The 43,599-nt window shown below is 71.7% G+C and carries 40 protein-coding genes and 2 pseudogenes; 19 read left to right on the forward strand and 23 right to left on the reverse strand.

The window, feature by feature from the left end:
- Positions 1-197: 197 nt before the first annotated feature.
- Positions 198-536: pseudogene (locus tag P3X83_RS40825) on the forward strand (transposase family protein); the annotation flags it as partial.
- 84 nt (positions 537-620) lie between these two features.
- Here P3X83_RS40825 and P3X83_RS40830 read toward each other — a convergent pair.
- Positions 621-2,150 carry an IPT/TIG domain-containing protein gene (locus tag P3X83_RS40830; RefSeq protein ID WP_277310801.1) on the reverse strand — a complete coding sequence of 510 codons (1,530 nt, stop codon included), beginning with the start codon at positions 2,148-2,150 and terminating at the stop codon, positions 621-623.
- 289 nt (positions 2,151-2,439) lie between these two features.
- Between P3X83_RS40830 and P3X83_RS40835 the strand changes: the two genes are divergently transcribed.
- On the forward strand, positions 2,440-3,273 hold the full coding sequence (locus P3X83_RS40835) for a DUF72 domain-containing protein (protein ID WP_277310802.1): 834 nt from the start codon (positions 2,440-2,442) through the stop codon (positions 3,271-3,273).
- A 216-nt stretch (positions 3,274-3,489) separates the two neighbouring features.
- Positions 3,490-4,527 carry a terpene synthase family protein gene (locus P3X83_RS40840; RefSeq protein WP_277310803.1) on the forward strand — a complete coding sequence of 346 codons (1,038 nt, stop codon included), beginning with the start codon at positions 3,490-3,492 and terminating at the stop codon, positions 4,525-4,527.
- A gap of 76 nt (positions 4,528-4,603) precedes the next feature.
- Here the strand turns inward: P3X83_RS40840 and P3X83_RS40845 are convergent, their stop codons facing one another.
- The 5 genes from P3X83_RS40845 to P3X83_RS40865 all read right to left on the reverse strand — a co-directional run bounded on the left by P3X83_RS40845 (position 4,604) and on the right by P3X83_RS40865 (position 9,549).
- Complete coding sequence (locus tag P3X83_RS40845; RefSeq protein WP_277310804.1) at positions 4,604-5,092, reverse strand: hypothetical protein; 489 nt, start codon at positions 5,090-5,092, stop codon at positions 4,604-4,606.
- A gap of 53 nt (positions 5,093-5,145) precedes the next feature.
- Positions 5,146-5,970 carry an aldo/keto reductase gene (locus P3X83_RS40850; RefSeq protein ID WP_277310842.1) on the reverse strand — a complete coding sequence of 275 codons (825 nt, stop codon included), beginning with the start codon at positions 5,968-5,970 and terminating at the stop codon, positions 5,146-5,148.
- A 113-nt stretch (positions 5,971-6,083) separates the two neighbouring features.
- Positions 6,084-7,664, reverse strand: a complete 1,581-nt coding sequence (locus tag P3X83_RS40855) for an MDR family MFS transporter (RefSeq protein WP_277310805.1) — start codon at positions 7,662-7,664, stop codon at positions 6,084-6,086.
- A 114-nt stretch (positions 7,665-7,778) separates the two neighbouring features.
- Entirely contained in the window at positions 7,779-8,396 is a 618-nt protein-coding gene (locus P3X83_RS40860) for a TetR family transcriptional regulator (RefSeq protein ID WP_277310806.1), read from the reverse strand.
- Between the two features lie 184 nt (positions 8,397-8,580).
- On the reverse strand, positions 8,581-9,549 hold the full coding sequence (locus P3X83_RS40865; RefSeq protein WP_277310807.1) for a YafY family protein: 969 nt from the start codon (positions 9,547-9,549) through the stop codon (positions 8,581-8,583).
- Positions 9,550-9,611: 62 nt separating this feature from the next.
- Here P3X83_RS40865 and P3X83_RS40870 point away from each other — a divergent pair, with 62 nt between their 5' ends.
- A complete protein-coding gene (locus P3X83_RS40870; protein ID WP_277310808.1) occupies positions 9,612-10,976 on the forward strand; it encodes an FAD-binding oxidoreductase in 1,365 nt (454 codons plus the stop codon).
- Positions 10,977-11,496: 520 nt separating this feature from the next.
- Positions 11,497-12,093, forward strand: a complete 597-nt coding sequence (locus tag P3X83_RS40875; protein ID WP_277310809.1) for an AAA family ATPase — start codon at positions 11,497-11,499, stop codon at positions 12,091-12,093.
- Here the strand turns inward: P3X83_RS40875 and P3X83_RS40880 are convergent.
- The 4 genes from P3X83_RS40880 to P3X83_RS40895 are packed head-to-tail and all read right to left on the reverse strand — an operon-like array spanning position 12,077 to position 16,906.
- The gene (locus P3X83_RS40880; RefSeq protein ID WP_277310810.1) at positions 12,077-13,147 is read right to left on the reverse strand and encodes a HAMP domain-containing sensor histidine kinase; all 1,071 of its coding nucleotides are present in this window, start codon (positions 13,145-13,147) and stop codon (positions 12,077-12,079) included. The two genes, P3X83_RS40875 and P3X83_RS40880, sit on opposite strands and share 17 nt — an antisense overlap.
- The gene (locus P3X83_RS40885) at positions 13,144-13,818 is read right to left on the reverse strand and encodes a response regulator transcription factor (RefSeq protein WP_277310811.1); all 675 of its coding nucleotides are present in this window, start codon (positions 13,816-13,818) and stop codon (positions 13,144-13,146) included. The genes P3X83_RS40880 and P3X83_RS40885 overlap by 4 nt, the downstream gene beginning before the upstream one ends.
- Before the next feature lie 6 nt (positions 13,819-13,824).
- The gene (locus P3X83_RS40890; RefSeq protein WP_277310812.1) at positions 13,825-15,507 is read right to left on the reverse strand and encodes a serine hydrolase domain-containing protein; all 1,683 of its coding nucleotides are present in this window, start codon (positions 15,505-15,507) and stop codon (positions 13,825-13,827) included.
- A 43-nt stretch (positions 15,508-15,550) separates the two neighbouring features.
- The gene (locus tag P3X83_RS40895; RefSeq protein WP_277310813.1) at positions 15,551-16,906 is read right to left on the reverse strand and encodes an APC family permease; all 1,356 of its coding nucleotides are present in this window, start codon (positions 16,904-16,906) and stop codon (positions 15,551-15,553) included.
- Positions 16,907-17,052: 146 nt separating this feature from the next.
- Between P3X83_RS40895 and P3X83_RS40900 the strand changes: the two genes are divergently transcribed.
- From P3X83_RS40900 to P3X83_RS40910, 3 genes are all read left to right on the forward strand, one after another.
- Positions 17,053-17,610 carry an RNA polymerase sigma factor gene (locus P3X83_RS40900; RefSeq protein ID WP_277310814.1) on the forward strand — a complete coding sequence of 186 codons (558 nt, stop codon included), beginning with the start codon at positions 17,053-17,055 and terminating at the stop codon, positions 17,608-17,610.
- Positions 17,607-18,401 carry a hypothetical protein gene (locus P3X83_RS40905; protein ID WP_277310816.1) on the forward strand — a complete coding sequence of 265 codons (795 nt, stop codon included), beginning with the start codon at positions 17,607-17,609 and terminating at the stop codon, positions 18,399-18,401. Before P3X83_RS40900 ends, P3X83_RS40905 begins: the two co-directional genes overlap by 4 nt.
- 137 nt (positions 18,402-18,538) lie before the next feature.
- Positions 18,539-19,927, forward strand: a complete 1,389-nt coding sequence (locus P3X83_RS40910) for a hypothetical protein (RefSeq protein WP_277310817.1) — start codon at positions 18,539-18,541, stop codon at positions 19,925-19,927.
- On the opposite strand, the gene P3X83_RS40915 is transcribed toward P3X83_RS40910, so the two are convergent.
- Together P3X83_RS40915 and P3X83_RS40920 are read right to left on the reverse strand one after the other, a co-directional pair.
- Positions 19,909-20,370 (reverse strand): lamin tail domain-containing protein, encoded by a 462-nt coding sequence (locus P3X83_RS40915; protein ID WP_277310818.1) that lies wholly within the window; start codon positions 20,368-20,370, stop codon positions 19,909-19,911. The two genes, P3X83_RS40910 and P3X83_RS40915, sit on opposite strands and share 19 nt — an antisense overlap.
- 103 nt (positions 20,371-20,473) lie before the next feature.
- A complete protein-coding gene (locus P3X83_RS40920; RefSeq protein ID WP_277310819.1) occupies positions 20,474-21,640 on the reverse strand; it encodes an ROK family transcriptional regulator in 1,167 nt (388 codons plus the stop codon).
- Between the two features lie 84 nt (positions 21,641-21,724).
- Between P3X83_RS40920 and xylA the strand changes: the two genes are divergently transcribed.
- The 3 genes from xylA to P3X83_RS40935 all read left to right on the forward strand — a co-directional run bounded on the left by xylA (position 21,725) and on the right by P3X83_RS40935 (position 25,043).
- Positions 21,725-22,876, forward strand: coding sequence for a xylose isomerase (gene xylA / locus P3X83_RS40925; protein ID WP_277310820.1), 1,152 nt, complete (start codon positions 21,725-21,727; stop codon positions 22,874-22,876).
- Positions 22,877-22,880: 4 nt separating this feature from the next.
- Positions 22,881-24,272: a xylulokinase gene (gene xylB / locus P3X83_RS40930; protein WP_277310821.1), complete on the forward strand. Its 1,392-nt coding sequence runs from the start codon at positions 22,881-22,883 to the stop codon at positions 24,270-24,272.
- Positions 24,273-24,338: 66 nt separating this feature from the next.
- Positions 24,339-25,043: a DUF998 domain-containing protein gene (locus tag P3X83_RS40935; RefSeq protein ID WP_277310822.1), complete on the forward strand. Its 705-nt coding sequence runs from the start codon at positions 24,339-24,341 to the stop codon at positions 25,041-25,043.
- 38 nt (positions 25,044-25,081) lie between these two features.
- Here the strand turns inward: P3X83_RS40935 and P3X83_RS40940 are convergent, their stop codons facing one another.
- The 4 genes from P3X83_RS40940 to P3X83_RS40955 all read right to left on the reverse strand — a co-directional run bounded on the left by P3X83_RS40940 (position 25,082) and on the right by P3X83_RS40955 (position 29,374).
- Positions 25,082-25,480 carry a DUF742 domain-containing protein gene (locus tag P3X83_RS40940; RefSeq protein ID WP_277310823.1) on the reverse strand — a complete coding sequence of 133 codons (399 nt, stop codon included), beginning with the start codon at positions 25,478-25,480 and terminating at the stop codon, positions 25,082-25,084.
- The gene (locus tag P3X83_RS40945; protein WP_277310824.1) at positions 25,480-25,881 is read right to left on the reverse strand and encodes a roadblock/LC7 domain-containing protein; all 402 of its coding nucleotides are present in this window, start codon (positions 25,879-25,881) and stop codon (positions 25,480-25,482) included. Before P3X83_RS40945 ends, P3X83_RS40940 begins: the two co-directional genes overlap by 1 nt.
- On the reverse strand, positions 25,878-28,358 hold the full coding sequence (locus P3X83_RS40950) for a nitrate- and nitrite sensing domain-containing protein (RefSeq protein ID WP_277310825.1): 2,481 nt from the start codon (positions 28,356-28,358) through the stop codon (positions 25,878-25,880). The genes P3X83_RS40945 and P3X83_RS40950 overlap by 4 nt, the downstream gene beginning before the upstream one ends.
- Before the next feature lie 527 nt (positions 28,359-28,885).
- Complete coding sequence (locus tag P3X83_RS40955) at positions 28,886-29,374, reverse strand: hypothetical protein (RefSeq protein WP_277310826.1); 489 nt, start codon at positions 29,372-29,374, stop codon at positions 28,886-28,888.
- A gap of 314 nt (positions 29,375-29,688) precedes the next feature.
- On the opposite strand from P3X83_RS40955, the gene P3X83_RS40960 reads away from it, so the two are divergent.
- The 5 genes and pseudogenes from P3X83_RS40960 to P3X83_RS40980 all read left to right on the forward strand — a co-directional run.
- The gene (locus tag P3X83_RS40960; RefSeq protein ID WP_277310827.1) at positions 29,689-30,429 is read left to right on the forward strand and encodes a class I SAM-dependent methyltransferase; all 741 of its coding nucleotides are present in this window, start codon (positions 29,689-29,691) and stop codon (positions 30,427-30,429) included.
- A gap of 265 nt (positions 30,430-30,694) precedes the next feature.
- Positions 30,695-30,949, forward strand: a complete 255-nt coding sequence (locus tag P3X83_RS40965; RefSeq protein WP_277310828.1) for a hypothetical protein — start codon at positions 30,695-30,697, stop codon at positions 30,947-30,949.
- A 257-nt stretch (positions 30,950-31,206) separates the two neighbouring features.
- On the forward strand, positions 31,207-31,830 hold the full coding sequence (locus tag P3X83_RS40970; protein WP_277310829.1) for a deaminase: 624 nt from the start codon (positions 31,207-31,209) through the stop codon (positions 31,828-31,830).
- Between the two features lie 53 nt (positions 31,831-31,883).
- Positions 31,884-32,471, forward strand: a complete 588-nt coding sequence (locus P3X83_RS40975; RefSeq protein WP_277310830.1) for an AAA family ATPase — start codon at positions 31,884-31,886, stop codon at positions 32,469-32,471.
- An 86-nt stretch (positions 32,472-32,557) separates the two neighbouring features.
- Positions 32,558-32,707: pseudogene (locus tag P3X83_RS40980) on the forward strand (LuxR C-terminal-related transcriptional regulator); the annotation flags it as partial.
- Between the two features lie 211 nt (positions 32,708-32,918).
- Here the strand turns inward: P3X83_RS40980 and P3X83_RS40985 are convergent.
- A complete protein-coding gene (locus P3X83_RS40985; protein ID WP_277310831.1) occupies positions 32,919-33,974 on the reverse strand; it encodes an aldo/keto reductase in 1,056 nt (351 codons plus the stop codon).
- A gap of 80 nt (positions 33,975-34,054) precedes the next feature.
- Here P3X83_RS40985 and P3X83_RS40990 point away from each other — a divergent pair, with 80 nt between their 5' ends.
- On the forward strand, positions 34,055-34,450 hold the full coding sequence (locus tag P3X83_RS40990; protein ID WP_277310832.1) for a MerR family transcriptional regulator: 396 nt from the start codon (positions 34,055-34,057) through the stop codon (positions 34,448-34,450).
- Between the two features lie 106 nt (positions 34,451-34,556).
- Positions 34,557-35,231 carry an alpha/beta hydrolase gene (locus P3X83_RS40995; RefSeq protein ID WP_277310834.1) on the forward strand — a complete coding sequence of 225 codons (675 nt, stop codon included), beginning with the start codon at positions 34,557-34,559 and terminating at the stop codon, positions 35,229-35,231.
- Positions 35,232-35,595: 364 nt separating this feature from the next.
- On the opposite strand, the gene P3X83_RS41000 is transcribed toward P3X83_RS40995, so the two are convergent.
- Positions 35,596-36,666, reverse strand: a complete 1,071-nt coding sequence (locus P3X83_RS41000) for a hypothetical protein (protein ID WP_277310835.1) — start codon at positions 36,664-36,666, stop codon at positions 35,596-35,598.
- Positions 36,667-36,747: 81 nt separating this feature from the next.
- On the opposite strand from P3X83_RS41000, the gene P3X83_RS41005 reads away from it, so the two are divergent.
- A complete protein-coding gene (locus P3X83_RS41005; RefSeq protein ID WP_277310836.1) occupies positions 36,748-37,362 on the forward strand; it encodes a TetR/AcrR family transcriptional regulator in 615 nt (204 codons plus the stop codon).
- A 168-nt stretch (positions 37,363-37,530) separates the two neighbouring features.
- Here the strand turns inward: P3X83_RS41005 and P3X83_RS41010 are convergent, their stop codons facing one another.
- From P3X83_RS41010 to P3X83_RS41030, 5 genes are all read right to left on the reverse strand, one after another.
- Complete coding sequence (locus P3X83_RS41010; RefSeq protein WP_277310837.1) at positions 37,531-38,151, reverse strand: response regulator transcription factor; 621 nt, start codon at positions 38,149-38,151, stop codon at positions 37,531-37,533.
- Positions 38,148-39,356, reverse strand: coding sequence for a sensor histidine kinase (locus P3X83_RS41015; protein WP_277310838.1), 1,209 nt, complete (start codon positions 39,354-39,356; stop codon positions 38,148-38,150). The genes P3X83_RS41010 and P3X83_RS41015 overlap by 4 nt, the downstream gene beginning before the upstream one ends.
- A 34-nt stretch (positions 39,357-39,390) precedes the next feature.
- Complete coding sequence (locus tag P3X83_RS41020) at positions 39,391-41,208, reverse strand: hypothetical protein (RefSeq protein ID WP_277310839.1); 1,818 nt, start codon at positions 41,206-41,208, stop codon at positions 39,391-39,393.
- Positions 41,193-41,960 (reverse strand): ABC transporter ATP-binding protein, encoded by a 768-nt coding sequence (locus P3X83_RS41025; RefSeq protein WP_277310840.1) that lies wholly within the window; start codon positions 41,958-41,960, stop codon positions 41,193-41,195. Before P3X83_RS41025 ends, P3X83_RS41020 begins: the two co-directional genes overlap by 16 nt.
- 203 nt (positions 41,961-42,163) lie before the next feature.
- On the reverse strand, positions 42,164-43,426 hold the full coding sequence (locus P3X83_RS41030; protein WP_277310841.1) for a sensor histidine kinase: 1,263 nt from the start codon (positions 43,424-43,426) through the stop codon (positions 42,164-42,166).
- Between the last annotated feature and the right edge of the window lie 173 nt (positions 43,427-43,599).

Genomic DNA, 43,599 nt, shown 5'->3' on the forward strand with positions numbered 1-43,599 from the left:
CCGGGAAACCGGCGGAAGACAGGCCCCGAGCCCTACCGTCAGGAGACGCCACCGCGCCAGTTCCCGACCCTACATCCCTGTCGGTGGGGGCCTGATCACGTTGTGATCGCGGTTCGCCCGGAGGGCCAGTGACGCAAGAGAGCCCCTGGTAGATGGGTTGATCGACCAAGAACAATCCAACTGAACCAGGGGCCCAGGTGCTGTTCTACCGTGCCGCCGTCGATTTGTCCTCCCACTCCCTCAACTACGTGGCCGGGATCATCCGGCGGCACCGCAAGGCGATCCGCTCGCCATGGCGACGGCTCAACCCCGGCAGACAAGCCCTGCTGGTCCTGGTCCACCTGCGTAAAGGCGAGACCTTCCACATGGCCGGCGCGGGATTCGGCGTGTCGACGACGACCGCATGGCGGCACGTGGAGGAGACGGTGACACTGCTGTCGACGCGTTCCCCCAAGTTCAGACAGGCCGTGAGCAGGGCCCGCGAGGACGGACTGCACCACCTGGTTCTGGACGGCACGCTGATCCGCACCGACCGTAAGGGTCATTATCTGGGCCGTCCGGTTATGCGGGGTCGGCTGCGGGGTGGCTGGTCGGCGGGGCCGCGGCGGCCGAGAACGCCGTCATAACCGAGGGCATGGCTCGTCTTCTTCGTGAGTCCGACGAAGGAGGCAGACATGGCGATTGATCGGTATCCGGCTCGGGTGTCGGGTCCGCTGGCGTCGCACGTGGCGGTGTTCCGGGCCGAGGTGGTCCGGTGGGGATACACGCCGCGGGTCGCGCAGGACAACGCGTATGTGATGGCGCATCTGAGTCGCTGGATGGAGTCGTAGGGTCTGGGCCCTGCGGAGCTGGACGAGCGGCAGTTGGAGCGGTTCGTCGCGGTGCGTCGGGCTGGCGGCTCCCGCCGGTGGCTGACAATCCGGTCGTTGCGGAAGCAGTTGGCGTACCTGCGGGAGGCCAGGGTGATCCCGGAGGCCGGACCGGTGGAGAACCTCTGCCCGGTCGAGTTGGCGCTGCGGCCTTATCTCCTCTACCTGCTGCAAGAACGCCGGTTGGCGGAGAGGACTGCCCGTCAGCGCGTGGACGTGGCTCGCGGGGTCTTGCGGACCTTGATGGCCGGGGACGAGCTGCGGTGGGAGGGGCTGGATTCCGCCGCGGTCATCGCGTTCATCACCGCGGAGTCGAGGCGGTATTCGGCCTCGTCGATGAAGGTCACGACGAGTTCGGTGCGGACGTTGCTGCGTTTCCTGTTCGTCAGCGGGACCGTGGATCGGGACTTGGCTGACGCCGTGCCCTCGGTCGCCAGCTGGCAGATGAGCGCATTGCCCAGGGGCGTGGACACCGACACGGTGAACGCCATGCTGGCCGCCTGCGATCAGGCGACCAAGGTCGGGTGCCGGGCACGTCGCCAGGGAAAGGTGGTCGATCCGGAACCAGGTCGGGCTGTTGGAGGTGTGCAGGATGCTGGTGCCGTTGCGGAGCAGCCGCCGCGAGGTGCTCAGGTACGCGGCGCGGGCGTCGTCGATGTCGCCTTGTTCCCAGAAGTAGTCACGGCGGGTCTTCGTCAGCGCGATCCAGTCGGTGGGGTCGAAGTCCCAGGTGGTCGAACCGTAGGAGGCGCGGTCCCAATAGTCGGCCGCCAGGCCGAATCGGTTGATGAGAGTGTTGCGCAGCGTGGCGCGCTGGGCGGGGGTGTCAGGGTCATGGTCGGTGGGGAAGGTCAGCAGGACCTTCACTCGCTGGTTCTTCTTGTTGGTCTGCGGGCTGCCCCGCTGGGGGCCGTGGAAGAAGCGGGGCGCGCCCCGCGCGGACGGATCGTTGGGGTCCGGCCACGGCAACACCTGAAACTCCCCGCCGTCGGCGGTGAAACCGCCGGTCTCCACGATGATCGGCCCGGTCTCGGTGTGCTCACCGGCCACCACCAGCAGCCGCGTCGCCGACGCTTCGACCACCAGGGCGCGCTCGCCCCCGATGGCGACGAGGTTGTCGTCACGGTCCGGGGCGAACTCCGAACCGGTGATCTCGATGAGCGTGCCCGGCCAGCCTTCCCGGGGCGCCACGTCGTACACCTTCGGCGCGGCGGCGCCGGCGGTGACCAGGTCCCAGCGGATATAGGGCTCTGATCGCCACGAGTGACTCGCGTCTGACATGGAACCGCCTCGGTTCGAGCAGATGATCGCTCTTGCCATGGTCTCCGCCGGGTATGGCGGCGGCGCGAAGGCGCGTGGAGAGTTCGCCCGGTTCCGGTGAGGGTTTGGCGGGCTATCTTCCGGCGACCCCGCCCGACCTGACCGACGCCCAACGGGGACCGTGACGGCCGCGCCTTCGTCGTGGTCCGGGGCGACGCCGGGGGAGGCCCGGTTCCCGGGCGGGGGACGGGATGCCGGGGGGTGCGGGGTTGGATAGCGTCGGGGGATGCGGCTTCATGTGGGATGCGCGATGTGGACTCACACTCCCTGGCAGGGGCGCTTCCTGGCGCATCCGCTGCCTCCGGCGGAGCGGTTGCGCGCGTACGCCTCGTGGTGCGACGCCGTCGAGGGCAACACCACCTTCTACGCGACTCCGGCCAGGAGCACGGTGGAGACCTGGGCGCGGCAGACCGGTGAGGACTTCAGGTTCGTGGTCAAGCTGCCGAAGACGATCACGCATGAGCGCCGCCTGTCCGGGATCGACGAGGAGCTGTCCGCCTTCCTGGGGGCGATCGAGCCGCTGGGGCCGAGGGTGCACGCGCTGTGGGTGCAGTTGCCCGGATCGTTCGGGCCGGGAGACCTCGGGGCGCTGGCCGCTTTCCTGCGCCGGTTGCCGGAGTCGTACAGGTACGCGGTGGAGGTCCGTGACCGGGCGTTCTTCGGCGACGCGTCGGGCGTCGCGGCCGGACGGCTGGAGCGCGTGCTGGGCGCCGCCGGGGCGGAGTGGATCACCTTCGACACCACCACGCTCTTTCGCACCCCGCCGACCAGCGACGCCGAGCGCGACGCGTGGACCAAGAAGCCGAGGGTGCCCCGCCGCACGGTCGCGCTGACCGACCGGCCGATCGTCCGCTACCTGGGACGCGACGCCACCGACCTCACCGTGGAGGGGTGGCGGCACTGGGTCGACGTGGTGGCCGGGTGGCTGCGTGAGGGCCGGTCGCCAACCGTGTTCGTGCACACGCCGGACAACGCCGAGGCGCTGCCGCTCGCCCGCCGCTTCCACGACGAGGTGCGGGCGCTGGTGCCGGAGGTCAAGCCGCTGCCCGATCCGGAGCCCGCCGAGCCGCTGACTCTCTTCTGAGGTACCGAATTCCTTCTTGCGGAATCCGGCTTACCCTCTCATTATGGGCTGAGAAGAAATACGCCTGACATAGCGTGACAAGCTAATTTGTTGGGTGTCTAGGGGGCAATTTGGCGTGCCCGCACGCCCGGTGAGGGAGTGACGAAATTGGTCGTCAGCCACAGCCGAGGCGGGCCCGCGCCATCGCGGATCTTCCCGTTCGGTACCCGGGTCCACGTGCGTGAGATCGACCGCATGCTCAGCTCCTCGTGGCATCCGCTGACCCCGAAGTGGGACGCCTTCGCCGAGGATTGGACCGAGGAACTGCTGGGCGAGCTGTCCGGCGGCGATCGCGCGATCCTGGAGACGACCCTGCGGGACGGGATCTGGTGGGCCTGCGTCTGCTATCCGGCCGCCGACGACACCCGGATGCACGATGTCGCGCGCGCGGCGGTGGCCCATATCGTCCTTGACGACTGTATTTACACGAGCTACCTGACCGACGGCCGGATGGACGAACTGCTCGCCGATTTCGCCGCCGCCGTCAACGACCCGGAAGAGGAGCGGAGCACGTTCATCGGCCGCTTCATGGCGAGCGCCTGGCGCGCGATGTGCCCGCGGATGCCGGACGGCCTGCGGGACCGGCTCGCCGCCGCCACGAACGCCTATGTCCGCAGCACCGCCGTCGAGGTGGAGGCCCGCGCCTCGGGCGAGACCTTCACCCGCGACGAGTACATGGCGATGCGTGAGGGGAGCATGGCCGCCGACGTGGTGCACTACCTGGGCGAGTACTCGATCGACATCGACATGTCGGCCGACATGGAGCGCCTGCCCGAGCTGTTCGCCCAGGTGCGCCGGGTCGGCTGCGCCCACTTCGCCTATGTCAACGACCTGCTCACCTTCCGCAAGGAGTACTGCGACGGCGGCGACTTCCAGCACTCGCTGGTCTACACCGCCGTCACGGACGACGGCCTGACCCTCCAGCAGTCCGTGGACCGCCTGTGCGACCTGATCGAGAAGACCGAGCGCCGCTACCGCGACCTCACCGAGCGGATCCTCGCGGCGACCGAAGGCGAGCAGCGCGAGCGGATGCGCGTCTACCTGCGGCAGGTCGAGCGCGGGCTGGCGGGGTCGCTCGACTACTCCCAGGTCGGCTCCCGGTACCACGGCCAGGGGTTCTCCCGGCTGGAGGGCTTCCGGTTCGTGCCGTCGCGGACCACCGGATGGCTGGAACTCAGCCCCGGCAAGAGCGTCTTCCACGACGCGCCGGTCTGATCGCGGCGCGTCGGCCCGTTCGGCTACGAAGCGTGCGAAGCGGGCGTCGTCGTCCAAGGGTGCCCCTTCTCCGGTGTCACCCCCCAGACGCCTCGGCGGCCGGAACCGTTGAAGTGCGCGACCGCCACCAGGCGAACGCCATCAGCACGGGCACGGCGAGCACCAGCAGCAGGTGCACGGAGTAGGGCCCGTAAACGGGCATTTCGCCTATCGCCGGGTAGGGCACGAGGAAGCCGGCGGCCATGGCCAGGACGGTCGTGGCCAGCGGCGCGAACCAGAGGAAGCGCTGGGACAGGGTGGGGGCGAGGATCATCCGGAGCAGCAGCGCCGCCATGAACAGCAGGGACGAAAGCTGATGCAGGTCCGGGACCAGTGCGCCACCTGTCGTGTCGAACCGTATGCGCAGCTCGGCCTCGTAGGCCGGGTCCATCGGCACGCTCCGTAGCGGCTCGTAGGAGCCGTTGTAGACGACGTACCCGTCCGGTGCGTAGACGAACTCAAGCAGGCCGCCGGTGACCAGGGCGATCGTGAATAAGAGGATCAGCGTGACGTTGACAAAAAGCAAGAATCGCCGCATACGGCATAGTTCACCATGATCTTCCGCCGCAGGCGGGCAGGTCAGCCGAAGGCGTCGGGATCCGGACCGAGGCGCTTGCCGGTTTCGAGGGCGGTGATGGCCGCCATGTCCTCCGCGGACAGCTCGAAGTCGAAGACGTCGATGTTGCCCCGGATGCGGGCGGGCGTCACCGACTTGGGGATCACGATGTCGCCGAGCTGGACGTGCCAGCGCAGCACGACCTGGGCGGGTGACTTGCCGTGCCGTTCGGCGATGGCGGCCACGGCCGGGTCCTTGAGCACCTTGCCCTGGGCGAGCGGGCTCCACGCCTCGGTGGCGATGCCGTGCTCGGCGTGGAACGCGCGCAGCCCGGCCTGCTGGAGCAGCGGGTGCAGCTCGATCTGGTTCACCGCGGGCACGGTGTCGCTCCGCTCGATCAGCCTGGTCAGGTGCGCGGGCTGGAAGTTGGAGACGCCGATCGCCCGGACGCGCCGCTCGCCGAGCAGCCGCTCCAGGGCGCGCCAGGTGTCCAGGTAGAGGTCCTTGCCGGGCGCGGGCCAGTGGATCAGGTAGAGGTCCAGGACGTCGAGGCCGAGCGCGGTCACCGAGGCGTCGAAGGCGCGTAGCGCCGCGTCGTATCCCTGGTCGGTGTTCCACAGCTTGGTGGTGACGAACACGTCCTCGCGCGGCACCCCGGAGGCTGCCAGCCCCCTGCCGACGTCGGCCTCGTTGCCGTAGGCGGCGGCGGTGTCGACGCTGCGGTAACCGGCGTCCAGGGCCGCGACGACCACCTCGGACGTCGTCTCCGAGGGCACCTGGAAGACGCCGAGACCGAGTTGCGGGATGGTGACCCCGTTGTTCAGCGTCACATGGGGTACGCCGGTCATGTTCTCCTCCACAGCCACGCTCATGGGGGAGACGCCGTCATCCTTCCCAAAGGAGACGGCGTTGACCCGTGGGAGGTCCTCCCGCCGGTGCGGCGGGAGGACCTGGGGACGGGTCAGTGGCTGCCGGCGGCGGCGCGCTCCTTGGCCAGCCGCTCCTCGCCGGACAGCGTGTTGAGCGGCTTCTCCTTGATGAAGAGCACGGCCAGCAGAGCCAGGGCGGTGAGCGGGACGCCGATCAGGAACAGCTCGGCGGTGCCCGTGGCGTACACGTCCTGGATGATCGCCTTCACCGGTGCGGGCAGCGTGGCGATGTTCGGCACGGCCGCCGTCTCGCCCGACCCGGTGCCCGGCAGCATCGGCAGCCGCTCGGCCATCAGGTCGGTGATGCGGGTGGCGAGCACCGCGCCCAGCGCGCTGACGCCGACCGCGCCGCCCATGCTGCGGAAGAAGGTGAGCACCGAGGTGGTGACGCCCAGCTCGCTCGCGGGCACGTCGTTCTGCGCGGCCAGCACCAGGTTCTGCATGAGCATGCCGACGCCGATGCCGAGGACGGCCATGTAGACCATCAGCACCGGGACGCCGGTCTCCCCGCCGATCGTGCTGAGCAGGCCCATCCCGGCCAGCATGATCACGCCGCCCGCGACCAGGAAGCCCTTCCAGCGGCCCCACTTGGTGATGAGCTGCCCGGCCACCGTGGAGGAGACCAGCAGGCCGAACACCATCGGCAGGCTCATCAGGCCCGCGACGGTCGGCGACTTGCCCAGCGCGATCTGGAAGTACTGCGAGAGGAAGACGGTGCCGCCGAACATGGCCACGCCGACCAGCACGCTCGCCACGGTGGCCAGGGTGACCGTCCGGTTCCTGAACAGGCTGAGCGGGATGATCGGCTCGGCCGCCCGCGACTCCACGAACAGCGCCAGCGCCAGCACCGCCAGGCCGCCGCCGACCAGGCCGACGGTCCACAGCGAGGCCCACTCGAACTGGTGCCCGGCCAGCGACGACCAGATCAGCAGTGTGCTCACGCCGACGGTGATCAGGAACGCGCCCAGGTAGTCCACCTTGACCTGCTTGCGCTCCACGGGCAGCTTCAGCGTCCGCTGCAGCAGCACGATCGCGATGAGTGTGAACGGCACGCCGATCAGGAAGCACCAGCGCCAGCCGAGCCAGGAGGTGTCCACGAGCACGCCGCCGATGAGCGGGCCCGCGACGGTGCCGACGCCGAACACGGCGCCGAAGATCCCGGCGTAACGGCCCAGCTCACGCGGCGGGATCATGGCGGCCATCACGATCATGGCGAGGGCCGACATGCCGCCCGCGCCGACGCCCTGCACGACGCGGCTGACGATCAGGATCTCCACGTTGGGCGTCAGGCCCGCGATCAGCGAACCGGCCACGAAGAGGCTCAGGGAGAGCTGGATGAGCAGTTTCTTGCTGTAGAGGTCGGCCATCTTGCCCCAGATCGGGACCGTGGCGGTCATGGCCAGCAGCTCGGCGGTGACGATCCAGGTGTAGACGGTCTGCGAGCCGTGCAGGTCGGCGATGATCGTCGGCAGTGCGTTGGCCACGATGGTCGAGGCCAGGATGGACACGAACATGCCCACCATCAGCCCGGACAGTGCCTGGAGGACCTTTCTCCGGGGGATGGGACCGGTGGCGGCGTCCGCTTGACCGGGTTGGGCGTCAGTGGTCGTCATTCTTCCTTCTCTTGTCTCTCGGGGCTGTGCGCGCTCACGGCAGGGCGCACCCCGGGCCCGTGACCGACGGGCACGGGTGGGTCGGGAGGTCGGAGGTCGGGGAGCCGGGAGCGGTCAGGGGTCGGGAAGACCCGCCGCGACCTTGTCGAAGGCGTCGTCGAGCAGGGCCGGCAGGCTGGACTCGCCGCCTGCGGCGCTCCACCGCAGCATGGCGACCCGGAAGGTCGTCAGGGCGACCGCGGTGACCAGCTCGGCGTAGCCGTGGTCGTCCGGTCCGGGCAGGGGGCCGGCGCCGAGCCGCTCGCGTATGGCGGCGATCAGCTCGCGCTCGGTCTCGACCCCTCCCGCGTGCAGCTTGGCCAGCAGCGCGGGATTCCGCTCGAAGACCCGCAGCCGGAGCAGCCACTCCTCGCGCCGCTCCTGCATCCGCGCGCCCGTCTCCCGCAGCACCAGGCGCATCGCGCCGAGCACCGGCAGGTCGCCGGGAGCGGCGACCAGATTCTTGGCCAGCTCGGCGGCGGCGACCGGATCGCGGCCGATGAGGGCGTCCTCCTTGGACGGGAAGTAGTTGAAGAACGTCCGGTAGGAGACGTCGACGGCCGCCGCGATGTCCTCTACCGTCACTCCGGCGAGCCCCCGTTCGGCCACCAGCCGGAGCGCGGCGCGTTCCAGCGCCGCCCGGGTTTCGAGCTTCTTGCGGTCCCTCCGCCCGAGTTCCTCACTGCTTTCCACGAAGGGCACAACGGGCGAAGCCCGGCAAAAATTTCACGATGCGCAAACTTTCATCCTGTGCAGCCAGGTGATTTGGGTCACAGCCCCTCCGGCCTGGGCCGGAGCGAGAGAAGGGCGGGGCGAAAGAAGGGCCGGGGCGTCCCCCCGCACTGGGGACGCCCCGGCCTCTGGGGGAGGAGAGCGGTCAAGGCGCCAGTCTGGCCGCCAGGTCGCGCAGGCGCCGGGTGATCTCGTCCGTGGTCTGGAGAGTGAACTCCGCGCCGAGGGCGGCCACGGCGGCGATGTACTGCACGACCAGTTCGGGGGAGTCGGCGGTCAGCCGGATCGCGCACTCGCCGGGGCCGTGGTCCTCGATCTCGCCGGGGATGCCGGCGAACACCCGGGCGCGCACCTGGTCGGCGGGCAGGCGGACGGTCATCCGGGCCGTGTGGCGGTAGGTCGCCTCGGCGAAGGAACGGGTCAGATAGTCGGCGGCGTCGCGGGCGGGCAGGTCCCGTGGGTCGAAGCGGTGGTGGGTCGGACGGGGCTCGGCGATCCGGTCCACGCGGAACGTGCGCCAGTCCTCGCGCCCGGGGTCGTAGGCGAGCAGGTACCACCGGCCGTGCGCGGAGACCAGGTTGTACGGCTCGACGCGCCGTTCCTCGCTCCCCTCCCGCCTGCGGTAGGAGAAGGTCAGGACGCGCCGGTCACGGCAGACGGACGCCAATACGGCGAGCGTCGCCGGATCGGCCGGATGGGCGTGCCGGTACGGCACCGCCTCCGTCACGCCGCCCATCGCCGCGAGCCGGGGCCGCAACCGCGCCGGGAGGACCTGCTCCAGCTTGGCCAGCGCCCGCATGGAGCTCTCCTCGATCCCGGCCACGCTCCCGCCCGCCGACGTCACCAGCCCGACCGCCACCGCCACCGCCTCCTCGTCGTCGAGCAGCAGCGGCGGCAGGTTCCTGCCCGAGATCAGCCGGTAGCCTCCGGCGGTGCCCGTGGTGCCCTCGACCGGGTAGTCCAGGGCCCGCAGCCGCTCCACGTCGCGGCGCACCGTCCGCACCGTGACGCCGAGGCGGTCGGCCAGTTCGGCCCCCGGCCACTCGCGTCTGCTCTGCAGCAGGGACAGCAGCCGCAGCAGCCGTCCTGGCATGTCCTTGCGCGTCGAGTCCACGCGACCAGATTGCCTCACATCAAGGACAAGTTATGTCCTAAGGGGCTCCTAGGTTGGGTCGCATGAGCGAACTCAAGGGAACCGAAGGGCCGGTCTACACGCCGGAGAGCGTGGAGTACGACGAGCAGCGCGGCGGCTACCAGCGGGTCACGGCGCACCGGCCCGCGCTGGTGGTGGCGGCGACCGGCGCAGAGGACGTCCGGGCCGCCGTCGAGCACGCCGCGCGGGAAGGGCTCCGGGTCGCGGTCCAGGCCGGCGGGCACGGGCTCGGCGAGCCGCTGGAGGGCGGTGTCCTGATCAGCACCCGGCGCATGTCGGGCGTCCGGGTGGACCCCGTGGCGGGCACCGCGTGGGTCGAGGCGGGGGCGAGCTGGGGGCGCGTGATCGAGGCGGCGGCCCCGCACGGGCTGGCGCCGCTGTCGGGCAGCTCGCCGGGGGTGGGGGCGGTGCCGTACACGCTGGGCGGCGGCGTCGGGCTGATGGCCAGGCGGTACGGCTTCGCCGCCGACCACGTCCGCCGCCTCACCGTCGTGACGGCCGACGGGCGGATCAGGGACGTGACGCCGGACACCGAGCCCGGCCTGTTCTGGGCGCTGCGCGGCGGGGGCGGGGCCTTCGGCGTGGTCACCGGCATGGAGATCGGCCTGGTGCCGGTGGAGCGCCTGTACGGCGGCGGCCTGTACTTCGACGTCGAGCGGGTGCCGGGCGTCCTGACGGCTTGGCACCGGTGGACGGCCACCGTGCCCGAGGAGACGACCTCGGCCGTGGCCCTGCTGCCCATGCCGGACCTGCCGATGATCCCCGAGCCGCTGCGCGGGCGGTACGTCGCGCAGATCCAGATCGCCCACCTGGGCGCCGAGGAGGAGGGACGGCGGCTGACCGAGCCGCTGCGCGCCCTCGGCCCGGCGCTGCGCGACACGCTGCGGGAGCTGCCCTACACCGAGTCGGCGACGATCTTCGACGAGCCGGACCACCCGCACGCCTACCTGTCGCGGAACCGCCTGCTGCGCGACCTCGACCCGGACACCCTGGCCACGCTGCTCGCGACGACCGGGCCGTCCGCGCCGGTGATGACGGTCGTGCAGTTCCGCCACCTCGGCGGCGCGCTGGCCCGCCCGCCGCGCGTCCCGAACGCGATCGGTCACCGGGGCGCGGCGCGGTACTCGCTTAACGTGCTCTCACCGGTCGAGCCCGGCGGCGAGGAGTCCGCCCGCGCCGCGCACCGCGCCGCCGTCGCGCCGTTCGAGCGCGAGGCGGTCGGCACGCTGCTGAATTTCAGTTATGGGCCCCTTGACAAGGACACCGTGCGGTCGGCGTTCGAACCCGGCGACCATGAGCGCCTGGCCCGGCTGAAGGCCCGTCTCGATCCGCGTGATCTGCTGCACGGCGCGTGGCCGATCGGGTCCGTTCAGGAAAGCCGCGGGTAATTGGTATGTCATCCAGTGTTGTCCAGAGATTTCGGTCGGAATTTCCATGGCGGGCCGTCGGCTCCGAAACCGGCGAGGGGCATCCCGCGCCGGTATGAGCCGGCGTTCGGGGGCGCGCGGCCGGCCGGTCCCGGACAGGTGATCAGTGCGGTCGATTGCCAGGTCGGCATCCTGCCGGGGCCGCCGACCGGCCCCGGCGGGTGATCACGATGGCACACGCCGTGGATGGGAGGGTGCTATGGATTGTTGCGGGCTAGATCGGTATTGAGTGGTATGGCGAGCCGCTGACCGGCCCGGATCCCGGATTCTCATTCCAGGTGGCTCAACCCATTGGTTAACGGGGCTTTCCGGGGCCCGCACCGGATAGCTAGGATTCTTCACTGCCGCCTGACTAATGTTTACAGCGTGTTTTCACACGCCTCCCACTTGTCCCGCACGTCCCCCCGGGTGCACGCGAAGGGAAGCGATGAAGACGAGGAAGAGCTCCGGCCGACCTGGATCGACCTAAGCGGATCGCGTCATGAGGATCACCGGCATAATCCTCTGTGGCCCGCCCGCCAGCGGCAAGAGCACCGTCACCGGCGCGCTGCACGAACTCGACCCCCGATTCGTGCTGGCCCGCAGCCTCGTGGTCGGCGACGACCACGCCGACGACCACGACCAGGTCACCCACGAGCAGGTCGAGCGACTGCGCGCGGCAGGGCGCATCATCGCCGACACCCGCCGTGACGGCAACCGCTACGTCATCGACCGCCATCCCATCGAGCACATCGCCCAGGCCGGGCTCGTCCCCGTGGTCCACGTGGGCTCCTCTCGCGACGTCGAGGGGCTGTCCGTGATGGGCGAATGGGTGCGGGTCCTGCTGGTCACGCCCCCGGAGATCCGCCGCGAGCGGCTGCGGCGCAGGGCCGACGACGCCGGCGGCCCGCGGCTCCGGGGCCGGCAGGACGCCGTGGGGGCGGTCCCGCCGGCCGCGGACCTCCGGTTCCACCTCCGGATCGCCACCAACGTCACCCCGGCCGAGCACGCCGCCCGCGAGATCGCCGACGCGTTCGTCGCGGCCAGCAGGCTCGCCCGGCGGCGGGTCGCGGTGGGTCCGGTCAGCGGCGCAGGGTGAGCCGGAACGCGCATCCGCCCCCCTCGGGGGCGGACAGCGTGAGATCGCCCCCGTGGGCGAGCGCGACCTGACGCGCGATCGGCAGGCCGAGCCCGGTGCCCGGCACGTCGCGCCGTCCGCGCCAGAAGCGCTCGAAGACGTGCTCACGCTCGGCGACGGGAATGCCCGGCCCGTGGTCGGTCACCACGACCTCGGCCGTCCCGCCGTCCACCGCCACGGTGATCTCCACGCCCGACCCCCCGGGCGCGTACCTGATCGCGTTGTCCAGCAGGTTGGCCAGCGCGCGGGAGACGGTCGGCTCGTCCACCGAGCACACCGCGTCGTCCGGCCCCGCCACGGTGACGGTGATCCCCTTCCTGGCCGCCAGTACCCCGGCCTGCTCGGTCACGTCCCGCGCCAGCGCCACCAGGTCGGCCGGACGCCGCTCGACGGCACGGGCCCGCGTGCGCGCGTCGGTCAACAACTGGTCGAGCGTCGTGCGGAGCCGCTCCGCCGCCGTCAGCGACCGCACCAGCCCCTCCCGGTAGACCTCGACGGTCGGATCCGGGTGGGCCAGCAGCACCTCCGCGTTGGCCATCAGCACCGACAGCGGGACCCGCAGCTCGTGGCTGGTCTCGTCGATCAGCCGCCACTGCGCCGCGGCGGCCCGCTCCAGCCGGTCGAGCATCGCGTCGAAGCTCGCCGCCAGCGCCATCGCCTCGGCCGGTCCCCTCGCCAGCGCGATGCGGCGGCCCAGGTCTGTGTCCCCGGTGCCCCCGGTGCCGCCGATCTCGTCGGCCGTCGCCCGGACCCGCTCGATCGGGGCGGTCGCCCGCGCGGCCCACCACCAGGACAGCCCGGCGGCGGCCGGGGCGAGGCCCACGATGGTCCAGGTCAGCGCCGGCGACCTGTGCGTGGACTCGGATGTGGTGTTCCGCCCGTCCACGACGCTCGTCTCGACCGTCTCGACCTCGGTCACCAGGACCACGCCGAACAGCAGCAGGGCGGGCAGGTAGATGGCCAGGAAGCCGAGCACGGCCAGGCGGATCCGCAGCGAGCCCAGAAGGCGCGTCACGGCGCGGGCCGTCCGAGCCGATAGCCGGAGCCGGTGACGGTGGCGATCAGCGGCGGGTCGCCGAGCTTGCGCCGCAACCGGCTGAGGATGACCCGCACCGACGCGGTGAACGGGTTGGCGTGCGCGTCCCACACGTGTTCCAGCAGGTCCTCGGCGGACAGCAGCTCGCCGGGGTGGTGCATGAAGTAGCGCAGCAGGGCGTACTCGCGCGCGGTGAGGTCCAGCTCCGCGCCGGAGCGCCAGGCCCGGTGGGCGGCCAGGTCGAGGGTCAGCTCCCCGGCCCGCAGCAGCGTGCCGTGGTCGTCGGCGCGGCGGGCCAGGGCCCGCAGCCGGGCCACCAGCTCGCTGAAGTGGAACGGCTTGACCAGGTAGTCGTCGGCCCCGGCGTCGAGCCCGGCCACCCGGTCGGCGACCGCGTCGCGGGCGGTCAGCACCAGCGTGCGACGGGGCCGTCGCAGCTCGCCGTCCGTGCCCAGGCGCCGCACCAGGTCGAGGCCGTCGCCGTCGGGCAGGCCCAGGTCGAAGCAGGCGACGTCGTAGGCGGTGGTGCGCAGCGCCTCCTCCGCCGCGCGGCAGGTCGCCGCCAGATCGACCGCGTACGACTCGTTGCGCAGGCCGAGGGCGACGATTCCGGCGAGGTCGGGGTCGTCCTCGATGAGCAGGATCCGCACGGCCGGTCAGCCGCGCCGGCGCGCGGTCGCCCGCCCGTCCGGGCCGGTGATCTTCATGGTCCCCTCCTCGAAGGTCAGGCGCACCTGCGGCCCGACGCCCACCGGGTCGTCGGGCTGGAAGCGGTTCTTCCCGGTGGACAGGAGGGCAAGCCGGGCGGGCGCGCCGGGCACCGACGACGCCTCGACGCCGCCCTCCTCGTTCACCGCGTACCAGCACAGGATCGACCGGGAGCCCGTGGTCAAGGTGACGTAGGTGCGGATCTCGCCCCCGGCTGTCAGAGTGCCGGCGGGCCGGACACGTCTGATCGGGCCACCGGACTCCTCGATCGCGGCCCTCTCCTTGCGGCCCTCCCGGGTGGCGCCGGTCAGCAGGGCGAGCACGCGGCGCTCGTGCCGGCCCAGCTCGGCGCGGGTGAGCCCGCGCGGCGGGAACAGCGCCCGGACGGCGTCCACGCCGCTCGGGGTGACCAGCAGCCTGCCGTCGGCGGTGCGCACGTCGTAGGAACCTCCCGAGTCCAGCTCGTAGGTCCCGACGATAGCGCCGAGGTCGCCGGGATCCACCCTCTCGCCGGTGGGGGTGGGCAGCGGCTCACCGGCCAGCAGCGCCGGGCCGATCACGCGCATCAGGTCACCGGCGGGGATCTTCGGCCTGTTGGCCGCGATCGCGATCGCGATCCGCCGTCCGGGGACCCAGACCACGGTGGCGGTCTGGCCGGCGTCGCCACCGCCGCCGGAGGCGGTCAGGAACGGCAGGCCGAACACCTCGGCGTCCACGGCGACCCATCCGGGGGTCTCCGACCGGCCTTCCTCGATCTCCACGCCGGGGGTGGCCAGGGACTTCGCCGAGGCGGGGGAGACGATCTTTCCGGTGAACAGGGCGTGGGTCCAGTCGGCGAGGTCGCGGGTGGTCATGGCCAGGCCGCCGTTGCCCTCGATCGCCCAGTACGGCCCCGCGAAGCGCCCGCCCGGCCGTCCGGGGGTGCCGTCGTCGAGCACGCCGACCGCCCGGGGGCCCGGCGCGGCGGGCTGCCCCTCCCAGAAGCCGCCCGCCGTCCGGCCGCCGGGCAGCCGCAGCACCTCGGCGGCCACGTACGAGCGGAACGTCGTGCCGGACACCTTCTCCACGATCAGGGCCAGCAGGGTGTATCCGGCATTGGAGTAGAGGTAGCCCTCGCCGGGAGGGAAGGCCGCCTCCAGCCCGCCGATCCCGGCGAGGGCGGCGTCCGCGCCGACCGGCTGGTCGTCGGCGGCGTACGAGCCGCGCAGGCCGGAGGTGTGCAGCAGCAACTGCCGGACCGTGGCCCGGGCCGCCGGGCCCTTCAGCCCGGGGAGCAGCTCGCCCGCCCGGTCGTCGAGCGACAGCCCGCCCTCCTCGGCGAGGGCGAAGACGGCGGCGGCGGTGAACGCCTTGGTGATCGACCCGATGTCGAACACGGTCTGCGGGGTGTTGGGGGCGCGGGCGGCGTCGTCGGCGGTGCCGTACGCGGCCAGGCAGCGGGGACGCCCGTCCGTGGAGATCGCGATCGAGCCGCTGAACCCGGCTTTCGCCCACGCGCGGAGCTCGGACGCGATCTCGGGATCGCACTGGGCCGCGCCGCTCGCGGCGGACGGTCGCGCGGGTTCGGATGGGGTGCTGCACGCCGCGGCCGTGAGCGCGGCGGCGGCGATCACCGCTAGGGGTCTGCGCATGGGGGGAAGCTACGGATCCCCCTGCAAACCTGATGTGAACGGGCTACTCCGCCGGCGCGGTCGCCCGGGTGTGCCGCCGCAGCAGCGCCCGGTTGACCAGCCACAGCACCAGCCCGATGGCCAGCAGCACGCCCGCGCGGGCGTAGACCTCGACCGGTCGGCCGGTCAGCGGGCTCGCCAGGACCAGCGCCAGCACCGCCCCGATCACCGGGAGCGCGGTCGGGGCGCGGTAGTGCGAATGCTCCACCTCGTCGCGGCGCAGCACCAGTACGGCCACGTTGACCACGGTGAACACGCACAGCAGCAGGAACGCGGTGGTGTCGCCCAGCCCCTCGATGCCGCCGGTGGAGATCAGCCCGATGGCCAGCAGGGTGGTGAACACGATGCCGATCACCGGCGTGCGGCGGCGCGGATCGACCCACGCCAGCCCCTTGGGCACGACCCGCTCGTTGGCCAGGCCGTAGACCAGGCGGGAGGCCATCATCATGTTGATCAGCGCGGAGTTGGCCACCGCGAAGATCGCGATGATCGCGAAGGCCTGCGGCGGGAAGCTCAGCCCACCGGCCTTGACCACTTCGAGCAGCGGCCCCGTGGAGTCCTCCAGCACGCGGAAGTCCACCAGGAGGGACGAGGTGATCGCGACCAGGATGTAGATGGCGCTGGTGATGGCCACGCCGAGGAAGATCGCCCGGGGGAAGTCGCGCGAGGGGTGCTTGGTCTCCTCGGCCATGTTCACCGAGTCCTCGAAGCCGACGAACGCGAAGAAGGCCAGCGCCGTGCTGCCGAGCAGCGCGAACAGCAGCCCGCCCGCGTCGCCGGACTCGATCTGGACCAGCCGCTCCGGCTCGCCCATGCCGGTGGCCACCGCGTAGACGCCGATGCCGATGATCACCAGCAGGCCGGTCAGCTCGACCACGGTGAGCACGATGTTGGTCTTCACCGACTCCGAGACGCCCCGGTAGTTCAGCAGCGCCACGGCGACGATGAAGACGATCCCGACGACGACGGCGGGCACGGTGACGAACTCCGCCAGGTAGTCGCCGCCGATCGCCAGCGACGCGGCGCCGGCCGAGGTCAGCCCGGAGCACATCACGGTGAACGCCACCATGAAGGTGAAGAACGGGATCTTGAAGGCGCGCTGGGTGTAGAGCGCGGCCCCCGCCGCCTTCGGATACTTCGTCACCAGCTCGACGTACGACATCGCGGTCAGCAGCGCGATGACGAAGCCGAACAGGAACGGCATCCACAGGGCCCCGCCGATCCGCCCCGCGACGGAGCCGGTGAGCGCGTACACGCCGGTGCCCAGGATGTCGCCGACGATGAACAGGATGAGGAGCTTCGGGCCGATGGCCTGTTTGAGGGAGACCTGTCCGGTTTCGGAGGTGGGGGGCGTCGTCATGCAGGGCTAGTTCCCATGGTCAACAATCCTGACACGGCCGGTTGTGAAAAGTGTCTTTACGGCAAGTCGTGAGATAGCGCGAAACACTTGTGTTCATCCGGACATGTGCAAGGTAGACGAGCGAGCCCTCATCGAAAGGTGGCAGTGTGGGCCCACCTGACCGCAAGCAGCGCTTCGAGGAGATCTACCAGGCGCACTACCCGGACCTGCTCGGCTACGTCCGGCGGCGCACGGACTCCCCGGACGACGCGGCCGACGCGCTCGCCGAGACGTTCGCGACCGCCTGGCGGCGCGCGGACGACCTCCCCGAGGGGGAGCAGGCCCGCCTCTGGCTGTACGGCGTGGCCCGCCGCGTCCTGGCCAACCAGCGGCGGGGCGAGTCGCGGCGCTCCGCGCTCGCCGAACGCCTGCGCGCCGAACTCGCCGAATGGGATCGCACCGAGCCCGAGGGGCCCTCCGCGCCGCAGGCCGTACGCGACGCCTTCGCCCGGCTCGGCGAGGCGGACCGGGAACTACTCTCGCTCGCCGTGTGGGAAGGGCTCACCTCGGGTCAGATCGCCACCGTGCTCGGCTGCTCCGGCGGCGCGGCACGGATCCGGCTGCACCGGGCACGCAAACGCCTGGCCGCCGAACTGGCCTGCGCCGGACTCGACCTCGCGCGATACGGGGCGCGCGCCGTGGCACTCGCGAAGGGGCGCCCATGACGACCGACATCGACCGCATGGTCGCCGACCTGGCCCGCGACCCCGGCCCCGGCATGACCCCAGGCGCCCGCGCCCTCCTCGACGAGATCACCGCCACAGCCACGCCGGTCGCGGCCCCGGCCCCAACACGACGCCTCAGACTGCCCCGACTCGTGCTGCCGGTCGTGGTCGCGCTCGTTACCGCGCTTGTGACGTTCGCTGGGGGGCCGTCGCCCGCGCAGGCGTTGGAGATCGAGCGGCAGGGGGCGTTCTTCACGATCACTGTGATCGACGCCTATGCCGATCCCGGGCAGTACCAGGAGCAGCTCAGCCGGGCGGGGATCCGGCTCGCGATCCAGCTCAAGGCCGCCCCCGTGAGCCGGGTGGGCCAGATCGTGGTGCCGGACGCCAGGATCTTCCGGGCGACGGGCGTGCCGTCCGGCGCGGACGGCCGGATCACCGCCATCGCCGCCTGGCCCGACTGCGGGCGGGCGGGCTGCCCGATCGGGCTCCGGGTGCCGGTGGACTACCGGGGCGGCGGCGTCATCCTCCTCGGCCGCCCGGCCAGGCCGGGGGAGCGGTACGAGACGCTCGCGCCGATCGACGACCCGGGGGAGCCGCTGTTCCGCATGCCGTACGCGCGGCGGAGCGTCAGCGCCGTCGAGGCGATGCTGCGGGAGAAGGGCGTCGTCTTCTTCAGCTACACCACGTCCCAAGGACCGAAGCCGGACGTCCCCGGCTCCTGGTATGTCCATGCGGGGGTTCTCACCTCCTCGGACACCGCTCTGCTGCGGGTGTCGCGCGCGATCTGACCCTTTTGGCTCCTTTGGCGTGAGCCTCCTCCAACACCCACCGGCCGCCTGATCGGCCGACCGTGCCCGTGCGCCGGTGGGTCTGTCCGGCATGCCGTCCGTCGCCGACGCATGCCCTCTTCACGACGGGATCAAGCATGCTCGCAAACACCACCCTGGCTCCACCCATGCCCGGCGCCGGGGAGCGTCCGGCCCCGCTCGGCGGGCACCTGCTCTTCGCGGTGGTCCTGGGCCTGGCCGCGCTGCTGCGGGTGGTGACCATGCTCGGCTACCGGCCCGCCCAGCTCTACTGGGGCGACTCCTTCTCCTACCTCTACCTGGCCGTCCATCCGGAGCCGTCCACGGGGTTCCGGCCGCCGGGATATCCGCTGCTGCTGGCGCTGCTGCGGCCCTTCGAGAGCGTCGGGGTCGTCGTCGGGGTGCAGCACGCGATGGGCCTGGGCGTCGGGCTGATGATCTACGCCATGCTGCGGCGCGCGTCGCTGCCGGGGTGGGCGGCGACGCTGCCCGCCGTGCCGGGGCTGTTCGACGCGTCGTTCCTGCGGCTGGAGCACGCCGTGCTCTCGGACATGATGCTGATCTTCCTGGTGGTCGCCGCGCTGGCGGTCGTCGGCAGGGCCGTCACGTCGCTCTCCACGGGGGCGGGCGTCGCGGCGGGCCTGCTCCTCGCGCTGGCCGGGCTGACGCGCACGGTGGCCGTGCCGCTGCTCGGCCTCTTCCTCGTGGTGCTCGCGGTACGCCGGGCCGGGTGGCGTCCGCTGGCCGCCATGGCCGTGGCCGGGCTGCTGCCGCTGGCCGCCTACGCCACCTGGTACCACGCCCATCACGGCCGCTTCGCGCTGAGCGGCTCGGACGGCGTCGCGCTGTGGGCGCGCACCATGACGTTCGCCGACTGCGCCGTCATCCGCCCTCCGGCCGCAGAGGCGCGCCTCTGCCCCAACGGGACGGTCGTGGACGCCGCCTCGGAGTACGTCTGGGCCCCCGGCTCGGCGATCAACCTGCTGCCCGGCGGCCGGGACGCCAACAACGACCTGGCCCGCTCCTTCGCGTTGCGGGCCATCGCCGCCCAGCCGCTGGACTACCTGGCGCACGTCGCCCGCGACACCGCGCTCACCTTCGCCTGGACGCCCGTGCCGCATCCCAAGCGGGTCACCCCCGCCTTCGGATTCGCCAGGGGCGACTGGGCGCTGCCGGATTACCCCCTGGTGGAACAGATGCGCCGGGAGTACGACCCGGACCTGCGCGGCCTGCGGTCGGTCGAGCCGTGGGCGTCGTTCCTGATCGCCTACCAGTACCCGGCCTACCTGCGCGGGCCGTTCATCGGGGTGATCCTGCTACTGGGCGGGGTCGGCGCGGTGATCGCGCGCCGCACCGCGCTCCTGCCCTGGCTGACGGCGCTGTTCCTGCTGGTCGCCCCGGTCGCCGCGCTGGACTTCGATCACCGCTACGTGCTGCCGGTCATCCCGGTGGCCTGCCTGGCGGCCGGGATGACCGGCGCGCACCTGCGTCAGCGGCAGAGCGTGTAGTCGGGGCCGCTTGAGGCGGAGACCCGCCAGGAGCACTGGTCCACCTTGCGGCGTGCGACGTTGTAGAGCGTCGCGGTGTCCTTGTCGTTGTTCCAGACGTACCAGCGGCGGTTCCAGTAGACGGTCGTCCCGGTGTCGTCGCCCTGGCCGCTGCGGATCACGAGCTGCTTGCCCGCCTTGAGCGCCACGGGGCCGAACTCGTACTTGAAGCCGTTGGCGTCGCGCAGGATCCAGCCTTCGAGGTTGATCCGCGAGCGCGTGGTGTTCTTGATCACGGCGTACTCGCCGTTCAGGCTCTGGTTGCCGCCCCGGTCGGAGCCGGGGCTGTCGAAGTGGACGCGGGTGAACATCACCTTCGGTGCGGCCGTCGCCCCTGCGGGCGAGACGGGGGCCAGTACGGCGAGCGCGACGACCGCGCAACCTAACGCGACACTGTGACGCACGAAAGAATCCCTCCGGAAAACGCTATGAATCCCCCGAGTCCAGCGCATTAAAGACGCCCCTTCGCCCCCTCGGGTTGCCCGCCCTTCGCGGATTTTCCGGGAATCAGAACCTCGACGGGGCCACCAGGGCCGCAGGGGCGGCCAGGATGTGCTCGATGACCTGCGCCGCCGCCCCCAGCGTGGCCGCCTCCGGGCCGAGGCTGGAGACGACCAGGCGGGGCACGGCGTGCCGGATCCGGGTGAGCGCCTCGGCCGCCGGGGCCGCCAGCCACGGATAGAGCGGGGCGAACACCCCGCCGAGCACGATCGTGCCCGGGTCGAGCAGGTTGACCGCCGAGGTGAGCGCGGTGCCCAGGGCCCGGCCCGCGCGCCCGCAGGTGGCCAGGGCCTCGGGGTCGCCCGCCGCCAGGCGGGCGGTCAGCCCGGCGATGCCGTCCGCACGGCCCGCCGTCAGGGCGTCCTGCCCCGCGTAGCGCTCCAGGCACCCCTGACCGCCGCAGCGGCAGGACGGCCCGCCAGGATCGACCACGACGTGGCCGAGCTCGCCCGCGAACCCCTGCGCGCCCCGGAACAGCCGCCCGCCCGACACCAGGCCCGCGCCGACGCCGATCTCGCCGGAGACGTAGAGGAAGTCGGGCTCTCCAGAGCCGAACCACAGTTCGCCGAGCGCGGCCTGGTTGGCCTCGTTGTCCACGGCGACCGGCACGTCGAGCCCGAGCGGCCCGGCCGGGCGCAGGTCGTGCCAGCCCAGGTTGGGGGCGTGGTGCAGCAGGCCGATCGCCGGATCGACCGGCCCCGGGACGGCGAGCGCGGCCCCACCCACCGTCAGCCCCAGCCCGGCCGCCTCGGCCGTCGCGGCGCGGGCCACCAGGCCGAGCCCGGCGAGGACCTTCTCCGGCTCGGAGTCGCGGTTGTCCACAGCCTGTGTACGGCGAACCCGGACCGCGCGGGTGAGGTCCATGACGCATACCGACACGTAGTCGGCGTTGACCTCAAGGCCGAGGGCGGCCACGCGCTCGCCGCTCAGCCGTACCGCGGTGCCCGGACGCCCCCGCTCGCCGCCCCGCACCGCGCCGGACTCGCGCACCATGCCCGCGTCGAGCAGGTCGGCGACCAGCCTGGACACGGTGGTCTTGGTGAGGCCGGTGATCTCGGCGAGGGCGGCGCGGGTCAGCGGCCCCCTGCGGCCGACCTCGCGCAGCACCAGGGCGAGGTTCCCGGCCCGCATGGCGTCGTGCCGGACGGCCGCCCGCCCGTCGTCTTCCGTCATGGTGACCACCTTGGGGCCTTGACCGGGGCGCCGTCCTCGCCGACCATTTAGTCCACAAGATAGACTAATTCAGGGGACGGCTCCATGGACGCCTTCACACCGGCTCCCGAAGATCGCTTCACGTTCGGCCTGTGGACGGTCGGCTGGCAGGCGCGCGACCCCTTCGGCGACGCCACCCGCCCGCCGCTCGACCCCGTGGAGAGCGTCCACCGCCTGGCCGGACTGGGCGCCTACGGCGTCACCTTCCACGACGACGACCTGACCGCCGTGCAGCCCGACCGGGGGCGCGCCATCGAGGACTTCCGCAAGGCCCTCGCGGAGACCGGGCTCAAGGTGCCCATGGCGACCACCAACCTGTTCACCCACCCGGTCTTCAAGGACGGCGCCTTCACCAGCAACGACCGCGACGTCCGCCGCCACGCGATCCGCAAGGTGATCCGCAACCTCGACCTCGCCGCCGAACTGGGCGCGACCACCTACGTGTGCTGGGGCGGCCGGGAGGGCGCGGAGTCCGACGCGGCCAAGGACGTCAGGGCCGCGCTCGCCCGCTACAAGGAGGCCATGGACCTGCTCTGCGGCTACGTCGTGGAGCGCGGCTACGACATCAGGTTCGCCATCGAGCCCAAGCCCAACGAGCCGCGCGGCGACATCCTGCTGCCGACCATCGGGCACGCGCTGGCCTTCATCGGCGAGCTGGAGCACCCCGAGCGGGTCGGCCTCAACCCCGAGGTCGGGCACGAGCAGATGGCCGGGCTGAACATGGTGCACGGCGTCGCCCAGGCGCTGTGGCACGGCAAGCTGTTCCACATCGACCTGAACGGCCAGCACGGGCCCAGGTACGACCAGGACCTGATCTTCGGGCACGGCGACGTGCAGAGCGCGTTCTTCCTGGTGGACCTGCTGGAAAGCGGCGGCTACGACGGCCCCAGGCACTTCGACTACAAGCCGCCGAGAACCGAGGACGCCGCGGACGTCTGGGAGTCGGCCGCCGCCAACATGCGGATGTACCTGATCCTCAAGGAGAGGTCCCGGGCGTACCGTGCCGACCCCGAGGTCCAGGCGGCGCTGGCCGACGCCCGGGTGGGCGAACTGGCCCGGCCCACCCTCGCCCCCGGCGAGACGCTCGCCGACCTGGCCCGCGACGACTTCGACCCGGACGCGGCGGCGGCGCGCGGCTACCACTTCACCCGGCTGTCCCGGCTCGCGATGGAGCACCTGCTCGGCGTGCGAGGCTGAGCGCATGACCCTGGTCGCGGGGGTGGACTCCTCCACCCAGAGCTGCAAGGTCGTGATCCGGGACGCCGAGACGGGCGTGCGGGTCAGGGCGGGCCGGGCCGTCCATCCCGAGGGCACGGAGGTGCACCCGGACGCCTGGTGGGCGGCGCTGACCACGGCGATCGAGCGCGCGGGCGGGCTCGGCGACGTGTCCGCGCTCAGCGTCGCGGCGCAGCAGCACGGCATGGTCTGCCTGGACGGCGAGGGGCGGGTGGTACGGCCCGCGCTGCTGTGGAACGACACCCGCTCGGCGGGGGCGGCGGCCGACCTGGTGGCCGAACAGGGCGGCCCGGCGGCGTGGGCGGAGACGGTCGGCAGCGTGCCACTGGCCGCGTTCACGATCGCCAAGCTGCGCTGGCTCGCCGAGCACGAGCCGGAACACGCCCGCCGTACGGCGGCGGTCTGCCTGCCGCACGACTGGCTCACCTGGCGCCTCACCGGATCCCGCGACCTCACCACCCTCGTGACCGACCGGGGCGACGCCTCCGGCACCGGCTACTGGTCCCCCACCACCGCCGCCTACCGCCCCGACCTCCTCCACCTCGCCTTCGGCTCCACCCCCCTCCTCCCCAAGGTCCTTCCCCCGGCCGCTCACGCGGGCGTGGCGTCGGGGATTCTCCTGGGGGCGGGGACCGGGGACAACATGGCGGCGGCGTTGGGGGTCGGGGCGCGGGTGGGGGATGTAGTGGTCTCGGTGGGGACGTCGGGGACGGCGTTCGCCGTCGCGGAGGTGCCGAGCCGGGATCCGAGCGGGCTGGTGGCCGGGTTCGCCGACGCCACCGGGCGGTTCCTCCCGCTGGCCTGCACGCTGAACGCCGCACGCGTGCTCGACGCGGCCGCCGCCATGGCCGGGGTCGATCTCGGCGCGCTGGACGAGCTGGCGCTCGCCGTCCCCGCCGGGGCGGGCGGCCTGACGCTCGTGCCGTACCTCGAAGGCGAGCGCACCCCCGACCTGCCCGCCGCCACCGGATCCCTGCACGGGCTCACCCTGGCCACGGCCACCCCCGCCCATCTGGCCAGAGCGGCCGTGGAGGGCCTGCTCTGCCACCTCGCCGACGCCGTGGACGCGCTCGGCCTGACCCCCGAGCGGGTGCTGCTGATCGGCGGCGGGGCACGGTCGCGGGCGGTGCGGGAGATCGCGCCCCGCGTCCTCGGGCGCCCCGTGCTCGTCCCCGAGCCCGGCGAGTACGTCGCGGACGGCGCGGCGCGGCAGGCCGCCTGGGCGCTCGCGGGCACCGCCGAGCCTCCGGTCTGGGAGATCGGCGCCGGAGAGGTCCACGACGGCGAGCCGGCCCCCGGCGTGCGGGAGAACTACGCCAGGGTTCGGACCCTGGCGTACCCCGGGCTCTCGGGGTAGGGATCAGGGGCGGCTCAGGGCTGCCGCCGGATGCCGGGGCCGGGCCCCACACGGGATGCTCTTCCCATGCTGCTCATGAGAGGGATGTACCCGCTGATCGCCTGCCTGGGCATCGTCGCGGCCGTGGTCGCGATGGCCCTCGGGCAGATCGACGCCGACCAGCGTCTCGACGTGCTCGGCTCGACGATCGGTGAGTACGCGATGGCCGAGCGCGGGGGGGCCACGGCTTTCGCGATGTTCTCTCTCGGGGTGGCCGCGATCGCGCTGCTGGCGGGACTGCGGACGGCGGGGGCTCCGGTGCGGGGGGCACCGGAGCGGCTGATCGGCGCGTGGGGTGGAGTGATGCTGGTGGTCGCGCCCGTCTCGCTGACGCTCGACGGGTGGATCGGGGAGGCCAATCGGGTCGTGCCGATCATGTCGGTCATGTCGTTCGCGGTCCTGCCGGCGGCGGCGGGGCTGCTGGTGTCCAGGTTCGACGGCGACGAGCGGTGGCGCGTCCTGGCCAGGCCCGTGGAGTGGCTCGCGCTGGCGGGCGGCTTCGGGCTGCTCGCGGCGGTCTACGTCGCGCTGCCCGGCGGCGGGGTGATGATCGGGCTGGCCGAGCGGGCGATGCTGGGCGTGCAGGTGGCGTTCCTGGGGCTGCTCGCCGTACGGCTGGCGGCGCTGAGCACGACCGGCCGGCGGGTGGCCGCGACCCTGCGCACGGCTTATGACACGACGATCACGAGAGCCGACCTGGCCGACTCCCGGCGCAGGACGATCCTCTCGTAAGACGATCCCGTCGTACGCGGCTACGGGCTACTGGGCGCTCACAGCGCCCGGAGTCCGTTGATCAGTTCCTTCAGGACGGCCTCGCTGGCGAAGGTCGCCGCCGCGGCGGGCGGCCGGATGATCACCATGTCCTGGTCCCTGAGGTCGCCGAGGAGCACCCTGACCACCCCGATGGGCAGGTCCAGCTCGGCGGCCAGGTCGGCCACCGAGCAGGCCCGCCGGGTCATGGACAGGATGCGTTCCTGCTCGGGACCGAGCGGCATTCCGCCGGGGCGGCGCTGCCCGGTCGCGACCACCATGGCGATCAGGTCGATCGGCCCGCCGGTGCTCCGGGTGCGTCCCCGGATCAGGGCGTAGGGGCGGACGACGGGCCCGGCCTCGTCGTCCAGCCACTGGTGCCCGCCGGCCCCGCCGACGTCGTTGTCGCCCTGCGCCATCAGCCGGTCCGGGGCGGTGTCGCGATGTGCTGGCCCACTCGTTTGACGAGCATCGCCATCTCGTAGGCGACGTGGCCCACGTCGGCGTCGGACTCGGAGACCACGGCCAGGCAGGTGCCCTGCCCGGCGGCGGAGACGAACAGGAACGCCGACTCCATCTCCACGATGGTCTGCCGGACGTCGCCTCCGCCGAAGTGGCGGCCCGCGCCCCGGGCCAGGCTCTGGAATCCGGCGGCCACGGCGGCCAGGTGCTCGGCGTCGTCGCGGCTCAGTCCGCTGGAGGAGCCGACGGCCAGGCCGTCGGTTGACAGGAGTACAGCCTGGCGAATCGCGCCCACCCGTGAGGTCAGGTCGTCCAGCAGCCAGTTCAACTCGCCGGTATTGTTCGGGTGCGCGGTCATTCGTTCCTCTTGTCGCCTGTCGTCTGGTGAACGTATTCAGCGTCCTCCCTGGCCCGTTGCGTGCCCCGCTGGAAGGCGGAGAACATCGAACGTGCCTCCTCGGGAGAACGGTCGGCGGGGTCGGGGGGATCCTCCGGGGTCGCCGGGTCCGCCTTCCGCCTCGACTGGTCGTCGTTCGCTGGATTCTGGCGAAGTTGTGGTGCCAGGTTGGCCTGCCGCACGCGTCGCGGCAGACCGGCTTCGGTGGTGCCTGGTTCGGCGAGTTCCGCCTCGGTGGCGGGTTCGGGTTCGGGCGCGGCGCCGGGGACCGCGCCGGACGGCGTGTTGCGGGCCGTCCCCGCGACAGGGACGGCGGTGCTTTCCTTCGTGCTCTCTGCGGGGCTCTCCTCGGGCCGCTCCCGCTCCCACGGCCGCTCGGCGGCGGGCTGGGCGAGCCCTCGCCGTGCGCGCCGGGAGGGCAGCGCCGGACGGTCCTCGGACGGCGTGAACGGCCCGCGCTCATCGGCGGCGGGCGGCGCCTGTGCGGACACCACGTCACCGGGCGTACCGGCGGTCTCCGCCGTCGCCGGTTCGGGGGTTCGGTGCGCGCCCTCCGTGAGGGGCTGGCGCGGCGCGTCCTGACCCGGCTCGCGCCCCGCCTTCCGCGCGTGCCTGCGCGACCCGGGCAGCGTACGGCGCGGCGTCGGCACGACGACCCCCGGCACCTGCGACTCGGCCACCACCGTGCGGGGCACGAGCACGATCGCGACCGTCCCCCCGTAGGGCGAGGCGCGCAGCACCACGTGGATGCCGTGCCGGGCGGCGAGCTGCCCGACCACGAACAGCCCCAGCCGGTCGCTGTCGGCCAGGTCGAACTCCGGCGGTCCGGCCAGCCGTTCGTTGATCGCCTCGTACTCCTCGGGCTGCAGGCCGCTGCCCCGGTCCTCGACCTCGATGGCGAATCCGTTGGCGACCAGGTCGCCGCGGACCAGCACGGTGGTCTCCGGCGGGGAGAACACCGTGGCGTTCTCGACCAGCTCGGCGACCAAGTGGGTCACGTCGGCGACGGCCGCGCCGTCCAGGGCGGTGTTCGGCACCGGCTGCACGGTGACGCGGGTGTAGTCCTCGACCTCGGCCACCGCGGCCCGCAGGATGTCGATCACCGGCACCGGCTTGCGCCAGGCCCGGCCGGGCGTCGCGCCGGACAGGATGATCAGGCCCTCCGCGTGCCTGCGCATCCGGGTCGTCAGGTGGTCGAGGCGGAACAGGTCGTCGAGGGTGTCGGGGTCCTCGGTGCGGCGCTGCATGCCGTCCAGCAGGGCGAGCTGGCGGTGCAGCAGGGCCTGCTTGCGCCGGGCCAGGTTCAGGAAGACCTGGCCGACGCCGCGCCGCAGGTTGGCCTGCCCGACGGCGGCCTCGACGGCGGTGCGCTGGACCGATCCGAATGCCTCGGCCACGTCCTTGATCTCGGTGGCACCGGTCGCGTGGATGGGCGGCGCCTCGGTCTCGACGTCCACCTCCTCGCCCCGTCGCAATCGTTCCACGATGCGCGGCAGCCGCACCCCGGCCAGCTCGGTGGCGGCCTTGCGCAGCCCGGCCAGCTCGCGCGCCAGGCGGCGGCCGAAGCGGATCGAGATGATGATCGAGGCGATCACCGCCAGCAGGCCGAGGCCCCCGGCGGCGGCGATCCTGACCATGATCCCGGTGGCGACCGACCCGGAGCGCTCGGAGAGCACGTTCGACGAGGACGTGCCCAGCTCGTCCAGCGAGGCGGAGACGCTGTCCACGGTGGTGCGCCAGCGGTCGGCCTCGGCGGGCAGCGAGCCGTCGCCAGAGGTCTCCACGATGCGGTCCTCCAGCCCGGTGAACCGGGAGAAGACCGGCGAGGTCAGCAGCTTCTCGTACGGCTCGCGCAGCTCGGCGTCCAGCGCCGACAGGCCGCGGGCGTGCAGGAACCGGCGGGTGGAGACGTACTCGGTGAACGCGTTGTGCTCCTGCGGGGAGATCCGCTGGTCGATCAGCACACCGCTGATCAGCGCGTTCTCCCTGGCGATGATCTCGCGGGCGTTGCCCATCGCCTGCATGGCCCCGGCCTGCTGGTAGATCGACATGTCGGGGACGGCGACGAGCTGGTCGTAGAGCCGGTAGACCCGGTCCAGGACGCCGTTGTAGTCGGTCAGCGCGGTCAGCCGGTCGCTGCGCCCGCTGTCGATGCCGGCACGGATCGTGGGCAGCTTGTCGAGCTGGCTCTGCAACGTGTCGATCGGCGCGCGCAGTTCGGCGCCGATCCGGTCCTCCGCCCGGCCCGCGCCCTCGGCGTCGCGGAACTTGCGCATCGCCTCGTCGGTGGCGGCACGCTGCGCGCCCAGGTCGCTGGTGACCACGCGCGAGCTGATCGCCACGGCGGAGCGGGCACGCTCCGCCTGAAGCTGCACGCCGAGGTCGGTGGCCGTGACCCCGATGCTCTGGTACAGGGTGTCGGCGCGCAGCAGGGCCATACCATCGCCGACCGTGACATTAAGGACGAATCCCCATAAGGCGCTCAGCGATAGGAGTGGTAGCAGCAGTAACAAAAAGATCTTGAACCGAATCGACCGGTTTCTAGAGGCCATGCCCACTCGTCCCAACCCCTGAGTGTCCGGAGGCTTGCCGTCACGCGTGTCACATATACCGGTTAATCCACCTCCGAGAAGATCGCTTAGGAGACTAGCATTGATGGTGGTTTCAGCGCATTGGGCATGCGCATGATGCGTCCCATCTGAGACCTCCGTCTGGGAGCGCGCCCACGCCGGGCCGGCGTCTCCGGGGTTCTGCTGACCTGCGGACACGTCTCCTTGCAGGGGAAACGGCACATGGACACGGTCGCTGACCGGATCCCGGCATCGCGCGTTGACCTGCGATTACACCAATCTTGACGAGCACGGAAAACTTTGCGGGTGGATTGGCGAGGTTGTGAACTTCGCGGGCGAATCATCGCCGGGCGTCCCGCCCGGCGGGGCCACGCCGCCGCCGGGCGGGCGGGCGGTCAGCGGCAGGCGACGCCCGTCACGCTGCGTCCGCCGTTGTAGTCGTTGCCCGGGCCGGTGTGGTCACCGTGGCGTACGTGGATGCTCACGCAGAGGTTGCGACCGTACACCCGGACGGGGCCCGCGTAGTACTTGAAGCGGCCCTGATCGTCGGCGTAGTTGTTCTTCCAGTTGTCCTCGGCCCAGCGGGAGTTGTACATCTGGATCCACATCGGGGTGCGCTCGCCATAGCGCGCCTGTCCCGGGCGCTTCGCGAGCACCGCGCAGTTCCAGCCGCTGTTCGAGTCGTAGTAGAGCTTGATGTCGCTGCGGTAGTAGGTCGAGCCGTCGAGCGCGTCCTTCAGCGGCACTTTCCAGGTGCCGACCAGGCGCCCGGCGCAGCCGTAGCCACCTGCGGCCTGGGCCGGAGTGGACAGCGCCACCTGCGCCGCCACCGCGACCCCCGCCGCGGCCAGGACCGACAGCGATCTCCGGGTCCTCCGGAACATGAGACTCCTTGTTCTGGTTGGCGATCCGGTCTGGCTGGGGGGATCTCCTTACCGTACCTTGACCCTCCCTTTGCCTACGGGCGGGACGCTCGGGGCCTGGTGTCGGCGGGTGAAATGTCGGTGTTTCTAAATCGCTGCAAGTTTCATTGACATTCGCAGACCGCTGTCGCGGCACGATTACCGCAATTGCAGTGGGCCCGCTGAAATCAAGGCATTGCTTCGGGGCAGGTCACGGCCTATCCTGGCGCCGTATCGAATGGGCTTTCCGCCGCAGCCGTATCCGCCCTATCGAGCTGCCACCGGAGAAGAAAAGCATGAAGCTTCCTGTCGACCATGACGCGGATCCCGAAGGGTTCCTGCGTGCCGCCTTATTGACCGAAAGACATGCGCTTCCCTACGCCCCAGGCCTCGGCGTCCCGGGGCTGGTCGCACGGCGTCTCGCCCGTGCGGGCAGCCGCCTGATCCTGGACATCGGCTGCGGCGACGGCGCGCTGAGCGCGGCCGTGGCCGAGGCGTTCGAGAACCCGCCCTGGCCGGCGCGGAGCCCCGACGGCGAGCCCGGCGGCCTGGTGGTCGGGCTCGACGGGGCGATGGCCCTGGCCGGCCTGCACCCGGGCCCGGTCGTCCGGGGCGACGCCATGGCGCTGCCGTACGCCGACGGCGTGTTCGACGCCGCTGTGGCGATCAACACCCTCTGTCACCTGGCCGATCCCGCCGCCGCGCTGCGCGAGGCCCGGCGGGTGCTGCGTCCGGGCGGGCTCTTCGCGGCGGCCACCGTCGCCAGGGCCGACTCCCCGGAACTCGCCGACGTCTGGCGGCCGTCGCCGACCGCCTTCGACGCCGAGGAGGCCGTGGAGATCGTCGCCGGGGTGTTCGGCGAGGTGGAGGTGGACCGCTGGGACCTCCCGCTGATCCGCCTGCCCGACGAAGACGCCGTGCGCGACTACCTGGTCGCCCGGGGTGTGCCGCACGGCCGCGCCGCGCGGGCCGCCCGGCGCGTCGATACGCCGGTCACGCTGACCAAACGGGGGGTCGCCGTCTACGCGATTCGCTGAGCCCGGACCCGGTGGGTCGATGTCATGCCGATCTGGTCGCCTAGCGTCGCCGGGCACTCACTCACCGGCATAATAGTCCCGCGAGGGGCCTGCTCAGGGCCTTGTACACCCGGTATACCGCCGCCGAGCCGATCGGCCCGGCGTTCGAAACGGAAGCCCGCCGAGACGCCGCAAACGCTCGGCGGGCCCCCTTGATCGCACGAGAGAGGTGCGACCCAATGGATGACCATAAGCCGTCCGGGCGCCGTCCGGCCACGCTTACGGCATGGGCGTCGGCCGGTGTCACATGGACGATCTGAGCGCCCGCGACCGGGCGCACCTCGCCGCGCTGGAATCGACCTTCCCCGGATGGCGCATCACCGTGCGCGACGGCGTCTGGCTGGCCATCCGGCACGATCCGCCCACCGACGCCCAGCGCGATCTCGGTCTCCAGCACCGTCTGACCCGTCCTGACCCGATCGAACTGGTCCACGCGCTGTCAGACCAGCTCGGCATCCTCGCTCAGATCGGCGCGGCCTGAGCCCGGCTTTAATGTTTTCGGCGTTTTTCTGCCGCTGTTCGACGGGAATAGGCCCGACGCTGATGTGGTTGACTGATACGTGGCCGGTGTGTCCAATGTCCCCGGGCCTCACCACATCTGCCTTCGCGGACTACCGTTCGGCTGGAGCCGCGTTGAGCCATTCGCCGAGAGGCGACATGCACACCGGTTCGCACGCGTGAAAGGCGCTCGCTCTCCGCGGAGGGCGGGCGCTTTCGCGTTGCTGGGAAAGGGAACGAATGATCGAGGTGCACGACGCGGCGTGGGAACGGGTGCTCGACCTCGCCTGGGAGGGGTTCGCCGCCGGGTCCACCCCGGTCGGCGCGGTGGCCGTGGACGCCGCCGGGGCGATCGTCGCCGAGGGCCGGGGCCGCCGCCACGAGACCGACGGCCCGCCGGGGCGGCTCGCGGGCAGCCACATCGCGCACGCGGAGGTCAACGCGCTCGCCGGGCTCGTCTCCGGACGGCGCTACGACGACCACGGCCTGCTCACCTCGCTGGAGCCATGTGGCATGTGCCATGGCGCCGCAGTCCAGGCCACCGTGGGGGCCGTCCACTACGCCGGGGCCGACCCCTTCGGAGGCACCGGGCACCTGGTCTTCGACACGCCCCAGGCCAGGCGGCGTCCGCTGCGGATGCACGGCCCGCTCCCCGGCGAGCGGGGGCGCTTCGCCGTACTGCTGCACATCTCCTGGCTGCTCCGGCTGGGCGCCGAGCAGGTCGTGGAGATCCAGCGGGCCGCGCTCCCCGAGGAGACCGCGCTGGCGGAACGGGCCGAGGTCCGGTCGGTGCTGGAGGAGGCCGTGCGCGACGCGGCCACGGCGCCGGCCGTACGGCGGGCGCTCGGACCGGTGCTCTCGTGACGGCACCGCTGTGGGGGTGGTCGCGTGAGGGCGCTGCTGCTGGTGGTGGTCGTGTGACGGCGCCGCTGTGGGTGGTGTCCGGCCCGCCGGGCGCGGGCAAGTCGACGGTCTGCGACCTGCTGCTTGCCCGGCTCGACCCGGTCCCCGCACTGCTGGACAAGGACACCGCCTACGGCGGCTTCGTGGCCGCCACCCTCGCCGCGCACGGCCGTCCGGACGGCGAGCGCGAGGGCCCCTGGTACGACGAGCATGTCAAGCGGCACGAGTACGCCGGTCTCACGGCCATGGCCAGGGAGATCCGCTCCCACGGCTGCCCCGTCCTGCTCGGCGGCCCGTTCACCTCGCAGGTCCACGACGCCGGCCGATGGCACGAGTGGGTCGCCGACCTCGGCGGCCCGCCGGTACGGCTGATCTGGGTGCGTTCCGACGGCCCCACCCTGCGCCACCGGCTGACCGCCCGCGCCCTGCCGCGCGACCACGGCAAACTCCACGACTTCCCGGGCTTCCTGACCGCGATCCGGGCGGACGAACCCCCGGCCGTGCCGTACCTGGAGATCGACAACCGCCTGGACGCCCCGCCCCTGCCCGCCCAGCTCGACCGCCTCCTCGCCACCATGACGCCTGTCACCGACGAACCGTGACACCTGGCGCATACCCCGCTCCTGCCCGCCGACCAGTGTGTTCTGCATGACCCACACACCCACGAACCACAGGCCCTGCGCAAGTGTCGATGGCCAGCGGCGCGAGCCCGCTCACCGCCCGCGAACTGGACGTGCCGCGCGAGGCCCGGCACGGCGGCACGGTGTCGGAGATCGCCAGAGCGCTGCACCTGTCGGGCGGCACCGTGCGCGACCACCTGTCGGCCGCGATCCGCTAGACCGGCGCGGCCACCCGCGCCGAGGCCGCGCTGATCGCCGAGGAACGCGGCTGGCTGTGAGCGGAGGGAGGGTGGGGTCACGGGATTCTTTCGCTCCGAGACGTATCCGGGAGCGTTGCTGTACCCACCCTCCCTGAGCCGCGGACCGCTACGGGTACTCTGACCGGCTCCCAGCAAAGGCCACGTTAACCCGCGCCACCGACAATTCGGTTCAGCTCCCGGCGGCGGCCCTGCTCACCAGGGGACGGCGGCGCAGCGCCGGGTCGAGCAGATCCGGCGGCGACCACGCGCCGTCCGGGTGATAGGTCTCCGTGCCCGGCGGCACGATCTCGTCGATCCGGTCCATCACCCCGTCGTCGAGGGTGAGCGTGGCCCCCTTCGACAGGCTCTCCAACTGCTCCATCGTCCGCGGCCCGATGATGACCGACGTGACGGCGGGATGCGCCACCGTGAAGGCCACCGCCAGCTCCGGCAGCGAGCAGCCGAGCTCGCCGGCCAGCGCGGCGAACGCCTCGACGGCGTCGTACTTGGCGGCGTTCTGCGGCAGCGCCGGGTCGAAACGCCCCGGATTGAGGGCGGCGCGTCCGGAGGTCAGGTCCACCGGCCTGCCCTTGCGGAACTTCCCGCTCAGGAACCCCCAGGCGAGCGGGCTCCAGGTCAGCACCCCCATTCCGAGTCGCCGGCAGACCGGCAGCACGTTCGCCTCCGCGCCCCTGGCCAGCAGCGAGTACGGCGGCTGCTCGGTGCGGAACCTCATCAGCCCCCGGCGCTCGGCCACGTGATACGCCTCCACGATCTCCTCGGCCGGGAACGACGAGCAGCCGAAGGCGCGGATCTTGCCCTGCCGGACCAGGTCGGTCAGCGCCGACAGGGTCTCCTCCACATCGGTCGTGGGGTCGGGCCGGTGCACCTGGTAGAGGTCGATCCAGTCGGTGTCCAGACGGCGCAGGCTCTCCTCCACCTCCCGCACGATCCACCGCCGCGAGTTCCCCCGCCGATTGGGCCCCTCGCCCATCGGGAAGTGCACCTTCGTGGCGAGCACCACGTCGTCCCGGCGCCCCTTGAGCGCCCGGCCCACGATCTCCTCCGACTCGCCCGCCGAGTACATGTCGGCGGTGTCCACGAAGTTGATCCCCTGGTCGAGCGCGGCGTGGATGATCCGCACGCACTCGTCTTGATCGGGATTACCGACCGCCCCGAACATCATCGCCCCCAGGCAGTGGACGCTGACCTCGATGCCGGTGCCGCCGAGAACGCGGTATCGCATGTCGCGAGCCCCTTTCGGTCGTCAGGGGCGTCACCTTAGGATCTAGAGCCGACTCTAGGTCAACCCCGTACGCTGGCGGCATGCCGCACCCCGTCCTCACCATCGGCCAGGTCGCGGAACGCACCGGCCTCAGCGTCCACGCCCTGCGCTTCTACGAACGCGAGGGCATCCTGGCCAACCCGGTCCACCGCGACTCCGGAGGCCGCCGCCTCTACACCGAGGACGACATCGACTGGCTGACCGTCTGCATGGTCCTCCGCGCCTCCGGCATGCCCGTCCCCGAGATCCGCGACTACACCACCCTCGTCCGCGAGGGCCCCGGCAACGAGCCCGCCCGCCTGGCCCTCCTCCGCCACCACCGCGAACGCGTCCTCACCCAGATGACCCAGCTCAACAAATGCCTCGACCTCATCAACTACAAGGTCGCCATCTACGAAGACCACCTGGAAACCCCGCGGGCTGACGCCGTGGGCTGACGCCGTAGCCGAGATTGTCGGAGAGGTTGCCTACCCTCGGTACAAAGCGGAGACGCGGCTTGTCCGGCGTTCCGGTCGGGATCTGTGCAGTGGGAGGAGATGGCGAATGGCCACGTTCGTGTTCATCCACGGTGCCGGTGATGTCGGCTGGTCCTGGCATCTGGTGGAGGCCGAGCTACGGGCCAAGGGGCATGACACCATCGCTCCTGACCTGCCTGTCGATGACGACTCGGCGGGCCTGCCGGAATACGTCGACGCTGTGGTCGGCGCGATCGGCGACCGGGCCGACCTTGTCGTCGTCGGGCACTCGTTGGGCGGGCTCGTCGCCCCGCTGGTCTGCGACCGCGTGCCGGTGGAACTGCTCGTCCTGGTCGCGCCCATGATCCCCGCCCCGGGCGAGGCCCCCGGCGACTACTCGGCCAACACGGGGTACTACGAGGAGGAGCGGGAGGAATACGACGACCCGATCGCCCTGTTCCTCCAGGACGTCCCCCCAGACCTGGCCGCCGAGGCCCTGAAGCGCGAACGCGGCCAGTCAGGCGCCTGCTTCGGCGAGCCCTCCCCGCTCAAGGAATGGCCCAACGTCCCCACCCGCGTCCTGATCGCCACCGACGACCGCGTGTTCCCCCCTGCCTACCTTCGCCGTGTATCGCAGGAACGCCTCAACATCACCCCCGACGAACTCCCCGGCGGCCACGTCCCCGCCCTGGGCCGCCCCCAAGAACTCGCGACTCGCCTCGCCACCTACGCCGCCGACCAGGGACTGTCGACCAGTCGCTAGCCCGACCAACGTCGCTGGACGGTCGCGTCGTCGAGATCCCGGGGAAGATCGGTGCGGACGGCACGCCATCGATCGCGTCGACACCGTCCAAGGTGCCCAAGACCTGCCGCACCTTGGCCACGGATCGGGCCGACGTTCGTAGCGGTCACCGTGATCGGTTTGACGATCGTGGGGCTCGGCTCGCACTTCACTTAGCCAAGGCCGATCTTGTTGGCGGTTTTGGAACGCATGCGTGCAGTACCCGCATCAGACTTGACGGGCTGGGCGCAGGCGTGATGTGGGTGCCGTGCCGGTCGAGGAGTCCGCCGATGCTACGAGTGCTGCGGTAGGCCTTCCTTCGCAGGCTCAGGTGCATCTCCACCGCTCATTGCGACCACGTGTCACTTGCCCCCGTTATCGCGTTCGACGTGCGATTTACGCGACTCCGCGATTCTCGATCGGCCGAGTCGGTGAAGGTGGCGCCGATCTCCGCCATCCGCTCGGCCGCGTAGCCGGGGTCGATCAACGCCTCGGGGGTGTGGAGACCGGGCGGCACAGGGTCGCCGCGCAGGCCGAGCAGCCGTTCGACGCCGAGGGCGAGGCCGAGCGCCGTCAGGGGGCGCTGCCCTTCCGAGTGGAGGAGGTGGCGGCTCATCCTGAGTGGTGCGCCCGTGCGGTCCACGCCTTCGAGGTCGATCTTGACCTCCGTGGACGCGGGCCCGCCGCGCCTTCTGCCCGCCGATTCACCGATCGCGAACGCGAAGCGGACGTTGGGCGCGCCCGTCGCGACGGCCAGGCTCGGCACGTCGAGGATGGGGACGATCTGGCCGGGCAGCACGGTGCCGTCGACGCTGGTTACCGCCACCTGCGCGTCGGGGCCGCTGACCCACTCGAAGACGCCGTCGCGGCGGACGTGACCCGCCGAGGTGGCGGCCAGCAGGCGTGCCATGTCCGCCGCGGCCGCGGGCCCGCCGCTGTCCTGTTCGTCCAGCACGCCGCTGACCTCGATGGTGTCGAGGCGGTCGAACTCCCCGGCGAGGCCGAGCACCGCGAGGACGACGAGCCCCGCGTACCAGTGGCTGGCCAGCAGGATCGGCGCCGCGCCGGCTCGCAGGCCGGCGGCGGTGACCTCGGGGCCGATGTCGACCAGGCCGCTGGAGATGCTGACGTACGGCAGGCCGCGGTCTTGTGCGTAACGCAGCCCGTTCAGGTGGCTGTCCCACACCGTCGCCACGACCGCCGAGTGGTCGTCGGCCTCCTGGAGGCCGAGGTCGCCTCGCCGCAGATCGATGGTCACCGCCGTCGCGTCGCCGAGCTCGTCGGCGACCCGCCGGGCGCGGCCGAGATCGCGGCCCGCGATCGTCAGCGGCAGCTTCGGGTACCACCGGCGCAGAAGGGCTGCGGTGCCCGCGCCCGCCTGGCCGGATCCGCCCATGATCAGTACGGAGTGCTCCATGGTGATGCCGCCTTCTCGCTAACCTACATTCTGTAACTTACATTTTGTAGCTTATGCTGGGAGGCAACGCAAGGGAGGATGATGAGCACGGGATCGACGCGCTTGTCCAAGCCGGCCAGGCGGGAGCAACTGCTCGACACCGCCATGGCGATCGTGCGCGCCCACGGCACCGACAGCCTCACGCTGCTCAGCCTGGCGGAGGCCGCCGGAGTGAGCAGGCCCATCGTCTACGACCACTTCGGCACCCGCTCCGGCCTGCTGATCGCGCTCTACCGGCGGCTCGACGAGCGGCACCGGGCCGCCTCGCGGGAGGCCCTGCGTGAGGCCCCGGCCGTACCCGCCCAGATCGCCCGCGTCCTGAGCGCCGCCTACTTCGCCTGTGCCACCGACATGCCGGAGTGGACCGCCATCTCGGCCGCGCTCAAGGGGAACCAGGAGATGGAGGCGATCGAGCGCGAGCTGCTCGACGACTACACGGACCTGATGGTCACCGCCCTGCGGCCGTACTCCGGGCTCACGCAGGAAGCCCTCCGGCTGCGCTGCGCCGGCGCGCTGGGTGCGGCAGAGGCGATCGCCGCGGAGCTGAACCGGGGGCGGGCCACCGTCGCCGAGGCCATCGCGGCGCTGACCGACCTGACCGTCGGTGGCATCGACGCCGGAGCCCAAGCAGGCGCGGGTGTCGGGACGATCAGTTGAATCCGGGTCTTCTCCCGAGCGTGATCCCAGCCCCGGCTCTGGGTGACCGCCTGCGGCACCGCGCGATCCAGACGAGTGAGTCCTGAGTCGCTGCCGCGTGGCCGTCCGGCCCGGATACGGCTACTGCCGTATCAGGGGTGGGCTCCGGTACGGCGGGTGGTCGGTCGACTAGCTGAGCAAACCGCGTCGATAACCCTCGCCGACGGCGGCGGCGCGGTCGCGGACGCCGAGTTTGTCGTAGATGTGCAGCAGGTGGGTCTTGATGCTGGCCTCGCTGATGAAGAGTTTGGCGGCCGCCTGCCGATTGGAGACGCCGTCAGCGACGAGGGTGAGGACCTGCAGTTCGCGGTCGGTGAGGGCGGCCTTGACCGGCCGGCGTACCCGGCCCATCAGGCGGCCGGCGACCGAGGGGGACAGGACCGGCTCGCCCGCGGCGGCGGCGCGAACGGCGCGCAGGAGCTCGTCGGTGGGGGCGTCCTTGAGGAGGTAGCCGGTGGCGCCGGCTTCGATGGCGGGCAGGACGTCGGAGTCGCCGTCGAAGGTGGTCAGGACGAGGACCTTGATGTGAGGGTGGGAGTGGCGCAGGGCAGTGATGGCGGTGACGCCGTCCATTTCGGGCATGCGCAGGTCCATGAGGACGATGTCGACCTCGAGTGCGGCGGCGCGGTCGATGCCTTCGCGGCCGTTGGCGGCTTCTCCGGCGACATCGATGTCGGGTTCGGTCTCGAAGGCGGCGCGCAGGCCGCCGCGGACGATGGGGTGGTCGTCGACGAGGAGGAGGCGGATCACCGGGGGCTTCCTTGGAGCGCGGGGACGGTGGCGCTGATGGCCGTGCCCTCGCCGGGCGTGCTCTCGATTTCGAGGGAGCCGCCGGCGCCGCGTAGGCGTTGTCTCATGCTGCTGAGGCCGAATCCTTTGCCGTTGGGGTTGTGGATGCCGGTGCCGTTGTCGCGGATGTCGAGCAGGACGACAGTGCCGGTGTAGGAGAGTGTGAGGCCGGCGCGAGTGGCGCCCGCGTGTTTGGCGACGTTGGCGAGGGCTTCCTGGGCGACGCGGAAGAGGGTGACCTCGATGGCCGGGCTGAGGGGGACGCGGTCGCCGGTCACTTCGACGTGGAGATCGACGCCGGTGCTCTGGCTCCAGTTGCGGGCCAGGGTGGTCATGGCTTCGGGGAGGTGGGCGTCTTCGAGTTGGTGGGGCTGGAGGGCGGCGACGGAGCGACGGGCTTCGGTGAGGCCGTCCAGGGCGAGGGTGATCGCGAGTTCGATGTGGGTGGCGGAGTCCGCGACGCGTTGGGCGGCGCGTAGCTGGGTGATGATGCCGGTGAGGCCTTGGGCGAGGGTGTCGTGGATCTCGCGTGCCATGCGCTGGCGTTCGTCGAGGATGCCGGACTGGTGGGCCTGGGTGAGGAGCTGGGCGTGGAGGTCGGCGTTCTCCTCCAGGGCGGTCTGGAGGTCGTTGACCGCTTTGCGGTATTTGCGTTGCCGGTCCTCGATCTTGATGCTCGCGATGTGGCCCCCGCCGATGGCGACGGTCTGCACGGCGATGATCGCCAGATAGAAGACGATGAGCTGGGTGGTGGCCTGGGTCCAGTCGAGCATCGAGCCGTACAGGATGAAGGAGGTGGCGGCGACGGCGGCGAAGGTCCACCTGGAAGGAGCGAAGTTGGCGGCGAGGAAGAGGCCGGTGATGCAGTAGATGAGGAAGCTTGGGTGGTGGAGGGTCAGCAGCGTGGCGGTGGCCAGGACGCCGGCGAAGTGAACGGTGACGGCGACCCGGCGTCCGCGCACGGCGGCGGGCAGGAGGGTGTGGGCGCCGAGACACCAGACGAGGGCCAGGGCGGTGAGCGCGAGAGTACGGGGGATCCCGCCATCGGGCTGCTCGGGTGAGGCCAGGCTGATGACCAGGGAAGCGCCAAGGGTGATGTAGGGGACGATCTCGACGATGCGCTCGAAGCGTCGCTCCCAGGGGGAGAGCGGGAAGGGGTCGTTCATCCGGGGGCGCCCTCCTCTTGGGTGCGGATGCGTTTCACCTGGTGGCGGCCGATGAGGACGAGCTTAGGCGCACGGGGATCAGGATGGCGTAGCCGAACATGAGCAGCCCTAGGGCGATCATGAAGATGATGGTGGGCCATTGCCAGATCGGCGGGAGATGAAGGGCGAGGAACCATGAGCGGTCCCCGATGCCGAAGATCTTCATGACCATGGGCACGAGTCCCTGCGGGAACAGGGGAAGCCAGGCGATGGTGTAGCTGATCGTGACACCGATGCGGTGCCGGACGGGCAGGTCTGCTGTGGTGGGCTTGCCGGCCTGGGGCGACGGGCCGTGCTTCATGAGGTTGAGCAGATCGATCCCGTGGCCCTCGAGTCTGCGGTAGGCGATCCTGCCGAATCCCCAGGCGCAGAGGGCGCCGGTCAGCACCCCGGTGGCGATGCCGGCCCACGGGTGAAGGAGGATGGCGCCGGCCGCGGGCAGGGCGGTGGCGGGGACCGCGACGAGCACGAGCCAGGCGAGGCTGGTTTCGGCGGTTTCGTCGGCGCCGGTGCTGAGCGGGTTGCCGCCGCGCTTGTGGGGATCGGTGCCGGGGACCAGCGAGGTGACGGCGAGCAGGACGATGATCCCGGCGCCGCCGCCGAGCAGGGCGGGAAGCATGCCGAGTACCCACGGCCAGGCCCAGGTCAGGCCGCTGACGAGGGTGCCGGCCAGGGAGAGGACCACGGCGGCCGGGCCCACGATGAGGAGCCAGGCCAGTTGGCGTCCGCGTACGTCGGCGCGTTCGGCGCCGGGGGTCATGAGAGTGAGCCAGAGGGCGGTCCCGTCGGCGCCGTAGAGGTTGGCCGAGGACGCGGCGGCCATCACGATCGCGATGAGCCCCGCGAAGGGGACCATGCCCCAGGCGTCGAGGGTGAGGAGCAGGAGGGGGGCGACGATGGCGAAGGAGAAGGCGGTGGCCAGGAGCTGGATGCGGACGAGGTCGCGCCACCAGGCGCGCAGTTCCTTGGCGGCGGTGACGCGGGCGCCGCTGGTGCTGGGGAAAGGGCGGGGGGCGCCGCGGCGGGGCGGCACACCACCGCGTGCGGCCGAGACGACGCGCCGCGCCAGCAGGCCGGACCACACCGCCAGGAGGAGGGCGATCACACCGCCCCCGGCGGCGAGGATGGCGAGGGCGAGGGGCCAGGGGGCTTCGATGGCGGCCACGCCCCATCCGGAGGGAAGGACGCGAACGAGGATCTGGGACCACGCGGCGGTGTCGGTGCCACCCAGAGCCGCGACGGGTGCCCAGCCGTTGGTGCACAGGGCGATGGCGGTGCCGGTCACGATGCCGACGGCGGCCGCGGTGGTACGGGACCTGACGAACAGCCCGATGAGCGCCACGATGACGCGGGAGATCATCACCATGGTGACGAGCGTGGTCACGGCCGCTACCAGGCCGATGAGCACCCCGGCCGGGCCGAAGCGCCAGCCGTACACGGGCAGGGAGAGCAGGGCGATGAGATTGACCGCGGGTGCGGGGCCCGCGAAGGCTCCGGCGAGCAGGGCCGTCGCGATCCGGCCAGGCGCGGCCGGGAGCATGGCGAAGTATTCGGGGCGCAGGGCCTCGTTGCCGCCCCCGATGAGGATGGGGCCGAAGATCCAGCCGGCGAGCCACACGGACAGGGTGATCGGCAGGTAGGCGGGCCACAGGACAGCGACGGCGATCGTCGCGAAGGCCAGGAGCAGCCCGCCCGAGACGCCGGCGTAGAGGTTGGTGGCATTGTCGCCGCGCAGGGAGTTGCGCATGATCGCCAGCCGCATGCGGATCATGTGCTGGGCGCCCACGGGGCCGGAGGTCAGGACGTGAGCCATGTCAGCCCCTCCGTTCCACCGGTACGGGCGCCGACGAGGTCGACGAAGGCGTCCTCCAGGGTTGCGGCACCGCGTACGTCGGCCAGCGGCCCGGCGGCTACGACGCGGCCGTCAGAGATGACGCCCACGTGGTCGCAGAGCTGCTCGACGAGAGCCATGACGTGGCTGGAGATGATCACCGAACCGCCGTTGCCCGCGAACCTGCGCAGGATGGTCTTGATCGTGGCCGCGGAGACGGGGTCGACGGCCTCGAACGGCTCGTCCAGGACGAGCAGGCGGGGCGCGTGCAGGAGCGCGACGGCCAGGCCGATCTTCTTGCGCATGCCGGTGGAGTATTCGATGACCAGGGTCCGCTCGGCGGAGTCGAGTTCGAGGATCTGGAGGAGTTCGTCGGTGCGCTCGGCGACGACGGCGGACGGCAGGCCGCGCAGCAGGCCGAGGTAGGTGAGGACCTCGCGGCCGGTGAGCCGTTCCGGCATGGCGTTGCCGTCGGGCAGCACGCCGATCAGTGCCTTGGCCTGGACGGTGTCACGCCAGACGTCGACGCCGAAGATCTCGGTGCTGCCGGCGTCGGGGCGGAGCAGGCCTACGGTCATGGCCAGGGTGGTGGTCTTGCCGGCGCCGTTGGGGCCGACGAGGCCATAGAAGGATCCGGCTGGGACGGTGAGGTGGATGTCGTCGACGGCCAGGTGGTCGCCGAAGGCCTTGCGGAGACCGGTGGTGCGGAGGGCGGGCTCCTGGTGTGTTCGCATACCTTGAGGCTCGCGCGGGGCGAGGGGTGGCGGATCGTCCGGCCGGAGAGCGAGATGGTGGATTCCGGCATCAACCGATCGGTTGATGCCGAAAGGGGCGACCCGCCTACCGGACCGAGCGGGCGGTGCGCAGTAGCTCGATCACCCGTGTGCTCTTTCACCTCGGGCGGTTCTTGAGGTCCGTTTCACCGCGCGGGGTAGGTTCAGGTTCCGCAGGGCAGGGTCACGTTCAGGACGGTCGGGCCGCCGGCCGGGCTGTCCAGCGTGAACACCCCGTCGTGGGCCTCGACCCGGCGGCGGATGCCGACCAGGCCGGAGCCGTGCTCGTCCGCGCCGCCCCGGCCGTCGTCCATGATCCGCAGGCGCAGCCGGTCCCCGACGCGGCGCACGCCGACGACGGCACGCCCGGCCCGGCTGTGCTTGGCGATGTTGGTGAGCGCTTCGGCCGCCGTGTAGTAGGCGGTGGCCTCGACCGAGGCGGCGGCCCTGACCGGTAGATCGGCCTCGACCCCGCACGGCACCGGGCAGGCCGAGGCCAGCCCGGCGAGCGCGTCGGCGAGGCTCTTGTGGGCCAGGACGGGAGGCAGGATGGTGCGCACCACGCCGCGGAGCTCGCCGAGCGCCAGCTCGGCGGCGTCCTGCGCTCGTTCGAGCGACGCCTTGGCGGTGGCAGGGTCGCGTTCCAGCGCCCGCAGAGCCGCGCCGAGCAGCACGTTCACCGCGACGAGCCGGTTTTGGGTCCCGTCGTGCAGCGAGCGTTCGATCCTGCGCAGTTCGGCGACGTGCGCGTCGAGCACGGCGGCGCGGGACGCGGTGAGCTGCGCGACGCGCAGTCCCAGATCGGCGTCGGGAGCGGGCCGCAGCAGCCGCCTGCCCGGCCACGCCTGCAGCCAGGCCGTGCACGGCGCGAGGACCAGGGTGACGATGATCTCGATCGGGGCCAGCGCGGCGACCGCGAGCGCGCCGGCCGTGTCGCTGACCTCCCACAGCCCGTACGCCGCGCTCGCGGCCTCCTCCAGCGGCAACAGCCACCACCACAGCGCGAAGGTCGCGTCCTGCACCGCGTGGATCGGAAAGGTGAGCGTGACCAAGCCCAGCAGCAGTCCGATGGGGCCGTGCGCGAGTAGCCAGGCCAGCTCGCGCCGCGTGGCCGGGTCGGCGAGGGCGGCGCGCAACCCGCCTGGTGGCGGGGACACGGCGATGATCTCCTCCGCGTCCCAGCGCGAGAGCCTGGCCCGCTCCCGGTCGGCCACCGCGCGCACCCCCCGCAGGGTGGCGGGCACCAGCGGCAGCCCCACCCCGATCAGGCACGCCAGGCCGGTCACGGCCACCGCCAAGAGCGCGACCAGCGCCAGAACCGCGGTGCCGATGCCGCCGACGACGTGTTCGAGCGCGTCGAGCGTGACGCGGCCGAGGGCGAGCACCTCCCCGCGCCGGGGGTGGCGCCACAGCGGCTGGGCCTTCATCGGCACCCACCTCCCGCTCGTCGATCTTCGATCCTCGATCGTCGCCGGAGAATCGGCAAGTCGTCGTCCCCTCCTTCTCAGGGGTCTCCGGCGGGCCGGTGACCCAGCCGGCCGCGTGTCGCGATGAGCACCACGACCGCCGCCGTGGTGCCCGCCAGCAGTGTGACCCGGGA

Source organism: Spongiactinospora sp. TRM90649, from assembly GCF_029382225.1.
GTDB lineage: Bacteria > Actinomycetota > Actinomycetes > Streptosporangiales > Streptosporangiaceae > Spongiactinospora.

Coding starts and splice junctions, on each gene's coding strand:
- P3X83_RS40830 (WP_277310801.1), bottom strand. CDS start 2,150: ATGTCAGACGCGAGTCACTCGTGGCGATCAGAGCCCTATATCCGCTGG.
- P3X83_RS40835 (WP_277310802.1), top strand. CDS start 2,440: ATGTGGACTCACACTCCCTGGCAGGGGCGCTTCCTGGCGCATCCGCTG.
- P3X83_RS40850 (WP_277310842.1), bottom strand. CDS start 5,970: ATGACCGGCGTACCCCATGTGACGCTGAACAACGGGGTCACCATCCCG.
- P3X83_RS40855 (WP_277310805.1), bottom strand. CDS start 7,664: ATGACGACCACTGACGCCCAACCCGGTCAAGCGGACGCCGCCACCGGT.
- P3X83_RS40870 (WP_277310808.1), top strand. CDS start 9,612: ATGAGCGAACTCAAGGGAACCGAAGGGCCGGTCTACACGCCGGAGAGC.
- P3X83_RS40875 (WP_277310809.1), top strand. CDS start 11,497: ATGAGGATCACCGGCATAATCCTCTGTGGCCCGCCCGCCAGCGGCAAG.
- P3X83_RS40890 (WP_277310812.1), bottom strand. CDS start 15,507: ATGCGCAGACCCCTAGCGGTGATCGCCGCCGCCGCGCTCACGGCCGCG.
- P3X83_RS40895 (WP_277310813.1), bottom strand. CDS start 16,906: ATGACGACGCCCCCCACCTCCGAAACCGGACAGGTCTCCCTCAAACAG.
- P3X83_RS40905 (WP_277310816.1), top strand. CDS start 17,607: ATGACGACCGACATCGACCGCATGGTCGCCGACCTGGCCCGCGACCCC.
- P3X83_RS40910 (WP_277310817.1), top strand. CDS start 18,539: ATGCTCGCAAACACCACCCTGGCTCCACCCATGCCCGGCGCCGGGGAG.
- P3X83_RS40920 (WP_277310819.1), bottom strand. CDS start 21,640: ATGACGGAAGACGACGGGCGGGCGGCCGTCCGGCACGACGCCATGCGG.
- xylA (WP_277310820.1), top strand. CDS start 21,725: ATGGACGCCTTCACACCGGCTCCCGAAGATCGCTTCACGTTCGGCCTG.
- xylB (WP_277310821.1), top strand. CDS start 22,881: ATGACCCTGGTCGCGGGGGTGGACTCCTCCACCCAGAGCTGCAAGGTC.
- P3X83_RS40935 (WP_277310822.1), top strand. CDS start 24,339: ATGCTGCTCATGAGAGGGATGTACCCGCTGATCGCCTGCCTGGGCATC.
- P3X83_RS40940 (WP_277310823.1), bottom strand. CDS start 25,480: ATGGCGCAGGGCGACAACGACGTCGGCGGGGCCGGCGGGCACCAGTGG.
- P3X83_RS40945 (WP_277310824.1), bottom strand. CDS start 25,881: ATGACCGCGCACCCGAACAATACCGGCGAGTTGAACTGGCTGCTGGAC.
- P3X83_RS40950 (WP_277310825.1), bottom strand. CDS start 28,358: ATGGCCCTGCTGCGCGCCGACACCCTGTACCAGAGCATCGGGGTCACG.
- P3X83_RS40955 (WP_277310826.1), bottom strand. CDS start 29,374: ATGTTCCGGAGGACCCGGAGATCGCTGTCGGTCCTGGCCGCGGCGGGG.
- P3X83_RS40960 (WP_277310827.1), top strand. CDS start 29,689: ATGAAGCTTCCTGTCGACCATGACGCGGATCCCGAAGGGTTCCTGCGT.
- P3X83_RS40965 (WP_277310828.1), top strand. CDS start 30,695: ATGGGCGTCGGCCGGTGTCACATGGACGATCTGAGCGCCCGCGACCGG.
- P3X83_RS40970 (WP_277310829.1), top strand. CDS start 31,207: ATGATCGAGGTGCACGACGCGGCGTGGGAACGGGTGCTCGACCTCGCC.
- P3X83_RS40985 (WP_277310831.1), bottom strand. CDS start 33,974: ATGCGATACCGCGTTCTCGGCGGCACCGGCATCGAGGTCAGCGTCCAC.
- P3X83_RS40990 (WP_277310832.1), top strand. CDS start 34,055: ATGCCGCACCCCGTCCTCACCATCGGCCAGGTCGCGGAACGCACCGGC.
- P3X83_RS40995 (WP_277310834.1), top strand. CDS start 34,557: ATGGCCACGTTCGTGTTCATCCACGGTGCCGGTGATGTCGGCTGGTCC.
- P3X83_RS41000 (WP_277310835.1), bottom strand. CDS start 36,666: ATGGAGCACTCCGTACTGATCATGGGCGGATCCGGCCAGGCGGGCGCG.
- P3X83_RS41005 (WP_277310836.1), top strand. CDS start 36,748: ATGAGCACGGGATCGACGCGCTTGTCCAAGCCGGCCAGGCGGGAGCAA.
- P3X83_RS41015 (WP_277310838.1), bottom strand. CDS start 39,356: ATGAACGACCCCTTCCCGCTCTCCCCCTGGGAGCGACGCTTCGAGCGC.
- P3X83_RS41020 (WP_277310839.1), bottom strand. CDS start 41,208: ATGGCTCACGTCCTGACCTCCGGCCCCGTGGGCGCCCAGCACATGATC.
- P3X83_RS41025 (WP_277310840.1), bottom strand. CDS start 41,960: ATGCGAACACACCAGGAGCCCGCCCTCCGCACCACCGGTCTCCGCAAG.
- P3X83_RS41030 (WP_277310841.1), bottom strand. CDS start 43,426: ATGAAGGCCCAGCCGCTGTGGCGCCACCCCCGGCGCGGGGAGGTGCTC.